Here is a 56,795-nt window from a genome sequence, read left to right on the forward strand (position 1 = left end):
GGAGGACGTCGTCGTCGGGGGCTTCGTCGGGCAGCGGTGGCTCGAAGTCCGGTTCGGGGACAGGTTCGTGGTCCGGCTCGTGGTCCGGCTCGTGGTCTGGGGGGTCGGGCAGGTCGAAAGGGTCCGGGGGCAGGTCGTCGGCCGGCGGTTCGGGCGGCAGGTCGTGGTCGGGTTCCGCGGGCGGTTCGGGCGGTAGGTCGTACTCGGGTTCCGCGGGTGGGGTGGGCGGCAGGTCGGGGGCGGGTGGTGCGGCCAGGTGGCGGTCCAGGGCGTTCAGGACCAGCTCGGCTCCCTCGGCCACGGCGGCGCGGCGCTTGCCCAGCGGGTCGGTCGGCCACTGGGCCGTCTTCGTCTGCGACGCGAGGGGGTTGGGCTCGTCGTCGGCCGGGCGCGCCGCCCAGTGGGCGATGTCGGCGGGCGGGTGGTCGGCGGCCAGCACCGACTCCCGGATCTCGGTCAGGAACGCCGACGGCCCCTTCGGCTTGTCGCCCGTCTCGCCCCACCAGTGCCCCGACACCAGGAGGCTGTGCTCGGACCGCGTCAGCGCCACGTACAGCAGCCGCCGCTCCTCCACCAGCCGCCGCGCGTCGAAGTCGTCCTCGTGCCCGGCCAGCGCCTCCTCCACCTCCTTGCGGTTGGCGTCGGGCGCGATGCGCAGCTTCGGCAGGTCCTCGGCGTCACCGCGCAGCTCGGCGGGCAGCTCCGCCACCGAGCGCAGCCAGCTCGACGACTTCTTCCGACCCGGGAACACGTCCTTCACCACGTGCGGCACGGCGACGATGTGCCACTCCAGGCCCTTGGCCGAGTGCATGGTCAGCACCTGCACCCGGTTCTCGGCCACCTCCACCTCGCCGGGTTCCAGACCGTCCTCGGCCTGCTCGGCGGTGTAGAGGTAGTCGAGCAGCGCGGGCAGGGTGGCCGACGGGCTGGCGGCGGCGAAGTCGTTGACCACGTCGGCGAACGCGTCCAGGTGCGCCCGACCGACACCGCCCGGCCGCGCCATCGCCTCGATGTCCAGCAGCAGGGTGCGCTCGACGTCCGCGACCAGCTCGGGCAGCGGCTGGACCAACCGGCGGCGCAACGACGACAGCTCCGCGCCCAGCCGCCGGATCCGCCGGTACCCCTCGGCGGAGTACGCGGTCGGGTCGCCCGGGTCGTCCAGCGCGTCCGCGAGACCGGCCTGCTCGGAGTGCTCGCCCGGCAACGCGTCCGCGATCACGGCCAGCGGGTCGTTCGCCACCGCCTGCCTGCTCGGCGCGCCCGCCAGCTCACGGGCCCGCGCCCACAGCGCCGCCAGGTCGTACGCGGCGATCCGCCAGCGCGAGCCGGTGAGCAGCCGGGCGGCGGCGGTGCCGGCCAGCGGGTCCACCAGCACGCGCAGGGCGCTGGTCAGGTCGCGCACCTCCGGCTCGTCCAGCAGCCCGCCCAGACCGACGACCTCGACCGGCAGGCCGCGTTCCCGCAGCGCCGCCGCGATGTTCGCCATGTCCGAACGGCGGCGCACCAGCACCGCGGCGGTCGGCGGCTCGTCGCTGCTGTCCAGGTGCTGCTCCCACTGCGCGGCGACCGTGTCGGCCACCCAGTCCAGCTCCTGCCGCACGTCGTCGAACAACGCCACCCGCACGTCACCCGGCCCGGCGCCCTCGCGGGCCCGCAGCTCGTCCACGTCCAGGCCCATCGCGCGCAGCGGCGCGGACACGGCGTTGGCCAGGGCCAGCACCTCCGGCGGGTTGCGGAAGCTGGTGAGCAGGCCGTACTTCCGCGCGGGCGGGAAGTCGTGCACGAACCGGGGCAGGTTCGCCGCCGACGCGCCGCGCCAGCCGTAGATCGCCTGCGCCGGGTCGCCCACCGACGTCACGGGCATCGGCTCGCCCCGCCCGAACAACGACCGCAGCAGCACGCGTTGCGCGTGACCGGTGTCCTGGTACTCGTCCAGCAGCACGGCGCCGTAGCGCTCGCGCTCGCCCCGCACGACCTCCGGGTGCTCGGAAGCGAGCCGGGCGGCCAGGGACATCTGGTCGGCGAAGTCCATCGCCGCCTCACGCCGCTTGCGCGCCTGGTAGGCCTCCAGCAGCGGGATCAGGTTGACCCGCAGCCGCTGGGCGCTCACCACGGCCTTCAGCGACTCCGGCAGGCCGTCGCGCTGCCGTGCCGTCTTGGGCGCGTTCTCGATCACCGCGCACAGCCGCTCGGCGTGCCGCCACAGCGTGACCGGGTCGACCAGGTGCTCGCCCAGCTCGCCGGCCAGCGCGAGCAGGTAGCCGGTGACGGTCGCGGGCACCTTGTCGGTGTCCAGGTCGTCGTTCCACGTCGACACGACGCGGTGCGCGAGCTGCCACGCGGCGGTCTCGGTGAGCAGCCGCACGCCCGGCTCCACGGGCAGCCGCAGGCCGTGCTCGCCCACCAGCCGGCCCGCGTACGCGTGGTAGGTCAGGATCACCGGCTCGGTGGTCAGCACCGCGGCCCGCCGTTGGCCGCTGGGGTCGAGCCGGTCCAGCAGCGGCGAGCCGCCGAGCCGGCGCAGCCGCAGCCGCACCCGGTCGGAGAGCTGGCGCGCGGCCTTGCGGGTGAACGTCAGGCCGAGGACCCGGTCGGGGGTGACGAAGCCGTTGGCGACCAGGTACACCACGCGGGCGGCCATCGTCTCGGTCTTGCCGGCGCCGGCGCCGGCCACGACCAGCGCGGGCGCGGTGGGCGCGGCGACGACGGCGGCCTGCTCGGGCGTCGGCCTGGGCAGGCCGAGCGCCTCGGCGACCTCGAACGGGCTCGCGAGCGACACCGGCTCACCCGCCACCCGTTCGACCCCGCTCGGCACGACCACGTCCCGCATTCTCCGTGGTCGGGCCCGGCCGGCTTCGGCGACCCGCAGGGCGGGACCGAAATGGCTGGTCAGGACCGCCCTAGTGGCTCACCTGACGACCGGACGCGTGCACCGGGCAGGTGGTGCGGGCCGGGCAGCGATCACAGTCCGCGTTCTCCGTCGCCTGGTAGGACGGCCCGACGCTGGACCCGGCGGCCAGCTGCACGGCCTCCAGCCACACCCGCACGCCCTGCTCGTCCAGCGGCACCTGCTCGCGCTCGACCGCGCCGGTCTTGCGGTCCTCCTTGGCCACGTAGAGCAGGCGCGCGCCGCCCGGGTCGGTGCCGAGGCCCAGGTGCGTGAAGCCGCCCAGCGCCGTCGCCAGCTGGTAGACCGCGAGCTGCGGGTGCTCCTGCGCCTTGTCCTTGCTCACCGGGGACTTGCCGGTCTTCACGTCCACCACGACCGGCCGCCCGTCCCGGTCGGTCTCCAGCCGGTCGACCCGGCCGCGCACGCGCAGCTTCGGGCCGTCGTCGGGGCGGGGGATCTCGACGGAGATCTCCTCCTCGACCGCGACCTGGGTGAGCTGGGAGCGGCTGGACGCGAGCCACGCCAGGAACGTGTCGAGCATCCGCTCCACCCGGATCCGCTCGCGGCGGGAGAACCAGGGCGCGCCCGCGTCGACCGCGGCCCACGCCTCGTCCAGCTTGACCCGCAGCTCCTTCTCGTCCGCGCCGGTCGCGGCGGCCTGCGCCAGCGCGTGCACGAGCGTGCCGGTGATCGACGCCAGCTCGGCCGGGTCCTGGCCGCCGTGCCGCTCGACGACCCAGCGCAGCGGGCACTTCGCCAGCGTCTCCACCGTGGACGGCGACACGCTCACCGTGTGCTCCTCGGTCCACAGAGGACTCTCCGTGGTGACGTCCGCCAAGCCGTACCAGGAATCCGGGTGCGCGCCCGGCACGCCTTCCGCCGCCAACCGGGCCAACTGGACGGCCGCGCGCTCCCGGCGGTCGGCCGGCTCGTCGTCGGAGCACACGACCCGCCGCAGCTCGCCGACCAGCTCGGCCAGCACCAGCCCGCGCTCGGGGGTGAACGTCGGCCGCTCCGGCTCCTCGGTGGACAGCTCCTCGATCTCGTCCAGGAACCGCGACGGCTGCTCGTCCTCCCCGCGCACCGCGCTGACCAGCAACGTCCGCCGGGCCCGGCTCGCCGCGACGAGCAGCAGCCGCCGTTCCTCGGCCAGGATCGGCGCGACCGCGGACGCCGTCTCCGCCGACACGCCCGCGACCACGTCGACCATGCGTTCCACGCCCAGCAGGGACCCGCGCAGCCGCAGGTCGGGCCAGCTGCCCTCCTGCACGCCCGGCACCGCCACGACCGTCCACTCGCGACCGGCGGCGGCGTGCGCGGTCAGCACCGACACCGCTTCGCCGGTGGGCGCGGCGGCGGCCAGCGTGTCGCCGACGATCTCCTGCGCGGCCAGGTAGTCCGCGAAGCCCTCGGCGCCCGAGCCGGGCAGCCGGTCCACGTACTTCGCCGCGGCCTCGAACAGCGCCACGATCGCGTCCAGGTCCCGGTCGGCCTGCATGCCGACGGTGCCGTGCCGCGCGGACTGCGCCACCCAGCGCAGCTCCAGGCCGGTGCTCTGCCACAGCTCCCACAGCACCTGCTCGACGGTCAGGCCGTCCGCGATCCCCTTGCGCGCCTTGCGCAGCAGCCCGCCGATGCGGCGCGCCGGCTGCGCCTCGGCGTCCTCCAGCGCGGCCAGGCGGTCGTCCGACTCGATCACCTCGACCAGCAGCTCGCCGCTCGGCCGGTCGCGGCCCGCGGCCAGTTCCAGCCGGCGCAGGCCGCGCCGCAACCGCCGCAGCGCCAACGGGTCCGCGCCGCCCAGCGGTGACGACAGGAGCATCGCGGCGGTGTCCTCGTCGAGGGTGCCGGGCACGGCCGCGCAGCGCAGCAGCGCCAGGAACGGCATCACCGCCGGTTGGCGCGCCAGCGGCAGTTCGTCGCGCGGCACGGCCACCGGGACGCCGGCCGCGAGCAGGGCGCGTTGCAGGACCGGCAGCGATCTGGTCGCCGACCGGGCCACCACGGCCATGTGCGACCACGGGACCTCGTCGATCAGGTGGGCCCGGCGCAGCTGGTCGGCCACCCAGCCCGCCTCCTGCGCGGCGGAGGCGAACAGGCGGACCTGGACGTTGCCCGTGCCGTCGGCCGGCGAGACCTCGCGGGTCGGCGACGCGCCGGGCAGGCGGCCGGCGAGCCTGCCCACCGCGGCCCTGATCTCCGGCGCCATCCGGTAGCCCGTGGTGAGCACCACCGCCGGGCCGCCCGCCTGCGACAGCAGGGTCGGATCGGCGCCGCGGAAGGAGAACACGGCCTGGTCGGGGTCGCCCGCGAGGACGAACTCCTGCGCGGCCGCGCCCAGCACGCGGATGAACTCGTGCTGCAACGGGTCGAGGTGCTGCGCGTCGTCGACCAGCAGGTGCCTCACCCGCCGCTGCTCGCCCGCGAGCACGTCCGGTTCGGTCTGGAAGGCGAGCAGCGCGCTGCCGACCAGCTCCGCCGCGTCGAACGAGGGCGCGTGGCCCTGCCCGCTGCTGGCCAGCAGGTTGACCTGCTCGTACTGGGTGGCGAACAGGCCGGCCGCGACCCACTCCTCGCGGGAGTGCCGGCGGCCGAGCTCGGTGAGGTCCTCCGGCGCGAAGCCGCGTTCGGTGGCGCGCAGCATCAGGTCGCGCAGCTCGTGCGCGAACGCGGGCAGCGCGAGGGCGGGCCGGAGGCGTTCCGGCCACTTCGGGGCGCCCATGCTCACGTCGCCGGCGAGCAGTTCGCGCACCACCGCGTCCTGCTCGGGGCCGGACAGCAGGCGGGGCGCGGGTTCGCCTTGGTGGACGGCTTGCGCGCGCAGCACCGCGAAGGCGTACGAGTGCACGGTCCGCACCAGCGGTTCCTGCGTGGTCGGCAGGACGCCGTCGGCGCGGGCGCCGGTCAGCAGGCGGGTGATGTGGGCGCGCATCGCCTCGGCCGCGCGCCGGTTGGGGGTGAGGACGAGCACGTTCTCGGGGTGCACGCCGCCGTGCAGCACCCGGTGCGCCACCACCTCGGCCAGCAACGTCGTCTTGCCCGTGCCGGGGCCGCCGAGCACCCGCAACGGCCCGCCGGAGTGGTCGAGCACGGCGCGTGCGGGCGCGTCCCAGTGGCGCCGGGGCTCCTCCTGCCGCACCCGGCGCACCAGCAACGGCGCCCTGTTCACTGCCACGGGGGTCATGCAATCACAGTGTTGGATTGCGCCGCCTCCGGCGTCGCGGGCGAGGTCGCCTGGAAGTCGACCGTTCGCGCCCTGATTCCCGACGATCGAAAAGCGTGATCGCCGGGAATGAGGACGCGAACGATCGACGCGACCTCGCAGTGTGCGCGAGGGGGTGTGTGCGAGGGGTGGGGGGTGTGCGCGGGGGGGCGGGGTGTGCCAGGGGATGCGTGGGGTGTGAGGGGGTGCGTGGAAAGCTGTGTGGGTGGACGAAGAGTTGCACGAGATGGTCCGCGCGGTCGTGCGCAAGATTCCCCGCGGACGGGTGGCGACCTACGGCGACGTCGCCGACATCGCCCGCGCGCCGTCGCCCCGCCTGGTCGGGCAGGTGCTCAACCAGGACGGGCACGACCTGCCGTGGCACCGGGTGCTGCGCGCCAACGGCACGTGCGCGCCCCACATCGCCGACGAGCAGCTGCAACTGCTGCGCGAGGAGGGCGTGGTGGTCGACGGCGGCAAGGTCGACCTGCGCACGTACCGCTGGGAGGACGCGGTCAAGGAGAAGGCGGACGAGCCTCCGGCCCTGTTCTGACCCGCGCCTCGACCCGGGCCACCTCGGACTCCACCTCGGGGTCCCGGGTAATCGCGGCGGCCAGGCGCAGCTGCGGCAGCGCCTCGGCGTGCCTGCTCTGGCGGCTGAGCGTGCGGCCGAGCAGCAGGCGCGCGTAGCCGTCGGACGGGTCGAGGTCGACCAACGCGGTCAGCACCCGCTCGGCCTTGCCCAGCGCGGCGGACTGGAAGTGCGCCAGCGCGAGTTCGGTCAGCACGGTCCGGTCGGTCGGCACGTGCTCGGCCGCCTCGGCCAGGTAGCGCGCCGCGCCGCTCGGGTCGCCGGACGCGCGGAACATCCGTCCCTTGCGCAGCAGTTCGCGAACGTCGGTCATGACAGCTCCTCGTCCGCCGCGGTGACGTGCGGCACGTGCGTGACGCCCAGTCGCCCGGCTTGGAAGTCTTCGACGGCTTGCAGGATCTCGGCCCGCGTGTTCATCACGAACGGCCCGTAGCGCGCGACCGGCTCGCGCAGCGGCAGCCCGCCCAGCACCAGGACGTCCCACGTCGTGTCGGCCCGCATGGTGAGCGCGGCGCCGTCGTCCTCGAACACGGCCAGCTGCCCCTCGTCGAGCGGGCGGTGGTCGGCGCCGACCGTGCCGCGACCGGACAGGACGTAGACCATCGCGGTGAAGTCCTCCGGCCACGGCAGGGTCAGGTGGGCGTGCGGGCTGAGCGTGGCGTGCAGGTAGGTGATCGGCGTGTGCGTCATGCCGGGGCCCTGGTGCCCCGCCACGTCGCCGGCGATCACGCGGACCAGCGCGCCGCCGTCGTCGCTGGACAGCAGCACGGTGTCGGCCGGGTTGATGTCCTGGTAGCGGGGCGGGGTCCACTTGGCGGCCTTCGGCAGGTTGACCCACAGCTGCACGCCGTGGAACAGCCCGCCCCGGGCCACCAGCTCCTGCGACGGCAGCTCGGAGTGCAGCACGCCGGAACCGGCGGTCATCCACTGCGTGCCGCCGTTGGTGATCACCCCGCCGCCACCGGTGGAGTCCCGGTGCTCGAAGACGCCGTCGATCATGTAGGTGACGGTCTCGAAGCCGCGGTGCGGGTGCCAGGGCGCGCCCTTCGCCTCGCCGGGGCCGTACTCGACGGCGCCCATGTGGTCGAGGAGCAGGAACGGGTCCGCGTCGGCGAGCTCCACGCCCGGGAAGGGGCGGCGGACCTGGAAGCCCTCGCCTTCGAGGAACCGCCGCGCCCGCACGACCCGGCGCACGCCGCGCCACTCGGTCGCGGCCTCGGGCAACCGGGGCAGGCGCGGCAGGGTCAGGGTGTCGGCGGTGACGGCGGGCATGACTGCCTCCTCGGACGGTGACCGCCCGGGTTCGGCGGTCTCACCCGCGTCAACCTGGTTGAACCCTCAACTATTCCGCGCCCGTCGTCGCACGCCGCGGGCACCCGAGCGTTCGACTCGGGGTGCCCGCGACGTGGGACGCACGCGGTCAGGCCACGTCTTGGAAGCAGCGAGCCTCGTAGTAGCGCAGCAGGACGGCTTCCACCACCCGCAGGTGCGCGCCGATCGGCGCCGCCACGACGGCCGCGCCCGAGTCGGCGACGACGCGGTGGAAGAGGCCGGGGGCCAGCAGCCACGAGGCGACGGCCACCCGCCCGGCCGCGGCGGCGACCACGTCACCGATGCGGGGTTCGGCGGTGGCGGCGTAGCCGATGGTCACCGGGCCGACCCGGCGGGACAGCGCGGTGGCCACGGCCCGCACGTCGGCCAGGGCACGGGGATCGGACGAACCCGCGGCCGCCAGCACCACCGAGTCGCCCGGCGTCCACCCGGCCTCGGTCAGCCGCGCCAGCAGCGCGGGCAGCAGGGCCGGGCCGATCGGGTCCGTGATCACCGCGTCGGGGTGGCCGGACGCCTCGACCTGCGCCGGGATGTCCACCCGGACGTGGTAACCGGCGGCCAGGAACGCGGGGACCACGACGGCCGGGCCGGAGACGGACTCCAGCACGGAGGTGACGTCGGGCTGCCGCACGTCGGCGTAGGCGACCCGCACGGGCACGCCACCCAGCCGTGCCCGCACCAGGGACGCGATCTCTTCCACGACAACGGCCCCGGCGGGGTCACGGGTGCCGTGCGTGACGAGGACCAGGGTCATACGGCCACTCCGGCGGGGTCCATGGCCAGGCGGTAGCCGCGCTTCACGACGGTGGCGACCATGCGCGGCTCGCCCAGCGCCGAGCGCAGGCGACCGATGGCGGTCTCCACGGCGTGCTCCTCGCCGCCGCTGGGCAGCGCCGCCAGCAGGTCGCGCCGGGACACCACCCGGCCACGCGCGGCGGCCAGCACCCGCAGCACCGCCATCGGCGCCGGCGGCACGGGGCGCAGTTCGCCGTCCACCACCACGGCCTGGCCGCGCAGTTCGATGTCACGGGCCGCGATCCGCAGCCGCGTCGCCCTGGCGGGCAGTTCCAGCGCCAGCTCACGGGCCAGCGCGCCGATCCGGGCCCGGGCCGGCTGCACGACCGGGACGCCGGCGCCGACGAGCGGCCCGGCGGTGATCGAGCCGACGCCCACCACCAGCACCTCCCGGCGCAGCAACGAGATCAGCTCGGCCTGCTTGCCCATCACCTCCGCCACGCGCAGCACGGAGGCCGCGGCGGGCGCGCTGGTGAACGTGAGCGCGTCCACCTGACCGGCGAGCACGGCCTCCAGCAGCCGTTCCAGCGGCGCCGGGTCGGACGGGCCGGTCCAGCGGTAGACGGGCACCTCGACGACCACGGCGCCCGCCGCGCGCAAGGTCGACGTGAACTCCGGCAACGGCTCGCCGTGCAGCTGCACGGCGATGCGCTGACCGGCCACGCCGGCCCGCAGCAGGTGGTCGAGCAGCTCGGCGTTGCTCTCGCCCTCCGGCGACCACGTCTCCACCAACCCGGCGGCACGCACCGCTCCCCGCGCCTTCGGCCCCCGGGCCAGCACCCGCGCCCCGGACAGCCGCGAGAGCAGGCGCGCGCCGAGCCCCCAGCCCTCCGCGGCCTCCACCCAGCCGCGGAAGCCGATGCCGGTGGTCGCCACCACGACGTCCACCGGTTCCTCCACCACGGCCCTGGTCGCGGCCAGCAGCTCCGCGTCGTCGGGCAGCGGCACGATCCGGATGGCGGGACCGTGCAGCACGGTCGCGCCCTTGCGCTCCAGCAGGGCGCCGAGCTCGTCGGCCCGCCGGGCGGCGGTCACACCGACCGTGTACCCGGCCAGCGGGGCGGCGTTCACGGTGACCCGACCTGGATGACGCCGTCGGCCACGACCACGGGGTGCACCGGCACGCCGGTCGAGGGGTCGTCCAGGCACTTGCCGGTGGAGAGCTCGAACGCCTGCTTGTACACCGGCGACACCACGACGGGCACGCCGCCGCGGTCGCCCACGATGCCGCGCGACATCACGGCCGCGCCGCTGAACGGGTCGATGTTGCCCAGCGCGTGCACGGTCCCGGCCGAGGTGAGGAACACCGCCACCTGGGAACCGTCGGGCAGCAGCGCCGCCACCCCCTGGTCGGGGCGCAGGGCGCTCAACTCGCACACGGGTGTCATCGGGAAACCTCCGCCTGGCCGACAGTGGGAACGCCCAACAGGACCGGCACCTTCTGGCCGCGCTCCTCGCGGAACGTGATCGTCGGGTCGGGCGTGCCGGGCGCGTTGACGAACGAGGTGAAGCGGGACAGCTTCTCCGGGTCCTCCAGCACACCGCGCCACTCGTCGGCGTAGTTGTCCACGTGCTTGGCCATCGCGGCTTCCAGGTCGGCGCAGATGCCGAGGCTGTCGTCGACGATGACGTCGCGCAGGTGGTCAAGCCCGCCTTCCAGCGACTCGATCCACGTCGAGGTGCGCTGCAACCGGTCCGCGGTGCGGATGTAGAACATCAGGAACCGGTCGATCAGCTTGATCAGGGTCTCGGTGTCCACATCGGACGCGATCAGGTCGGCGTGGCGCGGGGTGAAGCCGCCGTTGCCGCCGACGTAGAGGTTCCAGCCGTTCTCGGTCGCGATGATGCCGAAGTCCTTGCCGCGCGCCTCGGCGCACTCGCGCGCGCAGCCGGACACGGCGGACTTGAGCTTGTGCGGCGACCGCAGGCCGCGGTAGCGCAGCTCCAGCGCGATGGCCAGCGACACGGAGTCCTGCACGCCGTAGCGGCACCACGTGGTGCCGACGCACGACTTCACCGTGCGCAGCGCCTTGCCGTAGGCGTGCCCGGACTCGAACCCGGCGTCCACCAGGCGCTTCCAGATCAGCGGGAGCTGGTCGACGGTCGCGCCGAACAGGTCGATCCGCTGCCCGCCGGTGATCTTGGTGTAGAGGCCGAAGTCGCGGGCGACCTCGCCGATGACGATCAGCTTCTCCGGCGTGATCTCGCCGCCGGGGATGCGCGGCACGACCGAGTAGGTGCCGTTGCGCTGCATGTTGGCCAGGAAGCGGTCGTTGGTGTCCTGCAGCGTGGCCTGCTCGCCCTCCAGCACGTGCCCGTTGTCCAGCGACGCGAGGATCGAGGCGACGGCGGGCTTGCAGATGTCGCAGCCGTGGCCGCGACCGTGCCGGGAGACCAGCTCGGAGAAGGTGGTGACGCCGGTGGAGCGGACGATCTCGAACAGCTCGGCGCGGGACTGGTCGAAGTGCTCGCACAGCGCCTTGGACTGCTCGACGCCGCACTCGGAGAGCAGCTTCTTCAGCATCGGCACGCACGAGCCGCAGCCGGTGCCGGCCTTGGTGCAGGACTTGATGCCCGGCACGTCGACGGCCTCGCCGGAGTTGACCACGTCCACGATCTGCTGCTTGGTGACCGCGTGGCACGAGCACACCTGCGCGTCGTGCGGCAGGGTCAGCTCGACGCCGCCCTCCGGCCCGATCAGCGCGACCGGGTCGCCGGGCACGGGCCTGCCGACCAGCGGCCGCAGCGACATGTACTTGGACGCGTCGCCGACGAGGATGCCGCCGAGCAGGGTCTTCGCGTCGTCGGACACCACGACCTTGGCGTAGGTGCCGGCCACGGCGTCGTTGACGACGACCTCCAGCGCGCCCTCCTCCTTGGCGTGCGCGTCGCCGAACGAGGCCACGTCCACGCCGAGGAGCTTGAGCTTGGTGGACATGTCGGCGCCCGGGAACTCCGCGGCGCCGCCGAGCAGGCGGTCGGCGACCACCTCGGCCATGGAGTAGCCCGGCGCGACCAGGCCGTACACCATGCCGTCGAGGTTGGCGCACTCGCCGATGGCGTAGATGTGCTCGTCGGAGGTGCGGCACGCCTTGTCGACGATGATGCCGCCGCGCTCGCCGACGGTGAGGCCGAACGAGCGGGCCAGCTCGTCGCGCGGCCGGATGCCTGCGGAGAACACCACGACGTCCAGGTCCAGCTCGACGCCGTTGGACAGCTTGGCGATGAGCCGCCCGCGGTCCTGCTCGATGGAGGACGCGGACGTGCCGGTGTGCACGGTCAGGTCCAGCTTCTCGACCAGGCGCTTGAGCAGGCCGCCGCCACCCTCGTCCACCTGCAGCGGCATCAGCCGCGGGCCGAGCTCGACCACGTGCGGCGAGATGCCCATGCCGCGCAGCGCGTTCGCCGCCTCCAGGCCGAGCAGGCCGCCGCCGAGCACCATGCCCGCGTGCCGGCCCGCCGCGCGCGCCGACTCGACCGTGGCGCGGATGCCGTCCAGGTCGTCGATGGTGCGGTAGACGTGGCACCCCGGCAGGTCGCGGCCGGGCACCGGCGGCACGAACGGCACCGAGCCGGTGGCCAGGACCAGCGCGTCGTAGGGCTGCACCCGGCCCTTGGCGGTGCGCACGACCTTGTTGTCGCGGTCGAGGTGCACCACCTTGTCGTCCAGGTGCAGCTCGACCGCGTCGTCGTCGTGCGGCGCGAGGCTCAGCGACCGGGCGTCCCAGTTGTCCACGTAGGACGACAGCGCGACCCGGTCGTAGGCCGGACGGGTCTCCTCGGCGAACACCACGATCCGCCACTGACCGGTCACGTCCTTCTCGCGGAGGGCCTCCACGAGCCGGTGACCGACCATGCCGTGACCGACCACCACCAGCGTTCGCGTCATGGGACCAATCCCTTCTTCCGCCCAGGTCAATGCTCACCGGGCACCGTGTCGTGCCAAGGTCGCGAATGTTGCGCAGGCGTTAAAGCAGCCTCACGCCGCACTTCAGAGGGTTGTGTGCGTCACACGCCGGCGTAGGCGAGGCTCGGCACGCGCGCGAACACCCGTCGCCGCATGTAGAACCACCAGGTGGTGGCCATGCAGAGGCCGTAGAACACCAGGAACGCGGTGAGCGCGGGCGCCAGCGTCTTGCTGCCCTCGAGCGAGAACTTGAACACCAGGTTGACCAGCACGCCGCCGAACGCGCCGATCGCGCCCGCGATGCCGACCACGGCCGCGGCCTGCCGCTTGGCCGAGCGCATGTCCTCCGTCTGCGCGGCGAAGATCGCCGGGATCATCCGGTAGGTCGAGCCGTTGCCCACGCCGGCCAGCACGAACAGGGCGATGAACGAGCCGAAGAACAGCGCGAAGCTGCGGATCTCGATGCTGACCAGCAGGCTGACGGTGCCGGCGGCCAGGCCCAGGAACACCGCCATGGTCATCCGCGCGCCGCCGAACCGGTCGGCGAGCCACCCGCCGAACGGCCTGCTCACCGAGCCGATGAGGGCGCCGAGGAAGGCGAGGCCGACGAAGCTCTTGTAGTCGACGAAGCTCAGCTTGATCAGCGACGGGAACGCGAACGAGAAGCCGATGAACGAGCCGAACGTGCCGATGTACAGGAACGACATCACCCACGTGTGCTTGTTCGACATCGCCTTCTTGTACGACGAGCCGTCCGGCTTGGCCTGGGTGAGGCTGTCCATCAGGAACCACGCGCACACCGAGGCGACGATGATGAACGGCATCCAGAACAGCGCCGCGTAGGCCAGGTTGATGCCGGTGCCGAGGGAGATGATGATCGGCACGACGAGCTGCACCATGGCCACGCCGAGGTTGCCGCCCGCCGCGTTGAGGCCGAGCGCCAGGCCCTTCTTGCCCTCCGGGTAGAAGAACGAGATGTTCGCCATCGAGGACGAGAAGTTGCCGCCGCCGAAGCCCATCGCGGCCGACGTGAGCAGGAAGAACCAGTACGGCGTGCCGGGGTTGCTCACCGCGATCGCCAGCATCGTGGTGGGGATCAGCAGCAGGCCGGCGCTGATCGTGGTCCACGCCCGCCCGCCGAACTTCGGCACCGCGAACGTGTAGGGGATGCGCAGCACCGCGCCGACCAGGTTCGGCACGATGAGCAGCCAGAACGTCTGGCCGACGCTGAAGCTGAAGCCGACGGAGCCCAGGCTCACGACCACGATGCTCATCAGGCTCCACACCGTGAAGCCCAGGTTCTCCGCCAGGATCGAGAAGACCAGGTTCTTGCGGGCGACCTTCTTGCCGGTCGTCTCCCAGAACGACGGGTCCTCCGGCTCCCAGTGCTCGATCCACCGACCACCGCGTTTGGCCTGAGGCGCAACGCCCTTGGTCTCCATCACCGTGCTCATTGGACCCTCCTGGACACCGATTTCCCGTTGCAGGAACCGTAAGAACGGTCCGTTACCCCGACGTTCGGACAGGTGTCGTCGGCGGCAACTCCCGCGCACATCAAGCGGATTGGGGCTGTGAGGCCGCGAGCCAGTCGACGATCCCGCACACCGCGTCCTTGCAGCCCCCACAGCCCGTGCTGGCCCGCGTGACCTCGGCGATCGAGGACAACGTCGTCGCGCCGCCGCGCCAGGCGCTGACCAGTTGGCCCTTGCTGACCGTGTTGCACCGGCACACCACCGCGGACGCGGGCAGGTCGGCGGGGCTGGCCTCGTTCTCGGCGGGCAGCGCGCGGCCCAGCAGCAGCGCGAGCCGGTCGGTCGGCGCGGGCAGGCCGCGGTCGAACAGCTGGGTGATGGCCGCCGCCGCGTCCGGCGCGCCGAGCACGATCGCGCCGGTGACCTTGTCGTCGCGCAGCACGAGCTTGGCGTACCGGCCGCGCGCCGGGTCCTGGAAGCACAGCACCTCGTCGTCGACCGAGTCGACGCCCACGTGCACGTCGCCCAACGCGGCCAGGTCGACGTCGCGGGCCTTGAGCCTGGTCACGACGGTGGTGCCGGAGTAGCGGGCGGCGGGCGCGACGCCGGTGAGCCGGTCGGCGAGCACGGCCGCCTGCTCCCACGCGGGCTGCACCAGGCCGGACACCGTGCCGACGTGCTGGGCGCAGTCACCGATGGCGTGCACGCGGGGGTCGCTGGTGCGCAGCGCGTCGTCCACGAGGATGCCCCGGTCGACCTCGATGTCCGCTTCCTCGGCCAGCGAGGTCTCCGCGCGCACGCCCGCCGAGACGACGACCAGGTCCGCGGGCACGTGCGTGCCGTCGTCGAGCTCCAGCCCGTCGCCGGGCACGTACCTGGTGGCCAGCACGCCGAGCCGGAACTCGATGCCCAGGCCGTTCAACGTGGTCGCCAGCACCCGGCCCGCGCCCGCGTCGAGCTGCCGTTCCATCAGGTGCTTGACGGGGTGCACCACGGTGACGAGGCAGCCCCGGCCGGCCAGGCCGCGCGCGGCCTCCAGCCCGAGCAGCCCGCCGCCAAGCACCGCGACCGGCGTGCCGGGCGAGGCCTTGGCCACGATCTCGGCGCAGTCGTCCAGCGAGCGGAACGCCACCGCGCCTGGCGCGAGGTCGCCGTTGCCGTCGAGCAGGCCGGGCGTCGGCGGCACCCACGACCGCGAGCCCGTGGCCAGCACCAACGCGTCGTAGGGCACCTCGGTGTCGTCGACGTGCACGACCCGGCGGGTCCGGTCGATCTTGCTGACCGTGCCGCCGAGCCGCAGGTCGACGTGGTGCTTGGCGGCCCAGTCGGCGTCGTGCAGCCGCACCGCGTCGGGCGTCAGCGACCCGGCGACCACGCTGGACAGCAGCACCCGGTTGTACGCGTGGTGCGCCTCGTCGCCCAGCACGGTCACCGAGACGCGTTCCGCCTTCGGGTCGCGGCGGCGGATCTCGTCGGCCAGCCGGGCGCCGGCCATGCCGTAGCCCACGATGACAACGTTCCTCATAGCGACTCCAATCGGACCGCGCACACCTTGAACTCGGGCATCCGGCTGGTCGGGTCCAGCACCGGGTTGGTCAGCAGGTTGGCCCGGCCCTCGCCCGCGTAGTGGAAGGGCAGGAACACGACGTCGATCCGCATCGACGCCACGCAGCGCACCCGCGCCACGGTCCGGCCGCGCCGCGAGACGACGGACGCCATCCCGCCGTCGCGCAGGCCCGCCCTGGTCGCGGTGTCCGGGTGGACCTCCACGTACGCCTCGGGCTCGGCCTCGTTCAGCTCGGGCACCAGCCGGGTCTGCGCGCCGGACTGGTAGTGCTGGAGCACCCGGCCGGTGGTCGCCTGCAACGGGTAGTCGACGTCGGGCACCTCCGCGGGTCCGCGGTGCTCGACGGGCACGAACCTGGCCAGGCCGTCGGCGTGCGCGAAGCGGTCGAGGAAGTTGCGCGGCGTGCTCTCCCGGACCACGGGCCAGTGCAGGGCCTCGCCCTGGCGCAGGCGCTCGTAGGTCACGCCGGAGTAGTCGGCGGCGCCGCCCTCCGACGCCCGCCGGAGCTCCTCGAACACCACCTCGGGCTCGGTCGGGAACCGCTCGGCGGGCTGGCCGAGGCGGGTCGCCAAGCCGCGCAGCACGTCCAGGTCGCTGCGCACGCCCTCCGGCGGCGCCACGGCCACCTGGCGCAGCAGGACGCGACCCTCGAGGTTGGTCATCGTGCCGCTCTCCTCGGCCCACTGCGTGACCGGCAGCACGACGTCGGCGACCGCGGCCGTCTCCGACAGCACCAGGTCGGCCACGACCAGCAGGTCCAGCGCCTTGAGCCGGTCGGCGACGTGCTGCGAGCGCGGCGCGGAGACGATCACGTTGCTGCCGAACACCAGCAGCGCCTTGGGGCCGTTCGGCTGCCCGAGCGCGTCGAGGAGCTCGTAGGCCGAGCGGCCCGGTCCGGGCAGGTCGTCCACGCCCCAGACGTCCATGACGTGCGCGCGGGCCGCCGGGTCGTCGATCTTGCGGTAGCCGGGCAGCTGGTCGGCCTTCTGCCCGTGCTCGCGCCCGCCCTGGCCGTTGCCCTGGCCGGTGAGGCAGCCGTAGCCGGAGTACTTCCGGCCGGGCAGGCCCAGCGCCAGCGCCAGGTTGATCCACGCCGACACGGTGTCCGCGCCGCTGGCGTGCTGCTCGGTGCCGCGGCCGGTGAGGACGAAGGCGTTGTGCGCCTCGGCCAGGATCCGCACCGCCGCCCGCTGGTCGGCGACCGGCACGCCGGTGACCCGCTCGACCCGTTCCGGCCACCACGTCGCCGCGATGCGCCACGCGTCGTCGAAGCCGGTGGTGCGCTCGGCCACGTACTCCTTGTCCAGGTAGCCGTCGGCCACGGCGGTGTGCAGCAGGCCGAGCGCCAGCGCGAGGTCCGTGCCGGGCGCGGGCTGCAGGTGCAGGGTGGCCAGCTCGGCGGTGGGCGTGCGCCGGGGGTCGATGACGATCAGCTCGGCGTTCTTGAGGTGCTGAACGAACGGCGGCATGGTCTCCGCCGGGTTGCCGCCGACCAGCAGGATCGCGTCCGCGCGGTCGAGGTCGGTGACCGGGAACGGCATGCCCCGGTCGAGCCCGAACGCCTTCAGGCCCGCCGCCGCCGCGCTCGACATGCAGAACCGGCCGTTGTAGTCGATCTGCGAGGTGCCCAGCGCGACCCGGGCGAACTTGCCGAGCAGGTAGGACTTCTCGTTGGTCAGCCCGCCGCCGCCGAACACGCCGACCGAGTCCGGCCCGTGGGTCGCGCGGAGGTCCGCGAGCTTGGCCGCGACCAGGTCCAGCGCCTCGTCCCAGGTGGCCTCCCGCAGCTCGCCGTCCCGGCGGACCAGCGGCGTGGTGAGCCGGTGGGGCGAGGTCAGCAGCTCGGCCGACGTCCAGCCCTTCTGGCACAGCCCGCCTCGGTTGGTCGGGAACTCCCGCGGCGACACCTTGCCGTTCTCGATGGACATCGCGCACTGCAGCGCGCAGTACGGGCAGTGCGTGTCGATGCTCGCGGAGGCGGTCACGAGCCCGACGGTAAGAAGCCGCTGTTAACGGCAGAACGTGGAATGTTTCGTCCACGCGAACTTCACAGCTCAGGGATCGCGCGGTGAGGGTGAGTTCACAGCAGGTCGACGACGAGCGCCGCCGTCCGCTCCAGTCCCACGAGAGATTGTCTGCTCGAACGGGGGTGCAGCGCGTGGACCGCGAGGCGGAACAGGGTCGCCCGCAGGAGGATTTGCGGCCACTCGTCCAGGTGCGCCCAGCGCTGGAGCAGACCGTGATCCGCGCCACCCCAGGACAGCGCGTCGACCACCACCACGGCCGCGCCGTAGGGCGCAGGGCGCCAGTAGGCGGCGAAGTCGATGATCGCCGGGGCGGCGTCGCCCGCGAACAGCACGTTGCCGAACAGGTCGCCGTGGACCACCTGCGGCTTGAGCGCGACGGGCTTGCGGTAGCCGGCGGTCAGGTCGAACAGCCGCCCGCCGAGGTCGGGGTCGAGGTCGGCCTTCTCCTCGTCCCACGCGCAGCGGTCGGCGGTGGCGAACAGGTCGACCCGCGCGTCCAGGAACCGGGGCCTGGGCAGCTCGGCGGTCGCCCGGTGGAGCTTCACGGCCACGTCCACGACCTCGTCGTGCCGCGGCTCGGCCCGGCCCGAGAGGTACTTGGTCGCCGCCCAGCCGCCGACCACGTAGCGGCCGTCGGTGGAGCGCAACGGCCTGGCCACGCGCACGTTGTCGACGTCGAGCGCGTCGAGGGTCTTGGCCACCCAGGTGGCCTCGGCCGGCTTGCCCGCGGGCCGGATCGCCGCGTCGCCGCACCGCCACACCGGGCCGCCGTCGATCAACTCCGGCTCGGCGTCGCGCGCGCCGAACGCCGCGCGCACGTGCGACGGTGGCGGCTCCGGAGTGGTCACGGCCGGCACGCTACCTGCACCGGGCCTTCCGTTGGTGGACCTCGGGCGTTCGAACACGTGGTGTCCACGCATTCGGCCTAACCGCATAATTGCGGTCTCGATTGGGGGGATTTGCGCTGTGACCGAAGCCACGCACGCCGCTTTCGCGCTCGCCCTGCTCCGGGCGCTGCCCGAGGGCGACCGCTGCTGGTCGCCGTTTTCCGTGGCCGCGGCCCTGTGCCGGGCCGCGGACGTGGCCGGCGAGGACACCGCGCCCGCCGTGGCCGACGTGCTGCGCGCCGACGTCGACCGGACGGCGAAGCTGCTCGCCGTCGCGGCCGACGAGCCCGCCGTGACTTCGGCCGACACCATCTGGGTCGACCCGACCGCGCCGGCGGTGGAGCACCCGGACGTGCGGCGGCTCGTGCTGGACGAGCACGCGCACGTCGTGATCAACGAGGCGGTGCGCGAGCTGACCCGCGGCCTGGTCCGGCAGGCCGTTCCGCCCGGGGCGATCACGCCCGGCGCCCTCGCCGTCCTGGTCAACGCGCTGCACGCGAAGGGCGCGTGGGTGGAGGAGTTCCCCGAGGACGACACGCGGCCCCGTAAGTTCCGGACGCCGTCGGGCAAGCGGATGGTGCCGACGATGCACCGGACCGGCGCATTGGGTTACGCCGCGCGGCACGGCTGGCGGTCCGTGCTGATCCCGTGCGAGGAGGCGTTGGACGTCGTCGCCCTGCTGCCCGACCAGCCTTTGGCGACGGCCGAACTCGACGGGGAGGCGCTCGCCGACCTGATCACCGGGGTCCGGTTCACCGAGGTCGACCTGTACCTGCCCAAGGTGGCCCTGGAGGCGGCCACGGAACTCGTGGAGCCGCTGCGCGCGCTCGGGGCGGGGCCGCTGTTCGACTCGTGGCTGCTGGTGGAGCAGGTGCTGCACCAGGCGAAGCTCACGCTCGACGAGCGCGGGGTCGAGGGCGCCGCGGCCACGACGATGATCGCCGCCATGGGGTGGCACGACCCCGAGGAGGCCTTGGTGGTGCGGTTCGACCGGCCGTTCCTGCTGGCCGTGCGCCACCGGCGCACGGGCCTGCTGCTGTTCCTGGCCGAGGTGACCGAGCCGTGAGCGCACGACGCCGGGGCAACCTCAGGAGGCTGCCCCGGCGTCGGTCGTCAGTTCAGTAGGTCGGCAGGGAGGGGTCGACCTCGCGGGCCCAGGCGAGCACGCCGCCGCCCACGTGCACCGCGTCCTTGAACCCGGCCTGGTGCAGCACGGCCAGCGCCTCGGCCGAGCGGGCGCCCGACTTGCAGTGCAGCACGACCTGCTTGTCCTGCGGCAGCTCCGCGAACGCCTCGCCCGACAGGATCCGGTCCTTCGGGATCAGCACCGAGCCCGGGATCTTCACGATCTCGTACTCGTGCGGCTCGCGGACGTCCACCAGCAGGAAGTCCTGGCCGCTCTCCTGCTTCTGCTTCAGCTCCAGCGGCGTGATCGTGTTGCCCGCGGCGGCCTGCTGCGCGTCGTCGGACACGACACCGCAGAACGCCTCGTAGTCGATCAGCTCGGTGATCTTCGGGCTCTCCGGGTCCTTGCGGATCTTGATGGTCCGGTAGGACATCTCCAGGGCGTCGTAGACCATGAGCCGGCCGAGCAGCGGGTCGCCGATGCCCGTCAGCAGCTTGATCGCCTCGGTCACCATGACCGAGCCGATCGACGCGCACAGCACGCCCAGCACACCGCCCTCGGCGCACGACGGCACCATGCCGGGCGGCGGGGGCTCGGGGTAGAGGTCGCGGTAGTTCAGGCCCTGGCCGTTCGGCGCGTCCTCCCAGAAGACGCTGACCTGGCCCTCGAACCGGAAGATCGAGCCCCACACGTACGGCTTGCCCAGCAGCACGGCCGCGTCGTTGACCAGGTACCGGGTGGCGAAGTTGTCCGTGCCGTCCAGGATCAGGTCGTAGTCGCGGAAGATGTCGAGCGCGTTCTCCGAGTTCAGGTGGGTCTGGTGCAGGACCACCTTCACGAACGGGTTGATCTCGGCCACCGAGTCCCGGGCCGACTCGGCCTTGGGCTTGCCGACGTCCGACTGACCGTGGATGACCTGACGCTGGAGGTTCGACTCGTCGACGACGTCGAAGTCGACCACGCCGAGCGTGCCGACACCGGCCGCCGCGAGGTAGAGCAGGGCCGGGCTGCCCAGGCCGCCCGCCCCGACGACCAGGACCTTCGCGTTCTTCAGCCGCTTCTGCCCGTCGACCCCGACGTCCGGGATGATCAGGTGGCGGCTGTAGCGCGCTACTTCTTCCTTGGTCAGCTCCGCTGCGGGCTCCACGAGCGGCGGAAGCGCCATCTGAGTCCTCCTCGACGAAACATGTCCTCTACCGACGGACAACACCAGCCTGCCCCTCCGTCTTCCCGGATGGGAAGTCGTCCCAAGGCGCGGGACGGCTACTGCGGTGCGTTCGGGAACGGGTTGGGCGTGCACACCAGGCCGTTGGCCTCCACCGCGTACCGGTTCGAGGAGTCCACCGAGTTGAGCTGGGCGACGTAGTCGTTGGCCACCCCGAACGACTGCTGCATCATCACCGGCGCTGCCTTGCCGTTCTCCTTGCAGCCCTCGTGCGGGTTCTTCAGCACGTGGCCGACCTCGTGGTTGATCGCGTAGGTCCGGTAGGCGCTGATGTCGTTGCCGTAGACCTTGCCGCCGCGCACCCACCGGGCCGTGTTGATGATGACCCGCTTGGTGCCGGTGTGCCAGCACGACGACTCGAACTGGATCTGGAACCCGCACAGGGCGTGCGTGGTGCTGGTGGTGGTCAAGCTCACGGTGAAGTCGACCGGTCCGGTGTCGACGCGCTGCATGGTCGTCTGGCCGGTGCCGATCCAGCTGCGCGGGTCGGCCAGGATGCCGTCGACCGTGCGGGCGAACGCCTCGCGGTCCCCGTTGTAGTCCGCCGGCTCCACGCCGTCCTCGATGGCGATCGCGTACCGGTAGAGCTTGCCGCCGGTGCCCGCCGGCTGGGTGCTGCCCGGCACCACGGCGAACGTGCCCGCGCCCTGCTCGGAGAACTTCGGCCCGTCCGGCAGCTGCGCGGTGGGGAAGTTCTTCAGGTCGATGTCGCCCGGCGGCTTCTCGGTCGCCTCGGGCGGCCCGGAGCTGGACGGCGGCGCGGACGAGCCGGTGGTGGGGTTGGTCTCGCCACCGGCGGACGTGGAGGGCGCGGCGGTGTCCAGCACGACCAGGGCCGTGAGCACGAGCAGCACGGGGATGGCGTAGATCCGCCAGCCGTAGCCCGCGACCAGGCCCTTCACACCCCTGCGGCGCTTGCGACGCCTCCGACCGGCCGGTTCCCAGGCCGCGGCCAGCGGCTCGGCGCCGGTGCGGCGCGTGCCGCGGCGGTAGCGGTCCTCGGGCAGCGGCGGCCGGTCATCAGCGGACGGCGGCGTGTCACGCGCGCCCTGCGACGTCCGGTTCACGCCGACCAGGGTGCCACAACCGCACCCCGGCGGCGGACTCCAGGTGACCTGCGCGTCACCGGTCGGCTGAACCGATCACGCGTCACCACGCCCGCCGCTCGACCGCCTCCCACATGCCCGCCACGGCCCGCGCGACCGACACCGGCCGTTCCATCTGCGCCACGTGCCCGGTGCGCGGCAGCACGAGCAGCCGCCCGCGCGGGATCAGCCTGGCCACCCTCGGCGCCTTGCGCACGCTGACCAGCCGGTCCTCCGTGCCCCACACGACCAGCGTGGGCGCGGTGATCTTCGGCGGCAGCAGCCACATCGACTTCGACCTCGGGACCAGCCACGAGCGGATCAGGTCGACCGTGCTGGCGCTGAGCGCGTTGCCGGCCCACGCCTGCGCGGACCGCTCGGTGTACTCCCGCTCGCTCTGCTCGATCCGGTTCGCCGGCACCGAGTGGGGTTCGGCGAAGCACAGCCGAAGCATCTGGTGGGTGCGCTCACGCGGCGTCATCGCGGCCAGCTGCGCCTGCACCCGCGGGCCGACGACCGGCAGGAACGCCAGCGGCAGCCGCCGGTCCGACACCCGGCGCAGGCTCGGCCGCAGGTCCGGCACGGCCGGTGAGACCAGGGTCAGGGTGCGGACCAGGTCGGGCCGGGTGGCGGCGACCATCAGCGTGATCGCGCCGCCCATGGAGTTGCCGAACAGGTGCACCGGGTCGCCGCCGAGCGACTCGATGTACTCGGTGACGACCCGCGCGTGCGTGGCCATCCGGAAGTCGTAGCCGTCGATCGGTTCGGAGCGGCCGAAACCGGGCAGGTCCAGCGCGTGGCCCTCGACGTGCTCGCGCAGCTGCGCGGCCAGGTCGGTCCAGTTCGTCGCCGAGCCGCCCAGCCCGTGCACGTAGACCGCCCTCGACCCGGCCGGTCCCGCGGTGCGGCGGACGTGCACGCTGTGCCCGCCCACCTCGACGTAGTCACCAGGCCACGGCTGGATCGTTGTGTCCAGCGGAGGTAGCGGCGCGGTGGACAGGGGCACGTGGGTGAGGGCGGTCCTGCGGGCCTCCAGCGTCTCGGTCACCACCCCAGGATGCCTGGCCGGGCGTCCTACGAAACGGGAAGCATGCTTGGAACGCAGCTACCAGCGAGTAAGGTTGCCGACGAGCCGGAAGGGCAACCCCTTTCCCGGTTCCGCGAAGTGATTGGTTGGCTGGAGGCACCATGACGGAGACGGCCCAGACTGCGGTCGGGCACCACGGCGGCGCGGCGGGGCGGGGTGTACGGCTCCCGCGGACCGCGCGACGTGCCCAGTTGCTGGCCGCGGCGCAGGACGTGTTCGTGACCAACGGCTACCACGCCGCCGCGATGGACGAGATCGCGGAACGCGCGGGGGTCAGCAAACCGGTCCTCTACCAGCACTTCCCCGGCAAGCTCGAGCTGTACATGGCGCTGCTGGAGTCCCACGTGGACGAGCTGGTGAACCGCGTGCGCGGCGCGCTGGCGTCCACGACGGACAACAAGCAGCGGGTGAAGGCCGCCGTCGCCGCGTTCTACGACTTCGTGGACGGCGAGGGCCAGGCGTTCCGGATGGTGTTCGAGTCGGACCTGCGCGGCGAGCCGGCGGTGGCCCGCGCCGTGGAGCGGGCGACGACCGACAGCGTCGAGGCCATCACCGACACGATCACCGCCGACGCGGGCCTCGACGAGCACCGCGCGCGGCTGCTCGCGGTCGGCCTGGTGGGGTTGTCGCAGGTCACGGCACGCGCGTGGCTCGCGGACGACCGGAAGCTCGCGAAGGAGGACGCGGTCGCCCTGATCTCGAACCTCGCCTGGCGGGGCATCGGCGGCGGCTTCCCGCTCCAGCACTGAGGACCGGGTTGAGGGCCGTCCCCGACGACGGCCCTCAACCCGCGCTCACAGCAGCGCGATGCTGCGTCGGCAGGTCGGAACTCATTTCGTGGCGATCACGCTTTTCGATCGTCGCGAAATCAGGCTCGACCTGCCGACTTCCAGGCGGCCTCGCCGACCTGCCGGAGGCGGGTCAATGCAACGCCGTGATGTGTGCTGTGACCTCGTCCGCCCTCTCCAGGGGCAGCATGTGGCCGGCGCCCAGGTGGATCACCAGCTCGGCGTGCGGCAGCTCGTCCGCCAGCACGCGCGCGTGCCGCAACGGCGTCAGCCGGTCCTCCGCGCCCGCCAGCACGACGGTCCGGATGCCCGCCAGCCCGGCCAGCGCCTTGCGCCGGTCGTGCTCGTCCAGCGAGTCGCGGAACCCGACCATGCTCACCGGGTGGCAGCGGCCGACCATCGCGGCCGTCATCGCCACCTCCCGCCACGACGGGCGCTTGCCGAACAGCAGCCACCGCAGGCCCGGCCGGACCACCTCGGTGCGCTTGAGCAGCTCGGCCCGCCGCAACCGGACGATCTGCCGGTTGACGGCCTTCTCCCCCGCCACGAACGCCCGGCCGAACGGTCCAGGCAGCCCCAGCGTCGACCCGGCGAGTTCACCCGAAGAGGTGGCGATCAGGACGACGCCGTCCACGCGGTCGAGCAGCGAGGGGTGCTGCTCGGCCAACGCCATGATCGTCATGCCGCCCATCGAGTGACCGGCCAGCACGAGCCGCCCGGTCGGCACGCGGGCCGCCACCAGCTCGGCCAGGTCGTCCGCGCACCGCGCGATCGTGGCCGTCCCGACCGGCGCGGGCGCCGAGGCGCCGTGACCCCGGTGGTCGTACCGCAGCACGCGCCCCGGCAGCGCCGGCGCCACCGAGTCCCACGACGTGTGGTCCAGCGTCCAGCCGTGCAGCAGCACGGTGGTCACCTCGGCGTCCGGCGGCCCGCTGTCCACGACGTGCAGCGCCGTGCCGTCGGAGGTCACGAACCGCGGGCCCGCCTCCCGCGTGCGGCCCTCGCCCCCGACGGCCGGCGCGTCCACCCGAGCCCTCATCCGAGCAGGAACGAGCGGCGCCACGCGCGCATGCCCGGCTTGCCGACCAGCCCGACCTCGTCCAGGAACTTCATGATCCGCTCGCCCGACCAGCGGATGCTCTCCTGCCAGTGCGGGTTGCCCAGCGCGGCCTTGTGCGCCTGGTCCTTGTCCAGCCCCACGGCCGCGTACACGTCCGGGTTGATCAGCGACCGGGTGATGAACATCGACGTGGTCGCGAGCAGCCACCGCTGGTAGGGCAGCTCCTTCTTGGTCAGCTTCGCCATCCCGCGCACGACCTCTTCGCGCGCGAACCGCACGTGCCGGGCCTCTTCGAGCACGTGGATCCGGTTGACCATGCGCACCAGCGGCTGCACGGTCTCGTCGGCCATCGTCTCGCGCTGCAACCGGTCCAGCATCTCCTCGGCGACCAGGATCGACCCGTACAGGGCGGGCCCGTAGCCGATCACGGGCAGCAGCTTGCCCAGCTGGTAGGTGTACTGGCGGGGGCCGTAGGGCGGGCAGCCGATCGCCTCGACCATCCGGGCGAACATCGTCGAGTGCCGGCACTCGTCGGCGACCTCGGTCAGCGCGTACTGCGCGTGCTTGGTCGTCGGGTCCGAGCGGTAGACCTCCTTGAGCAGCATCTGCATCAGCAGGATCTCGAACCACAGGCCGACGCTGGCCACGCTCGCGACCTCGTGCCGCGACAGGTCGACGCGCTGCTCGGGGCTCATCCGGTCCCACAGCTCGGTGCCGTACAGCGAGCACCGGTGCTCGGGCGTGTACCGCAGGCCGTCGACCAGGGGCGCGGACCAGTCGATGTCGACCTCGGGGTCGTAGAACTTGTCGGCCGAGGAGTTGAGCAGACGCTCGGCGGTCTTCTCGCGGTCCGCGACCTTCAAGGCCTTCGTCATCGGTGGTCCCTCCCGGGGAGAGTTATCTGTAACTCGAGTTATCTGTAACTTGAGGTAACGGTTACTTCTGGTAGCGTGCGTCACATGGCTCGAACTGTCAAGGGCGGAACCGACGCCCGCCGGGAACGGTGGAAGGGGCACCGCGAGGCGCGGCGCGCCGAATTCGTGGAGGCCACCATCCGCGCCGTCGCCAAGCACGGCCCGGACGTGGGCATGGACGAGATCGCCGCCGAGGCGGGCGTCAGCAAGCCGGTGCTCTACCGGCACTTCGCCGACAAGTCCGACCTCTACCTCGCCGTCGGCCGGCGCGGCACCGAGATGCTCATGGACAAGATGGGGCCCGCGATCGACCTCGACGGTCCGATCCGCCCCCGCATCCAGGGCATCGTCGACGCGTACCTGTCCGTGATCGAGGAGCACCCCAACCTGTACCGGTTCGTGGTGCGCAAGTCGTTCACCGACCGGCCGGTCGAGCAGGACGTGGTCAACGAGGACAAGCAGCTGATCGCGGCGGCCCTGGCCCGGCTGCTCGGCGACTACCTGCGGGCGTTCGACATGGACTCCGGCGGCGCCGAGCCGTGGGCGCACGCGCTGGTCGGCATGGTGCAGAACGCGGGCGACTGGTGGCTCGACCGGCAGTCGATGACGCGGGCGAGCCTGAGCGACTACCTGACCACCATCATCTGGCACGCCATCGACGGCCTGCTCCGCTCCGCGGGCGTGGACCTCGACCCGGAGGCGCCGCTGACCACCGGGTTCACCGACGGTGACCGGCACGAAGGACCCCGGCTGCGGGTCGTCGACGTCGAGGAGGCGTGATGTCCGAAGAGCACGAGCACGACGAAGAGGGGTACACCGGCGCGGCCGTGCTGGTGTTCGACGAGCGGGAGGTGCCGGTCAGCGTCGAGCTGCGCGGCTACTTCCAGCCCATCGACGGCCGCTACCACTGGTACGGCCGGGTCGGCGCGAACGAGCAGGTCACCGAGCTGGTGGAGGGTGGTGCGCGGACCGCGCTGCTGCGCACGCCCGACGGCTCGGCGACCGGTTCGCTGACCGACCCCGACCCCTGGCGGCGCTACCGCGTGGCGGGCACCTCAACGCCGCCGTTCACGGTGGGCTGACCAGGGCGGGAAACGCGGAAGGGGCACCCGATCGGGTGCCCCTTCTCGTGCCCGGACACCCGGGCGGCGAAGTTCGCTCGGCTGCGTGCCGCGCGGACGCCTCAGTCGCCGGAGACGAACCCGACCCGGCGCGAGTCGCTCGGACCGATCTCCACGTACGCGATGCGAGCCGCGGGCACCACGTAGCGGGCGCCCTTCTGGTCGACCAGCACGAGCTGCCCGGTGCCCGCCTTCAGCGCGTCCGCGACCTGCGCCTCGACCTCTTCGGGGGTGAGCCCGCTGGACACCACGAGCTCCCGCGGGCTGTCCGCGATCCCGACCCTGACCTCCACGCTGACCTCCGTGCGGCGTTGATGGCTTTCGAACACCAACCCTAGCCGAGCCCGAGCGCCGCCATGCGTCGCGTGTGGCTCTGCTGGAGGCGTCGGAACAGCGCCGCGATGCCCGCCAGGTCGCCCGAGCCGCGCACGATCAGCTCCGCGAGCCCATCGCGCTCCGCCACCACGTACTGGGCCTGCGTCAACGCCTCGCCGAGCAGCCGGCGACCCCACAACGTGAGGCGGTCTCGCAGCTTCGGGTCGTCGTCGCAGGCGGACCGGACTTCGCGCTCGGCGAACGCCGAGTGGCCCGTGTCGGCCAGCACCGCGAGCACCAGCTCCTTGGTCGGCTCGTCCAGCCACTCGGCGACCTCGCGGTAGAAGTCGGCCGCCAGGGCGTCCCCGACGTAGGCCTTCACCAGCGACTCCAGCCACGTGCGCGGCGCCGTGGAGGCGTGGAAGCCGTCGAAGCCCGCGGCGAACGGCCGCATGGCCTCCTCCAGCGAGTGGCCGCGCTCGGCCAGGTACCGGTCCAGCAGCGCGTAGTGACCGATCTCGGCCGCCGCCATCTGCGACAGCGCGGCGCGCCCGGACAGCGTGGGCGCGGTCCTGGCGTCCTCGGCGAGCCGGTCGAACGCCGACAGCTCGCCGTACGCGAGCGCGCCGAGGAGGTCGACGACACCCTCCGCCACCTGGCCACCGTCACCCACCGCAACCTGGCCCACCGCTGCATCCACTCCCGGGTCGCTCATGCCACGGAGCCTAGTCGGGTGTCGTTGACAACACCCTGGGCACGCGAAACCGCACTCGACGCCGCGAACCACCCCGATCGGCCTAGTCGGCGGGTAGACTCGACAGATGACGCCCGGCGCGGCGCGGCCCAGTGGGGGCTCGCAGCGGTGCCGAAGGCTGAACTGCGGCGGCACCGTGCCGCCAGGAGAGGGTGCGCGCACACACCTCGCTGGCCCTCCCGCGACCCGCCCGGCCCCTTGCGGTGGCCCGAGTGGCGGTGACGCGGTCGAGCGGCCCGTACAGGCCGTGGCGCGCTGGTACGAGAGAGGCGATCATCCTGACCGCGACGAACGAAGAGACCCATATCGACCCGGTGGCCTTGGAGCACAGCGAGGCGGGTGTCCCGGAAGACGACACCTCGCACCCGCTCGTGGCCGACGCCCCGGTCAAACCCGATGCGCCCACGTTCGGCGAGCTCGGCGTGCGCGAGGAGATCGTGCGCTCCCTGGCCGAGGCGGGCATCCACCGCACGTTCGCCATCCAGGAGCTGACGCTGCCGCTGGCGCTGGCCGGCGACGACGTCATCGGCCAGGCCCGCACCGGCACCGGCAAGACGCTGGGCTTCGGCATCCCGCTGCTCCAGCGCATCGTCACGCCCGGTGACGGCACGCCGCAGGCGCTGGTGGTCGTGCCGACGCGTGAGCTGTGCCTTCAGGTCACCCACGACCTGACCGACGCGGCGAAGCACCTCAACGTGCGCGTGCTGGCCATCTACGGCGGCCGGCCGTACGAGCCGCAGATCGCGGCGCTGCGCAAGGGCGTCGACGTGGTCGTCGGCACGCCCGGCCGGCTCCTCGACCTGGCCGAGCAGCGCCACCTGGTGCTCGGCAAGGTGCGCGGGCTGGTGCTGGACGAGGCCGACGAGATGCTCGACCTGGGCTTCCTGCCCGACATCGAGCGGATCCTGCGCATGGTGCCCGACGAGCGGCAGACCATGCTGTTCTCGGCGACCATGCCCGGCCCGATCATCACGCTGGCCCGCACGTTCCTCAACCAGCCCACGCACGTGCGGGCGGAGGAGAACGACGCGGGCGCCATCCACGAGCGCACCGAGCAGTTCGTCTACCGGGCGCACGCGCTGGACAAGTCGGAGCTGCTGGCGCGGGCGTTGCAGGCCCGTGAGCGCGGCCTGTCGATGGTGTTCACCCGGACCAAGCGCACCGCCCAGAAGGTGGCCGACGACCTGGTCGAGCGCGGTTTCGCCGCGGCGGCCGTGCACGGTGACCTGGGGCAGGGCGCGCGCGAGCAGGCGCTGCGGGCGTTCCGCTCGGGCAAGATCGACGTGCTGGTGGCCACCGACGTGGCGGCGCGCGGCATCGACGTCGAGGGCGTCACGCACGTGATCAACTACCAGTGCCCCGAGGACGAGAAGACCTACGTGCACCGCATCGGCCGCACGGGTCGGGCGGGGCGCACGGGCGTCGCGGTCACGTTGGTCGACTGGGACGAGATGCCCCGGTGGAAGATGATCAGCGACGCGCTCGACCTGGGCAAGCCGGAGCCGGTGGAGACGTACTCGACGTCGGACCACCTGTTCGCGGACCTGGACATCCCGGCGGGCTCGACCGGTCGGCTGCCGTTGGGGCTGCGCACGCGCGCGGGCCTGGAGGCCGAGCCGGAGGAGAACCTGAAGGGCGAGAAGAAGACGCGCAAGCGCCGGCGTAGCGGCCGGGCGGGCGACGCGGCCCCGGCCACCGAGTCCGGCAACGGCGGCGGCAGCACCACCGGCTCCGGGTCGGGCGAGGAGGGCGGCACCAGGCCGCGCAAGCGCCGCCGCAGTCGTGGTGGCGTGTCGGCGGCCGGCGAGAACGGCGCGACCACCGAGGCGTCGGCCGAGGTCACCGCGGGCGCGCCGGAGTCGTCTTCGACTTCGTCCACCGCCGACCCCGACCGCCCCCGCAGGCGCAGGCGTCGCCGCACGGGCGGCGAGTCGGCGGAGTCGGCACCGGCCGAGTAGGGAACAATCGTGGTGGGCAGCGCAACCCAAGCGCTGCCCGACTCGACCGCAACACGATCGGGTGATCATCGCCCGAAAATGTACGGAAACACTGTTACCGGACCTCGGTTGAAAACGAGGAGCCCCGAACCAACCCGGATCCCTGGGCCACCCACCCGCCGCCCGCCACGGCGACCGGGCCACCAGGACGGGACGGACGGGGAGACTCGGACCAGCGGCCACCGGGCCGCCGGAACGGACGGCAGGCCACCCCGCCGGGCACGGCACGACGCCCGGCCCGAACACCGGACAGCGGTGGACGGACCCAGGGGTGGGCCAAGCCGGGTCCACGGAGCCGGGCCGGACCAGCCCGGGTGAACGGACCCGGGCCAGGCCGTGGATAGCACCAGCCCACGCCGCAACGGTCGAGCCGCTGGACACGGCCCGCGCCGGAACGGCAGGGTTGGCTGGACAACGGCCCGCGGCGCAACGGGCGAAGCCGCCTGCAACGGCCTGCGGCGCAAGGGCCGGAACCGCCGGAGGCGGCCCGCAGCGCAAGGGCCGGAAGCGGCTCGCGCCGGCGCGGTCAGGGCCGCGCCGGAGCCGCGTCAGCACCGCGCCGGAACGGGTGGGCCGCGGGTAGCGGAACGCCGCGGGGAACGGTAGGTGCCGCCGCCTCACACCGACCTCTTCCCGGTGGTGGCAGCATGTCGCCAGACCGAACGCGATAGATCACCGACCATCGGGAGCCGGGCAGTGGGCCAGCCGGAGCAGGCGGATTCGAACGGGCAGGTCGTGCTGGACGAGGAAGACGTCCTGGCGAAGCCCGTCGAACCCCAGGTCGAGCCGCACGACGGCGGCGGACAGCACGACGACGAGCCGCACGGCACCGAGCCGCACGAGCCGGTGCCGTCCAGGTCCTGGCGCACCAGGGGCGACTTCATCGGCCTGACCCTGGTCGTGGTCGCGGTGCTGGTGGCGAGCCTCGTGCTGTGGCTGACCAGCGACGCCCGCAACACCGTCAGCCAGACCGGCCCGTCCGAGATCACCCCGCTGCAGCCCGCCACCGCGATGCCGCCGACGCTGTCCGAGATCTGGCGCGCCCCCAGCAGCGCGACGCCGGTCCCGGTGAACCTCGACTCGGTCGTCGTCACGGGCGACGGCGGCGAGGTCGTCGGCCGCGACGCGCTCACCGGCGACGTCCGCTGGCGCTACGCCCGCGACCTGCCCCTGTGCACCGTCTCCACGGCCTGGGGCCGGATCTTCGCGGTGCACCGCAAGGACACCAACTGCTCCGAGGTCACCACCCTCGAGAACGCCTCCGGCAAGCGCGGACCGCAGCGCAACGGCGACGCCGAGCTCGGCACCCGCCTGCTGAACGAGGGCTCGCACGTGCTCACCACCGGCGGCACGTACGTCGAGGTCTACCGCCGCGACGACCTGGTCCGCTCGATGGAGTACGGCGCCCTGCGCGCGATCGTGAACCCGAACAAGCAGCCGCGCACCGGCTGCACGTACCACTCGTTCGCGGTCACCGGCGGCAAGATCGCACTGATCGAGCGCTGCCCCGCCCTCGACCCGTCCGACCGCCTCACCATCCTCAAGCCCAACCCCGAGAAGTCCGACGAGCCGCAGGTCATCAGCTCCACCGTGACCGGCGAGAACGGCGCCCGGGTGATCGCCGTGACGGCGAACCGGGTCGCGCTGGCCGTGCCGGGCCGGATCGTGGTGTTCGACTCCGAGACCGGCGCCTCGATCGGCAGCTACCCGGTCGACGTCACCGCCGAGGAGCTCGCGGGCGACCCGCCCGGACGGGTGGCGTCGACGTTCACCAGCACCGCGAACGTCTACTGGTTCACCGGGTCGAAGACGGTCGCGCTGTCGCTGACCGAGCTGAACCCGCTGTGGACCGCGAACGACACCCTCGGCGCGGGCACCACGCTCGCCGGGCGGCTGCTGCTGCCGGTCGACGCCGGGCTGAAGGTGCTCGACCAGATCACCGGCGAGGAGATCGCCTCGGTCCCGGTCGACCGCGGCGACCACACCGGCCCGATCGAGATGGCCACCGAGGGCCCGGTCGTGCTGGAGCAGCGCGGCGGCACGCTCGTCGCACTGCGGTAACGCGCCCACGCGGCCGGTGCGGCAGACTGCGAGACGTGCACTCGCAGTTCAGCCCGCACCGGGCGCAACGCGTGGACCTGCCCGGCAGGCACGGACCGATCGCGGCCCTGCACGCCCCCGCCGCCGGACTCGACCTCGGCGCGACGGCGCTCCTCGTCCCCGGCTACACGGGATCCAAGGAGGACTTCGCGCCGCTGGTCGACCCGATAGCCGACGCCGGCATCGAGGTCGTGGCGATCGACCTGCCTGGCCAGTACGAGTCGGCCGGCCCGCTCCTCGAATCCGACTACCGGCCCGAGGCGCTGGGCGCGTCGGTGGCCGAACTGGTCGCGAAACTGGCCGCCGAGGGCAGGCGGGTGCTGCTGCTGGGTCACTCGTTCGGTGGACTCGTGGCTCGCGGCGCGGTGCTGGCGGGCGCGCCCGTCTCGGGGTTGACGCTGATGGCGTCCGGCCCGTCCGAGCTGCCGCCGGGCGAGCGCCGCACCGCGCTGGACTACGGCGAGATCGTGCTCCGCGAGCAGGGCGTCGAGGCGTCGCACGAGGTCAACGAGACCCGCCAGGCGCTCAACCCGCGCTGGCGGATGGTCCCCCAGGAGCTGAAGGACTTCTACCGCGAGCGGTTCGTCCGCTCGTCACCCGTCGGGCTGCTCGGCATGGGCGAGGCGCTGCGCGCCGAACCGGACCTGGTCGCCAAGCTGGCCCGGGTCGCCCGGTCCGGCGGGATCCCGTGCCTGGTGGTGTGCGGCGACCTGGACGACGCCTGGTCGGCCGCGAGCCAGCGGGACATGGCCGAACGCCTCGACGCGGACTTCGCCGTGCTGCCCGGCGTCATGCACAACCCGAACACCGAGGCGCCGGACGCCCTGCTGGCCACGCTCCTGCCGACCTGGCGCGCCTGGCTCTCCTGACCGCGCGCCGCGATCAGGTCACGCCCACCAGAAGAACCACAGGGTCGACGCCGCCAGCAGCACGACCAGCAGGCCGCACAACGCCACCGCCCAGCCCCGGCGCCGGTCGGCCACGACCTGCGCCACCACCGCGGCGACGGCCGCCACGCCGTGCCCGGCCACCACGTCCAGCCCCGGTCCGGGCAGGTCGCGGGAGCCCGCGTAGACCTGCACGCCGATCAAGCCCAACGTCAGCAGCACCAAGCCGACGGCGAGCGCGCCGCTGACGCCGCGCCACAGCCTGGCCAGGCGTGGTTCGGGTCCGCTGTCCACCATCGTCACGCGGCCAACTCTACGGCGCGAGCAGCGCCCACGGGTCGAGCGAGGGCGCCGCGCGTTGACCTGCGGGGCACGACCGGCGGAAGTCGCACCACGTGCACTGGTTGCCGGTGCGCGGCGGGAACAGGATCTCCGGGTCGCCGCCCGCCTCCAGCGTGTCGGTGGCCAGCCGCAGCTCGTCCGCCGCCTCCTCGGCCCGCGACACGTGCCGCCCCAGGCTCTCCTCGGTGTGCTCCCACACCGACACCGTGCCCGTGGGCAGGTGGTGCAGCTCGACCCGGTGGCACGGCTTGCGCAGCGTCCGCCGGGCCGCCAGCGCGTACAGGGCCAGCGCCTGCGAGCCCCGCGCGTCGTCCACGGTCAGCGCGTGCCGCCCGGTCTTGTAGTCGACGATCACCAGCTCGCCGTCGCGCAGGTCGATCCGGTCGACGCGGCCCTCGGCGACGATCTTCGACGTGGGCGTGGACACCCAGCGCTCGATGCCGACCGGCTCGATCGACGTGTCCAGCTCGGTGACGTAGTCGCGCACCCACCCGACCGCCCGGTCCCGGTACACGCCCGCCTGCTCGGCGTCCCGGAACCCGTCGTTCTTCCACTGGCGGTGCAGCAGCGCGACCGCCTGCTCGGGCGTGCGGCGCTGGGCGGGCAGGTCGAACAACGCCTTCAACGCGTTGTGCACGACCGCGCCCAGGGTGTTGTGCGCCCACGCCCCACCGCGCGGCGGCGACGGCCGGTCGAGGTAGGCCATGCGGAAGCGACGCGGGCAGTCGGCCCACGTGGCGAGCTTCGCCGGCGTCACCCGCACGAGCTTCTTCGGCATCGCCCCGAAGTCGAACCCCAGCTGTTCCTGCACGCCCTCACGCTACCGAGGGGGTCCGACAGTGTTGGATGCGCCGCCTCCGGCGTCGCGGGCGACCTCGCGGTTCGGTGGTCGACCGAGGGATCCGAGAGGGATCCTGACGGGTCAACCGACCAGCACCTTGCACCCGGTTGCCCGATCGGCCAAGGCGTCCAGCACGTCCGGTGACGTGGTTTCCGCGCCGAGCCGCACCGTCTTGTTGGTGCCGTGGTAGTCGCTGGACCCCGTGGTCAGCAGGCCCAGCTCCCCCGCCAGGCCGCGCAGCCGCACCCGCGTCGCCGGGTCGTGGTCGGGGTGGTCGACCTCGACGCCGGCCAGCCCCAGGCCGGCCAGGTCGGCCACCACCTGGTCGGTCACGATCGGGCCGCGCGAGGTCGCGAAGGGGTGTGCCAGGACGGTCACCCCGCCCGCCTCCGTGATCATCTCGATCGCCCGCGCCACGGGCGTGTCGGTGCGCGGCACGTAGTACCGGCCGCCCGTGAGGTAGCGGGCGAACGCCTCGTCGACCGTGGACACCACGCCGGCCCGGATCAACGCCATGGCGAGGTGCGGACGTCCGGCGGGCGCGTCGGTCGGCATGGCCGCCATCAGCTCGTCGGGGTCGATGGGGAACCCGTCGGCGACCATCCGCTCGGCCATCCGGCGCAGCCGGTGCCGCCGTTCGAGGCGCAGCCGCAGCTGCTCCTCGACCAGCGCGGGCGAGGTGTGGTCGTACAGGTAGGCGAGCAGGTGGACGGTGATGACCCGGCCCCGGCCGTCGTCGGAGGCACAGGACAGCTCGGCGCCGCGCACCAGCTTCAAGCCGGGTGGCAGCGCGTTGGCCGCCTCCGCCCAGCCCGCTGCGGTGTCGTGGTCGGTGAGCGCGACCGCGGTCAAGCCGGTGGCGGCCGCGGCCGCCACCAACTCCGCGGGCGTGTCGGTGCCGTCGGACTCGGTCGAGTGGGTGTGCAGGTCGATGCGCACCCTGCCAGTCTCCACGACGGCCTGCTCCGGGCTACGGCACCATCTTCTTGCCGCGCGCCGCCCGCTGCGCCTTGATCATCGAGAAGCGCTCCGCCTGGGCCTTCTTGTCGCCGAAGGTCAGCTCCGAGATGGCGTCGTAGACCTCCTCGGGGTTGGGCAGGTACTCGATCCGGTTGAGGGCCTGGATCTGACCCGCCGACTCCACGACCAGGGTGCCGAAGCCGAACATGCGCCCGAGCACCGAACGCTCGTAGGTGAGGTCGGTGACCTTGCTGATCGGCATCATGGCGACCTTGGTCTCGAAGACCCCCGAGGAGATCATGAACCTCTTGTCGGTGACGACGATCCGCTCCACCCACCACTCCATGACGAAGTAGGCCAGCCTGAGCAGCACGAACAGCGAGGCGTACCAGAGGATGTTCTGGATGATGCCCGCGTTGTCGGGCAGCAGGTACGAGATCATCATCGCGCCGGCGAGCAGCGCGCCCGCCTCGAGGAGATCCCAGAGCAGACTGCTCCAGTGCCTGCGTACCCGGATGACCCGACGCTCCGTGGGGAGCAGGTACTCGTCGGGGTCCCGTGGTGCGAACATGCCTTCGACCTCTCGCCGTGGGAGGGAGGAGCCGGTCGACTCAGAACAATTGTTTCACGAAGGTGATGAGCGCCTCAGCGGCTTCCCGCAGGGTGCCCAGGATGTTCTGCACCAGCTGAGCCGCCTGCTGAGGCTCCGCGATGAGGAAGAACAGGACCAAGCCGACCCCGGCGAAAGTGAGAATCTTCTTCAGATTCACGGTGATCAACCCCGTTCGCTACCGCACCCGTTTGGCGCCAGTGAAAACCGTTGTACCGCACTCCGCGACACGTCGGGAGATTTGTACCGCACTTGGGTCAGCGTCCTGCACCGCCAACCCGGTGTGACTACGCTTGGTAATCGTGACGGCCGAACGTGAGCCCCGGATCCGCTGTGTCGGCGGCATCGTGCACGACCCGAACGGGCGACTGCTACTCGTGAGGAGGGGCAATGCTCCAGGTGAGGGACTGTGGTCGATACCGGGTGGCCGAGTCGAGCCCGGCGAATCCGACGAGACCGCAATTGTGCGGGAACTGCGCGAGGAAACGGGACTCTCCGTGACCGTCGGGGCGTTGATCGGCAGCGTCACCCGCCCGGCGCCACGCGGTGTCTACGAGATCCACGACTACGCCTGCCAGGTGCGATCCGGCGTCCTCCGACCAGGCGACGACGCGGTGGACGCGCGCTGGGTGGACGCTGCGATCTTGGCCACACTTCCACTGACCGGGATGCTCCGCGAGACCCTCGACGCCTGGGGCCAACTCCCCCGTTCGTGATCGGCTCCCCCGATCAGGGGAGCCACACCAACCGTTGGCCGTGCGGAGCCGTCCTGGCCAACGCCTGCGCCGACCGCACCTCGCCGTCCTCGAACCGGACCAGCCCGACCACGCCGAACGCCGGCTCGTCCGCGCCGGGCCGCAGGTCGTCCCGCCCCGGCAGCACGTGGACGAGGCCCGCCGCGTACCCCTCGTGGCTCAACCACCACACCGGGCGGCCGAGCCCGCGCAGCGCGCCGACGAACTCCTCCCCCGCGACGTACGGCAGGACGTTGCTGGTCAGGACCACCAGCGGCAGGTCATCGGGCACGCGGTCGGCGGCCTTGCCGAGGTCCGCCACCGCGTCGCCGACCACGAACTCGGGCGGCGACTTGCGCTGCACGGTGGCGGCCACGCCGAACAGCCGCAGCCGCTCCGGCTGGTCGGCCCACACGCACGCCTCGAGCCACGCGTACGTGTCCTCGTCGGTCAGGTCGGCGGGCGCCCGGTCCAGCCCCACCTTGGCCGCGATCTTCACCGTTTTGGGGATCTTCGGCAGCTCCGCGCCGGGCGCGAGCTCCAGCGCGCAGTGCAGCCCGAGCGCCGCCTTGGCGGGTCCCGCGACGAGCTGGCCCGCCTGCTGGGTCTGGTAGCGGTAGCCGTACTGGTCCAGGCCGAGCAGCAGGCCGGCCGAGCAGCCGACCTCCAGCAGCCCGACCGGCCCCTTGACCCGCGCCAACGCCGGGTACACGAGCGTGGCCCGCCGCACCTCGTTGGTCTGCACGGTCCTGGTGGCGACCAGCTCGCGCACCTTGTCGGCCCGCTCCAGCACGAACTCCCGGAACAACCGCCAGGTGCTCTCGTCCGCCCCGTACGTGCCGCCCAGCGACGGGTAGTAGTTGGACAGCTCGTGGAACGGCTCGGCCTGCACCAGCCGGTGCGCCGCCGCCAGGAGCAGGGTCGCGTGCGCGAACCGCTCCGGGGCGGCGGTCAGCAGGCCGGCGACCTCCGGATCGTCGGCGGCGTGCGAGGCCAGGTGCTCGTAGAGCGGCGAGACGCCGTGCGCCTCGCTCTTCGCGAACCGGGCCAGTCGTTGCCGCACCAGATCCAGCGAGGTCACGTCACTCCTTGGGTTCGGGCCTGCCCGGCTGCTCGCCGCCGCGCGCCTCGCCGTAGGAGCGCTTGGGCACCATGACCTTCCGGCGGAACACGCAGACGACCGTTCCATCCTGTTTGTACCCGCGCGTCTCGACGTAGACCACGCCGCGGTCGTCCTTGGACTTCGACGGCGTCTTGTCCAGCACCTCGGTCTCACCGTAGATGGTGTCGCCGTGGAACGTGGGCTTGACGTGCTTGAGCGACTCCACCTCCAGGTTGGCGATGGCCTTGCCCGACACGTCGGGCACCGACATGCCCAGCAGCAGCGAGTAGACGTAGTTGCCGACGACGACGTTCTTGCCGAAGTCGGTGGTCTCCGCCGCGTAGTGCGCGTCCAGGTGCAGCGGGTGGTGGTTCATCGTGAGCAGGCAGAACAGGTGGTCGTCGTACTCGGTGACCGTCTTGCCGGGCCAGTGCTTGTAGACCGCGCCGACCTCGAACTCCTCGTAGTAACGCCCGAACTGCACCGCACGCCTCCGTTGGCCGGCTACCAGTGTGAGGTCGGTGTGATCGAGGACCACGCCGACCGGGACGACAGTGTGAGCACCGGGGGAGTACCCTCGGCAACTGGTCTGTGAGCGACTACACCGCCGCGGCCAGCCGACCCGAGGAGGTGAGGACTACCGATGAGTAACGACCCCCATCCTGCGAGTACCTCGCGCGTCCTCATCGGGGAGCCGGCTTTCCACAGCTAGGCCCAGCGGTACCGGTCGGGACGTGCCGTCGTCGTTCGTCGAGTCGACGCTCCCCACCTGGAGGACCCGTGCCCAGCTTGCCCTCGCTCGGCGGCCTGAGAGGCCGCGCGCAGGACCGACCCGCGGTGCCCATCCCCGTGCCGCTGGCGCGGTACGTCGTGGACTGCGGCGTGTACGTCGACGGCACGCGCCTGCCCGGCCGCTGGTCGCACGTCGACGCGGTCGAGGAGGTGCGCAAGCGCGGCGACGGGTTCGTCTGGATCGGGCTGCACGAGCCGGACGAGGAGCAGATCCAGGGCGTCGCGGACACGTTCGGGCTGCACGAGCTGGCCGTCGAGGACGCCGTGCACGCGCACCAGCGGCCCAAGCTCGAGCGCTACGACAACATGCTGTTCATGGTGCTCAAGACGGTCCGGTACATCCAGAACTCGTCGCCGGACACCGCCAACGAGATCGTCGAGAGCGGCGAGATCATGGTGTTCCTGGGCCGCGACTTCGTGGTGACGGTCCGGCACGGCAACCACTCGGGGCTGGCGGCCGTGCGGCGCGAGCTGGAGGAGGAGCCGGACCGGCTGCGCTCGGGGCCGGCCGCGGTGCTGTACTCGATCGCCGACCACGTGGTCGACAACTACCTCGACGTGACCGACCACATCGAGGACGACATCGACCAGATGGAGGCGCTGGTCTTCCAGCCGCGCAGCCGGGTCAGCGCCGACCAGATCTACCTGATGAAGCGCGAGGTGCTGGAGCTGCGCCGGGCGGTGATGCCGCTGGCCGTGCCGCTGCGGCGGTTGGCGGAGGGCTACACCCCGCTGATCCCCGAGCAGGTGCGCTCCTACTTCCGCGACGTGGACGACCACCTCACCGAGGTGTCCGAACGCGTGATCAACTTCGACGAGCTGCTGACCACGCTGGTCAACGCCGTGCTGGCGAAGATCACGCTCCAGCAGAACTCGGACATGCGCAAGCTCGCCGCGTGGGTGGCGATCATCTCCGTGCCGACCATGGTGGTCGGCGTGTACGGCATGAACTTCGACTACATGCCGGAGACGCACTGGAAGTACGGCTACCCCATGGTGATCGCCGTGATCCTCGTGGTCTGCCTCACCCTGTACCGAATATTCCGTCGCAACCGCTGGCTGTAGACCCCCTCCCTCCCCTTCCCGCGACGGGATGTCCCCCCATGTCCAGGATGTTCACGAACCTGCGGTTCTGGGTGCTCACCTTCCTGATCGGCTGGCTCGCCACGGTGACCCTGCTGATCGCGAACGGGAGCTGACCGCTCAGTTCCAGGGCGCGGTGTCCCAGGTGAACGGGATGCCGTGCCCCACACCCGTGCCCAGGCGCAGCGAGACGCCCGCCGGCCACAGCTTGAGCAGCAGCCGGAACTCGTACGCGCCCGCGGTGTGCGTGCGGCGCGGCTCGTAGACCAGCAGCGCCAGCGGCGCCATCGGGGTGGCCCGGGAGGCGGCGTCGGCCAGGATCGCGCGGCCCATGGCGCGGTCGGCCGGTGACACGTACTGCCAGACGACCGAGTGCCAGACGACGGTCAGCACGTCGCGCTCCGGGCGGGCCAGCTGCTCGGCCAGCCACTCGGGGCCGGTCGCCCGCCGCACCGGGACGGGGTCGAGCCGCGCGAGCTCCACGGCGGCCTGGAGGCGGTCGAAGCGGGCCTGCTGGTCGGCCCAGACGAACGACGACAGGTGCAGCCGCCCGTCCTCTGTGGACACGTCCACCGGGTTGAGGTCGCAGCCCGCGCGCCGGACCAGGCGCAGGTTGTGGCGCAGGTCGACGGGCGGCCTGCCGGTCCACCGCGGGTCGAGGGCGAACGGGCTGCCGGGGTCGCCGAACACCTCGCCGTCGACCCGGTAGGCGACGTGGTGCGGGCGCAGGTTCAGGCCGCCGGACGCGCCGACCTCCAGCAGGCGGATCGGGAACGTGGCACGCCTGCCGACCTCGGCCGCGGCCAGGTGGGTGGCGGTCTGCAGGCCGCCGAACAGGGGCGCGCTGCGGCCCGGCTCGTTGGTCTGCACGACCGTGGACGTGACCAGGGCGTGCAGCTCGTCGGTGTGCTCGTGCAGCACGGTCCGCGCGTCGTCCCAGAGCGTGTCGAGGTCGGGCCTGCCGCCGACCGTCGGGTAGTGCTTGGCCAGCGTGGGCGCGCGGCCCTCCAGGACGAGCCGGTGCAGGGCGCCGGCGAACCGCAGGCCGGGCACGGTGCCGTGCCGGTCGCACTCGGCGCCCGCCATCACCCGCGCGGTGATGCCGCCGCGGGCCAGGTCGTCCGCCGCGGCCACCAGCAGGGTGCGGGTGAGCGGGCTGTGGACTTCGCAGGCGCGGGACGCGTCGAGGAACAGCTCGGCGAGCACCCTGTGACGTTAGCCCGATTTCCCTTGTGCGGCAGGGGGAGGAAGGCGTGGTTCACCCTTTCACCGACGAGGTGTCTCCGACCGCGCCGGCGCTTAGGCTCGGTGGATGCCGAGGGTGCTCGCGGTGGCGGACGAGGTGGTCGAGGCGCTGTGGACCGACCGGGTGCGCCGCCACGACGTCGACCTCGTCGTGGCGGCCGGCGACCTGCCGTTCGACTACCTGGAGTTCCTGGCCGGCGCGTTGGACCGGCCGTGCGTGTTCGTGCCGGGCAACCACGACGCGGACCTGACCGGGTACACCGACGTCCGGGGACTGTGGACGAAGGCGGGCCTGCCGGCGCGCTGGCCCGGTCCGGCGGGCGGCGTGAACGCGGACGAGCGGGTGGTGGACGTCGCCGGGCTGCGGATCGCCGGGCTCGGCGGGTCCGTCCGGTACAGCGGCGGGCCGAACCAGTGGACCGAGCGGCAGCAGGCGCGTCGGCTGCGCCGCGTGCTGCGGGCGGCCCGGTGGCGGCGGTTGCGCGACGGGCGCGGGGTGGACGTGCTGCTCACCCACTCGCCGCCGCTGGGCTGCGGCGACGAGCCCGACCCGCCCCACCGGGGGTTCGCCTGCCTGCACGAGGCCGTGCGGCGGTTGCGGCCACCGGTCATGCTGCACGGGCACATCCACCCGCACGGCCAGGTGAAGCCGGACCGCGTGCTCGGCTCGACCCGCGTGGTGAACGTCGTGGGTTACCAGGTCTTGGACGTCCCAGTGCCCTGAGGAGGAGTGCCGTGCCCCGTGACACCGGTTTCCCGCAGGCCGACGCGGAGAACGACTTCCAGCGCGCCCGCCGCCGCCAGGTGCTGTCGCGGTTGGCCGCCTGGCTGCGCCGCGAGCCGGACGACGTGAACATCATGCTGCCGTTCCACGAGGTGGTCGAGTCGCTGGGGATGCTCGGCGAGCGGCGGCTCGGGCTGCGCGCGGTCCGGCTGGACTCGATCGTCGGCAGCGTGGACCGGACCCGTGACTTCGACCGCCGGTTCCGGCCGACGTCGGCGCGGGTGCGGGAGCGGTGGCAGCGGCTGGCGCTGGCGCAGCGGCGGGGCGAGGCGGTGCCGCCGATCGAGGTGTACCGGGTGGGTGACCTGCACTTCGTCCAGGACGGGCACCACCGGGTGTCGGTGGCGCACGCGCTGGGGCTGGAGGTGATCGACGCGTACGTGACCGAGGTCGTGACGCGGATCGCGGCGCACGGCATCCGGCACCGCGGCGACCTGATCGTGAAGGACTACCGGCGGCTGTTCCTGGAGCGGGTGCCGTTGGGCGGGCAGGCGCGGGCGGCCGTGCTGCTGTCGGACCCGTGGGACTACGCCGAGCTGGGCGAGCACGTGGAGGCGTGGGGTTTCCGGCTGATGCAGGACGAGGGCGTGCTCCTGGACCGGGCCGCGGTCGCCGGGCGCTGGTACGCCGAGGAGTACCAGCCGGTGGTCGGGATGCTGCGGCAGGCGGACCTGGTGGGCGACCGCACGGAGACCGAGGCGTACCTGTGGGTGGCGGCGGAGCGGTACCGGCTGATCCGCACGCACCGGTGGGACCCCGACGTCATCTCGACCCTGCGGTCGCGCCGCTAGCGCTGCCGTTCCAGCCGGGGCAGCGGCCGGGCCTGGTCCATCACCCGGTCGGTGTAGGTGTCGAGCAGGCGGGTCGCGACCTGCTGGCCGTACCCGAGGATCACGGCCCACAGCAGCAGCGCGGCCTGGGACGCCACGCCGATGAGGCCGGTCGTCACGCCCGCGCCCAGGCCCAGGATGCCGACCACCGCGAGCGCCGCGCCGAGCAGCACCTTGATCAGCGCCTGGTAGCCGACCATCACGTACGGCGAGAGGCTGGGCCGGCGGCGCAGGAGCAGCACGACGGCCGACAGGACCGCCCCGAACGCGCCGAACACCTGCGACAGCCACACGTCCGCGCCGGTCGCCGACTTGCCCGACGGGCACACCGTCGGCAGCTTCTCCGCGCTCACGCACATCGGGATCAGGCCGGGCTTGAGCAGGCCGATGACACCGAGCGCGGTGTTGACCACGAACAGCACCACGGACGTGGCGATCAGCTTGTTGCGCAGCGCCCGCGACCCGGCGTGGGCGAAGTCGGAGGCGTCGAACGCGGCCCTCAGCGCGTCGACCACGATCTCCCGCTCGACGGAGAGGGGGAACTCGCCGGGCCGCAGCTCCTCCAGCGCGACGCGGCGCGGGTCGTCCTCGTCGAGGTTCTCCGCGACCCGGGCCTTGAGCCCCGGCAGCCGCCCGAGGAACCCGTTGCCCGCGGCCACGACCGCGATCTCGGCCTCGTGCAGCGACCGCCAGGCGCGCTCGATGTGCCAGCCCGACCACCACGACGCGACCGTCCGCCACCGCGACTCGGCGCGCGTGATCATGTCCTCGACCGTGGCGGCCTCCTGCTCGGCCACCGCGCGCCACTGGTCGCTCTCCGGGTCGAGCGGGTCCGGCGGGCCGAGCGCGGCGAGGTCGGCGCGCACGCGGTCGAGCCGCGACTGCACCACCAGCCGCCAGTCCGTGACCCGGGGTGTGCGCGTGCCCACGTCCAGCATCGTCGCAGGAAGACCCACCGATCAGGCGATCACCCGAAGGTGTGATCACCGCGCTGGGAGCGGTTGAGGGGCGGGCAAACAGGTGAACCTGGCCGCAGAGCGGGGAAGCGCCGGTCCGCCAAGGCGCTTCCCCTGCTCCACCACCGGGTCGCGGCTCAGGCCGTGCGGCCGGGCTCCACCAGCTCGCGCAGCCGCGGCGGCATGCGCTTCTCCAGGCCGAACGGTTCCAGGTGGGCTTGGAGCACGCCGTCGAACGCCCGCTTCACCGACGCGGTGTCCCAGGTGTCGCTCTCCAGGATCGGCTGCTTGAAGTACGGGTGGCCGACGAGGTGCAGCTGCCGGCCGTTGCACCGGACGATCTGGCCCGTGATGCCGTGGGCCGCGTCGCTGAGCAGGAACAGCACGAGCGGCGCGACCTTGCCGGGGGTGCGGTCGGCGGGGATGGCCCGCAGCGAGCGCTCCGACTTCCACACCATCCGGGTGTGGGCGACCGGGCAGACGGCGTTGACCCGGATGTTGTCCCCTTCCAGGTCGAGGGCCCACGACGAGCTGAGCGAGGCCACCGCGCCTTTGGTGGCCGAGTAGGTGGCGAGTTTGCGCTGGCCGAGAAACGCCCCTGACGAAATGTTCACGATCGAGCCGTGGCCCTGCTCGCGCATCACGCGCATCGCGGCCATTCCGGTGTATATGACTCCCAGCAGGTTGACCTCGACGATCCGCCGGATGGATTCCGGCTCGTCCTCCCACGGCAGCGTCTCGTAGTTGAGCCCGGCGTTGTTGACCAGGCCGTCGACCCGGCCGAACTCGGCCTGGCACATTCCCACGATCTTCTCCGCCTCGCTGGGATCGGCCACCGTCGCCGTGCTCGCCACCGCCCGCCCGCCGTAGGCGCGGATGTGCTCGGCCACCTGTTCGGCCTGGTCAGCATCGATGTCGTTGACCACGACCGCGGCGCCGGCCTGCGCGGCGTGCATCGCGTAGGCCTCGCCCAAACCCCGTCCCGCCCCGGTGATCACGACCGCTTTGCCGTCAAGAATCCCCATCTCGCGCTCTTCTCTGTGCTCGGCGGACTCCCCTGCCCCGGGCCCTTTACGGCCGGAGTCGTTTCCGCCTTCGACCAGCGTGGGGATCGCCGGCACCCGGAGCGCCACAAATGCGACGAGGTGTGCGTTTGCTGCGCTGAATGGCCTATGGAGTTCGTCCCTGCCGATGGTCCGGACTGGTCGGCAACGGCCCGTGACCTCCGGAAACCTCCCGTTGAGCTTCGCCTGAAAGTGTGAAAGGCCGCCCCCGTCGAACCACCGGGGGCGGCCTGCCGGCGCGGTGCTCAGCCGCGGTAGGTGAGGTTGCGGCCGTTGGCCGGGTCGAACAGCTGCACCTGATCGGCGTCGAACCAGATGTCGGCCGGTTCACCCGCCACCGCGGTGGACGTCGCGGCGATCCGGGCGACCAGGGACACGCCGCCGCCGGGCACGTCGGCCGAGCCCGCGTCGGCCGCGAGCTCGGCCAGCTCCGCCGAGGTCGCCTGTTCACCCTGGAGGCTGAAATAGGCGAACTTGTCGGAGCCCATCGACTCCAGCACGTCCACGTGGTTGGTGAACGTGACGCCCTTCGAGCGAACGGCGTCGTCCACCAGCCGGGCGTCCTCGAAGTGCTCGGGCCGCAACCCCATGATCACCTCGCGGGGCGCGTCGGCGCCTTCCAGCAGCCCGCGCACCCGGTCGGTCAGCGGCACGTCGCCGAGCGCCGACCGCAGCACGCCGTGCTCCAGCGCCGCCGGCACGAAGTTCATCGCGGGCGAGCCGATGAACCCGGCGACGAACAGGTTGGCGGGGTTGTCGTAGAGCGACTGCGGCGCGCCGATCTGCTGCACCGCCCCGCCGCGCATCACCACGACCCGGTCGCCGAGGGTCATCGCCTCGGTCTGGTCGTGCGTGACGTACACCGTGGTGGTGCCGAGCCGCTTCTGCAGCCGCGACACCGACGTGCGCATCTGCACGCGCAGCTTGGCGTCGAGGTTCGACAGCGGCTCGTCCATCAGGAACGCCTTGGGGTTGCGCACGATCGCCCGCCCCATCGCGACCCGCTGCCGCTGCCCGCCGGACAGGTTCGACGGCTTGCGGTCCAGGTGGTGGGTCAGGTCCAGGATCTCGGCGGCGTCGCGGACCTTCTTCTCCACGGTCGCGTCGTCCACCTTGGCCAGCCGCAGCGGGAAGGCCATGTTCTCCTTCACGGTCATGTGCGGGTAGAGCGCGTAGGACTGGAACACCATCGCGATGTCGCGGTCCTTGGGCGCGCGCTCGTTGACCCGTTCGCCGCCGATGCGCAGCTCGCCGGACGTGATGTCCTCCAGGCCGGCGATCATGTTGAGGGTCGTGGACTTCCCGCAGCCCGACGGGCCGACCAGGATGATGAACTCGCCGTCGGCGATCTCGATGTCCACGTCCCGCACGGCCACCGCGCCGTCGGGGTACTGCTTGGTCACGCTGTCCAGAACGATCTCGGCCATTGCTTCACCCCTTGACGGCGCCGGAGGTCAACCCGGCGACGATCCGACGCTGGAAGAACAACACGAATCCGATGATCGGGATCGTGATCACCACGGCGGCCGCGGCGATCGATCCCGTCGGGTCCTCGAACTGCGAGCTGCCGGTGAAGAACGACAGCGCGACCGGCACCGTGCGCGAGCTCTCGGTCGAGGTCAGCGAGATCGCGAACAGGAAGTCGTTCCAGCAGAAGATGAACACCAGGATCGCGGTGGTGAACACACCGGGCGCGGCCAGCGGCGCGATGACCCGGCGGAACGCCTGGCCGGGCGTCGCGCCGTCCATCTTCGCCGCCTTCTCCAGCTCCCACGGGATCTCGCGGAAGAACGCCGAGAGCGTGTAGATCGCCAACGGCAGCGCGAACGTGATGTAGGGCAGGATCAGGCCGGGCCAGGTGTCGAACAACCCGAGCGACCGTTCGATCTCGAACAGCGGCGAGACCAGCGAGATCTGCGGGAACATCGCGATCAGCAGCGACACCCCGACCAGCAGCCGCTTGCCGGGGAAGTCGAGCCGGGCGATCGCGTAGGCGGCCATCGTGCCGAACACGACCGCGACGGCCGTGGCGATCAGCGCGATGCCGATCGAGTTCACCAGCGCGCGGACGAACTCCGTGGTGGCGAAGATCGCCTTGTAGTTGTCGAACGTCCACGCGCGCGGGATGAAGTTGCCGTCCGCCAAGGTCTCCTTGGTCTTGAACGACAGCGACACGATCCACAGCACCGGGACCAGCGCGTACGCCACCACCAGCACGTTCAGGACGGTCCAGCGCGCCTTGCGGCCCGTGGTCACGGCCCCGCCGATGCCCGCCATCAGCGCCTCCCCCCGCCGTCGCCGCCGGGCGCTGCGGTCCCGAACAGCTTCACGAACACGAACGCGATGATCGCCACCGCGATGAAGATCAGCACCGACATGGTGGAGCCGATGCCCAGGTTCAGGCCCTTGATCAGGTTGTTGTAGGTCAGCATCGACACCGACGACGTGCCCTGCGAGCCCGCCGTGAGCACGAACAGGTTGTCGAAGATGCGGAACGCGTCGAGCGTGCGGAACAGCAGCGCCACCAGGATCGCGGGCTTCATCACCGGGACCATGACCTTGGTGAACCGCTGCCACGCGCTCGCGCCGTCCATCGCGGCGGCCTTGAGCAGGTCGTCGGGCACCAGGGCCAGGCCCGCCATCAGCAGCAGTGCCATGAACGGCGTGGTCTTCCAGATCTCGGCCAGCGTCACGACCATGATCGCCGGGATCTTCTCGGTGAGCACCGGCTCGCCGCCCGCGAGCGTCTCGGCCAGGTAGCCGGTGCCGGGCGTCCAGGCGTAGCGCCAGGAGAACGCGGCGACGACCGTGACGATGCCGTACGGGATGAGCGTGGACGTGCGCACGATGCCCCGGCCGACCAGCGTGCGGTGCATGATCAGCGCCAGCGCCATGCCGAGCACCAGCTCGACCGCCACGGACACCACCGTGATGAGCACCGTCACCCACATGGCGTTCCACCAGTAGGGGTTGGTCAGCACGGTGACGTAGTTGTCCAGGCCGACGAACTCGGTGCGGTCCGGGAACTTCAGGTCGTAGCGCTGCAGCGACAGCCAGAACGAGTAGAGGATCGGCCAGCCGGCGACGGCGGCCATGATGAGGATCGCCGGCGCGCACAGCAGCAGGCCGAGCCGGCGTTCGGCCTTCTTGCCCTCGCTGAGCGCGGCCTTGGCCTGGGGCGACGGCTTGGGTCCGGTGGCGGCCGGTTCGGCGTCCAGCGCGTGGCTCACGGCAGCACCCCCTTCGAGTCGAGCGCGTCCTGGAGCTCGGTGCGCAGCCGGTCGGCCGTGCGCCGCGGGTCGATGTCGGCCGGAGGCGAGAGGATCGTGGAGATGACGGTCGAGACGTTCTGGTAGGCGGGGGTCCGCGGGCGGGTGCCCGCGTTCTTCAGCGTCTCCAGGATCGCTTCCTTCATCGGGTACGGCTCGGCCATCTCCGGGTCGTCGTAGACGGACTCGATGGTGGGCGGCACGCCGTCGTTGATGGCGGCGAACTTCTGGTGCTCCGCGCTGCGCAGGCACGTGATGGCGTCGAACGACTCGTCGGGGTGCCGGGAGAAGGCGCTGACCGCGTAGTTGATGCCGCCGACGGTGACCTCGGCCGGTCCGCCGTCGATGGAGGGGTAGGGCGCCCACTTCAGGTTCGGCGCGAGGTCGGGGACGGACTGCGCGGCGGCGTAGATGTAGGGCCAGTTGAGCTGGAACGCGGCCTTGCCGTTCTCCATGGCGAGGCGGGCGTCGTCCTCGGCGGCGTTGGAGAACGACGGGTCCACCACGTCGGAGGTGGCGAACTGCTTGAGCACCTCGAGCGCCTTGACCGCGCCGTCGTCCAGGACGGCCTTGGTGCCGCTCTCGTCCAGGATCTGCCCGCCGGCGGTGTTGACCAGGGTGTTGTAGAGGACGACGAGGCCCTCGTACTGCTTGCCCTGCGCGGCGACGAGGCCGGGCGTCTCGTCGTTGCCGTCCGCTTCGAGCCGCGACCCCATCTCGATCATCTCCGACCAGGTCGTCGGCGGTGTCGGCACGAGGTCGCCGCGGTACCAGAGGAGCTGGACGTTGGTGTTGTCCGGAGCGCCGTAGAGCCTGCCCTCGTAGCGGGCGGTCTCCAGCGGCGTCTCCAGCGTGCCGTCCTCGACCTGCTCCTTGGTCCGGCCGGTGAACTCCCTGATCCAGCCGGCCTCGGCCAGTTCGGCGGTCCACGTGACGTCGAGGGCCAGCACGTCCATGTCGTCGTCGCCGGCGGCGAGCCTGCGGACCAGCTGCTCGCGCTGGCCGTCCGCCTCGCGCGGGAGCTTGTGGTAGACGATCTCGTAGCCGGCGGCCCGCCCGTTGCAGTCGTCGACGATCTTCTGGAAGTTCTCCTGCGGGTACTTGTAGACGTTGATGGTGATCCCGCCGTCACCCGAACCACAGCCCGCCAGCACGGACGTCGCGATGAGCGCGGCGCCCCCTGCGGCGGCCAACCGATGACCCTTGCCCCTCATCGGTCCTGCCTCCTTCCCGACAACGGAGGAGCCAGACCGCGACGCCCGGCACCTCGTCGTGCCCACCGGTCGGCCGAACCGACCGGTGGAACGAACGTAGGCCCGGTGACCAGGTGCCGCGACCACCGGAGCCCGGAACGGCCTTACCCGGTCCGGTGGTGCGGTAAACCTCGGTCTTCGACCTCAGTCCTGGCCGGCCTTGCCGGCGTCGGAGGGGCGCATGGCGAGCTTGGCGAGCAGGTCACGGCCGCGTTCGGCCGAACGGGGCTGGCAGAGCACGTCGTAGCGGCCCGCGACGAGCTGGCTGGCGCTCTGGAAGTCGCGCTTGCCGCGGGCCGACCCGTAGCCGACTGCGGCGAAGATCAGGCCGAACGCGATGCCGACCACCAGGCCCGCGACGATGGGGCCGAGGCTGCTGCCGGGGGTGGTGTTGAACAGGCTGAGCAGGACGCCGACGAACAGGCCGAACCAGGCGCCCGAGGCCGCGCCGGTGCCCAGCACGCGGCCCCACGTGAGGCGGCCGGTGACCCGTTCGACGAGCATGAGGTCGACACCCACGATCGTGACCTCCTGGACGGGGAAGTCGTCGTCGGCGAGGAAGTCGACGGCGCGCTGCGCCTCCTCGTAGGTGCCGTACGAACCGATGGGCCAGCCGGTGGGCGGGGTGGGCAGGCGGGGAGGCACCCCGGGTCGGTTCTGGCCGGAGAAGGAACTCGTCACGGTGACCACCTCTTCGCGGTGCTGATCTCCCCATCCTGCCAACACCGGGCGACCGGCGCGAAACAGGTCGCCGGGAAGGGGTGCGAAACGTGACCTCCGCCCGGCGGCCCGCGCACCGTGCGGGGTCCTGACCGGACCGCCCGATCGTGGTGCCGACCAGGTCACCCGACCGTGGTACTGACCGATGGCGACCCGGCGATTGTGGGTCCGGCGGGTCGGTGCGTGCGTGCCGTCGGGTGGGGTGCCGTCGGTGGGTGCCGTGGGAGCTTGAAAGATCAAAAGCTTGAAAAGCATGTCCTCGCCGGACGGGCAGATCAGCAGGATGACCCCGACTGCCGCTGGATGTTGCGGGTCCGTTGTTGGTCCGGGTTTCGTGTCATCCCACCGACCTCCACAAGGGCTACCACACGTATCAAGGGGGGCGCCCGCAGTCGAAGCCGCGGGTATCGCTGAACCACGCCCCCCTTGACACGCGCGGTAGGGCTGCGCCAGGTCGGCGGGATGACACGAAGCCCTACTTTGGGAGAAGGGCATGCCAGTGGACGGTCCGGGGGTCGCCAGCGGGCGCGGGGTCGGGTGGAGCCGGGGCGTGTGCGGCCGCTGATGCCCTTACCTCCCCAAAGGGAGGGCTTCGTGTCATCCCGCCGACCTGGCTTTGCCCTACCGCACGTGTCAAGGGGGCACATCCCCACCCAACAGGAACAATGGGCTGGAACCGCCCCCTTGACGCGTGTGGTAGCCCGGAGGGAGGTCGATGGGACGACACGAAACCCGGACCAACAACGGACCCGCAGCCTGACCACCAAACCCCGTCATCCTGCTGATCTGCCCGTCCGGCGAGGACGCTTTTAAGCTTTTAAGGGCCTGAGCAGGCACAACGCCCACCCTAGGGCCGGCCGCGCGTCAACCGTGGGTCAACCGCGCGTCAGCCGCGCGACTGGTAGTCGCGCAGCAGGCCCCGGCTGATGATGGTCTTCTGGATCTCGCTGGTGCCCTCGCCGATGAGCAGGAACGGCGCCTCGCGCATCAGGCGCTCGATCTCGTACTCCTTGGAGTACCCGTAACCACCGTGGATGCGGAACGCCTCCTGGGTCACCTCGGCGCAGTACTCCGACGCGATGAGCTTGGCCATGCCGGCCTCGACGTCGTTGCGCGCGCCCGAGTCCTTCAGCCGCGCGGCGTTCACCATCATCAGGTGGGCGGCCTCGACCTTGGTCGCCATCTCGGCCAGCTTGAACGCGATGGCCTGGTGCTCCGCGATCGGCTTGCCGAAGGTCTTGCGCTGCTGCGCGTACTCGATCGCGAGCTCGAACGACCGCAGCGCGATGCCGCACGCCCGCGCCGCCACGTTCACCCGGCCGACCTCGACGCCGTCCATCATGTGCCGGAAACCCCGGCCGGTCCGGCCGCCGAGCACCTGCTCCGCCGGGATCCGGAAGCCGTCGAACACCATCTCGGTCGTGTCGACGCCCTTGTAGCCCATCTTGTCGATCTTGCCGGGGATGGTGAGGCCGGGCACGACCTCGCCGTAACCCTCGGGCTTCTCCACCAGGAACGTGGTCAGGTTCTGGTGGGCCTTCTCCGCGCCCTCGTCGGTCTTCACCAGCACGGCGGTGAGGTTGGACGTGCCGCCGTTGGTCAGCCACATCTTCTGGCCGTTGACGACGAAGTCGTCGCCGTCGCGCACGGCCCGCGTGCGGATCGCCGCCACGTCCGAGCCCAGCTCCGGCTCGGACATCGAGAACGAGCCGCGCACCTCGCCGGTCGCCATCCGCGGCAGGTACTTCGCCTGCTGCTCGGGCGTGCCGTGCTGCTTGAGCATGTGCGCCACGATGAAGTGGGTGTTGATCACACCGGACACGGACATCCAGCCGCGCGCGATCTGCTCGACGACCAGGGCGTAGGTCAGCAGCGACTCGCCGAGCCCGCCGAACTCCTCCGGGATGGTGAGCCCGAACAGGCCCATCTCCTTCATGCCCTCGACGATGTCGGCGGGGTACGTGTCGCCGTGCTCCAGCGCCTGGGCGTGCGGGATGATCTCCTTGTCCACGAAGGTGCGAACCGTCGACAGGATCTCCTCCTGGACGTCGGTCAGTCCTGCGGTCCGGGCCAGGCGCGCCATCGCGTTTCCCTTCGTAGCTCTCGGGTTACCGGCGAGTATGGCCGGGTTAACGCCCGTTCGCGCGACAAAGGTGCTCATCGCCACGCGCTGAACCGAAACAGCGGGATAACCTGTGCGCCCGCACGAATCGCAGGGGGATCGCATGTCGCAGCCGTACCAGCCGCAGCCGGGCTACTACCCGCCGCCGCCCACGCAGACCAACGGGATGGCGATCGCGGCGCTGATCACGGCGTTCCTGTTCTCACCGGCGGGCATCGTGCTGGGCATCGTGGCGCGCAAGCAGATCCGGCGGACCGGTGAGCAGGGCTGGGGCATGGCGACCGCCGGGCTCGTCATCGGCGTGGTGCTCACCGTGCTGTGGGTGCTGGCGGTCGTGCTGTGGGTCGTGCTGGTGGTGTGGCTGTACCGGGAGGTCGGCAACCTGCCGCCGCCGCGCTGACGCCGCGGTCAGGAGGCTCGCAGCTCCAGCTCGCCGCCGCAGTGCCGGCACACCTCGGCGAACACGTGGACGTCGTGCGAGCACGCGGGGCAGGGCCGGAAGCTGCGCTCGAGCAGGTCGTCACGGCGGCGCCGGAACAGCGGTCTGCGCGGGGTGCGATGTCTGGACACGCCCACCACCATGCACAGGCGGCACCCCGTGATCGCCAATTGAGGGCGCTTCTTGTGGTCATGCTCACCACCGTGACCAGCGGTGGGTGCACGTTTCGTCACTCTTCGAACGTGCCGAGCCAGGCGTCGAGGCGCGGGCACACCGCCCGCAGGCGTGCGAGCCCCAAGGCTTGGATCGCGAGCGGACCGTCGAGCGTTTTGACGTAGGTCGGGCAGTAGCCGAGCAGCCGCTTCGACGGCGCGGTGGCAGGTCCGTCGTTGACCAGCTCGGGCCCACCTGCGGCACTGACGTCGGCTCGGAGCCGTTCGGCGAGTTCCGGGCCGAGGAACTGGCCCAACTCGTCGGCGGCGGCGAACACCCAGGCTTCCAACTCGTGGACGACCAGGTTCGGCCGGAACCGCCGGTCGCCGATCGCGTCGGCGAGGCAGCGCTCGACGTGCCCGGCCCGTTCGTAGACGTCGCCGGACGGCCGGTCGACCATGCCCGGGCAGTCGGCCGGGAACGCGTAGTAGTCGAACAGCGTCGTGAGCACGTCGAGACTCGTGTCGTCCAGCAGGAGCCTGACGTCCCGCTGGATCTGCGCCCACCCGGTGATGCCACCCTTGTGCGACGGCCCGGCCGCCGGCCGCTTGGTCTTCACCAGCGACAGGCTGGTGACCCAGCCAAGCCCTTCGAGGTGCGGTCGGATGACGGTGTCGACCACGACCTCCTCGGTCTGCCCCTCGGCCAACAGGTGGACCCGACGGAAGCCACCGGTCACGTCTGCCCGCCCGGCCTGCCCCCGATCAGGTTCTTCTCCCACAGCTCGCCCAGCGAGTACTCCTCGAGCCACGCGCCGAGCCGCTCGCGATCCGGCCGGACGAACTCCGAGGCTCCGTCGACCCGCTCGACCACGATCAGGTCGTCCAGCTCGAACTGGTTCATCAGAGTGACGGACTGGGTGGCGATGAGCACCTGGCTGCGCGTGGACGCCTGCCGCAGCAGCCCGGCCAGCTGGACCACGGCGTAGGGGTGCAGTCCCAGTTCCGGCTCGTCCAACACCACCAGCGACGGCAACCGCGGGTGAAGGAGCAGCGTCGCCAGACAGATGAACCGCAGCGTGCCGTCCGACATCTGGTTGGCCGAGAACACGGCGTCAGAGTCCGTTTGACGCCACCTCAACCGCAGCCGATCGCTCTTCTCCGGACGCAGTACGAAGTCCCGGAAGAACGGCGCGACTTGGCGGATCACCCCGACGATGCGTCGATAGGCGGCCTGGTCGGCCCGGTCGTCGCTGTCCGACAGCGCCAGCAGGACGGCTGCGAGGTTACCTGCGTCGTTGTGCAGCGCCAGGTTGTCCGCGGTGGGCACCAACTGCTTGACCGGGGCATTCCGGCTCGTGTCGTGGAAGTGGTAGACCCGGCAGCCGCGCAGCAGATCGACCATGAGTCCGACGGGTCGCAGGCGCCTGTTATGCCTGGGCAACCTCGCCTCGCGGCCTCCGCGCGGGAACTCAAGGGCCGTGCCCTTCGCCGTCCGGGGGGCCAGGGACTCCCGCCCGAAGATCAGCAGGTCGTCGGCGGCCGGGACCAACTCGACTTCGTACCGGCCGGCGACTCCGTGGAGTGCGAGGCGGAGTCGAGCCACACCAGAAGTGAGGAGGGAGGACGCACCGCCGTTCAGGCCGACGAAGTAGCCGAGGTCTTCCTCGACCAAGCGGCCCAACAGCTCGAACACGCGGATGAAGTTGCTCTTGCCCGCGCCGTTCGCGCCGATCAGGACGTTGAGCCGGCCAAGGGACACCGTCGCGGAGCGGATCGAGGCGTACCCCTCCACCTCGATCGACTTCAGCTCCCGGTCGGCCACGCGATCACTCTACGGCCACGCGCCGACCGGGAGCCGGGAGAAGGTCAGTCCTCCGGCGGCGACCACACGTTCGTGCGCGCCATGCCCGCGGCACGGCCCTTGGACGAGATGACCAGCGCCATCTTGCGCGAGGCCTCGTCGATCATCTCGTCGCCGAGCATCACCGCACCGCGCTTGCCGCCCTGCTCGGAGGTGAAGTAGTCGTAGGCGTCGAGGATGTTCTCGGCGTGGTCGTAGTCCTCCTGCTTCGGGCTGTACACCTCGTTCGCCGCGTCGATCTGGCCCGGGTGCAGGACCCACTTGCCGTCGAACCCGAGCGCCGCCGAGCGGCCGGCCACGCGCTTGAAGCTCTCGACGTCCCGGATCTGCAGGTACGGCCCGTCGATGGCCTGCTTGTCGTGCGCACGGGCGGCCATCAGGATCTGCATCAGGATGTAGTGGTAGGCGTCGCCGACGTCGTAGCCGGGCGGTTGCTCGCCGACGACCAGCGACTTCATGTTGATCGACGCCATGAAGTCGGCCGGGCCGAAGATGATCGTCTCCACCCGCGGCGACGCGGTGGCGATCGCGTTGACGTTGATCAGGCCCAGCGCGTTCTCGATCTGAGCCTCGATGCCGATCCGCCCGACCTCGTAGCCCATGGTCTTCTCGATCTGGGTGAGCAGCAGGTCGAGCGCGTGCACCTGCTCCGCGGTCTGCACCTTCGGCAGCATGATGCAGTCCAGGTTCGCGCCCGCGCCCTCGACGACCTCGGTGACGTCGCGGTAGGTCCACTCGGTGGTCCAGTCGTTCACCCGGACGACCCGCGCGCGGGAACCCCAGCCGCCCTCGTTCAACGAGGCCACGATGGTCTTGCGCGCGTCCGGCTTGGCCAGCGGCGCGCACGCGTCCTCCAGGTCGAGGAACACCTGGTCCGCGGGCAGCGTGCGAGCCTTGTCGATCATCTTCTGGCTCGAGCCGGGCACGGCCAGACACGAGCGACGGGGACGCTGCTGGTCGACCACTGTGGGTACCTCCTCGTACCGGCCGGTAACTCCTGTTGTGCGAAGGGTGGCACGCACGCGTAGCGCCCGCTATTTCGTGAGTCACGACTCACAGGCCCGTGGCAGGCTGAACCGGTGGAGATCGAGCAGGTGCTGGACAACGCGCTGCGCAAGGCCGCGGCGGTGTGGATCCGACCGGACGGCCGCGAGCCGCGACTGGTGTGGGCGCTGTGGCGCGACGGCGGCCTCCTCGTCGCCGTCGGCGGCACGGAGCAGCAGGTGCCGGGCCTGGCCGACGGCGTCCGGTGCACGGTCACCGTCCGCTCGCCCACCACCCACTCCCACCTGGTCGACGCCACGGCGACCGCCCGCCTCGCCGACCCCGACGACGAGGCGCTGGCGGCGCTGCGAGCGGCCCGGCTCAACGGCCGGCCGGCGTGGGAGTCGGTCTACCGCCTGGAGTTCGCGTGATCACCGTCCCCGAGGACTTCGGCGCCATCCTGGGCGAGGAGGTGTTGGAGTGGCGGGCCTCGCTCCCCTCGCTGGCCACGAAGTTCTGCGCCCGCTGGCGCCTCGCCCCGGACGGCGCGCTGCTCTACGGCAACATCGCCGTCGTCCTCCCGGTGCGCCGCGCCGACGGCCACCCGGCCGTGCTCAAGCTCACCTGGCTGGACGACGAGACGCGGCACGAGCCGACCGCCCTCGAGGCGTGGGACGGCCAGGGCGTGGTGGCGCTGCTCGACCACGACGACCGGCACGGCGCGCTGCTGCTGGAACGCCTCGACCACACCGCGTCGCTGCTCGACGCGCCGATCGAGGAGGCGCTGGCCGTCACCGGCGGCCTGCTCCGCCGGCTGCGCGTCCCGGCCGGCCCTCAGTTCCACCGCCACGACTTCGCCGACCCGCGCACGCGCAACGCCGACCTGGGCGGCCCGCTGCCGTCCGCCGTCGTCGAGCAGGCGCGCGAACTGGGCCGCCACCTCGTCGAGCACGCCGGGAACACGCTGGTCAACCAGGACCTGCACTACGAGAACGTGCTGCGCGGCGACCGCGAGCCGTGGCTGATGATCGACCCGAAACCGCTGGCCGGCGACCGCGAGATCGGCGTGATCCCGTTGCTGTGGAACAGGTTCGGCGAGCTCGACGGCGAACGCGGCCTGCGCGACCGGTTCGCCGCGCTGTGCGACATCGGCGAGCTGGACGCCGAACGCGCCCGCGCCTGGACGTTCTGCCGCGCCGTCGACACCTGGCTGTGGTGCCTGGAGGAGGAGCTGGACGAGATGGCCGTCACGGTCGAGGCGATCACGCACGCGTTGCGGCCCTGACCGGGAACCTGGTCCCCGGCGTCCACAGTGGAACGCAGCGGCGGGGCACCCGGCGGACTAGCCTGATCACGTGCCTGCCGTGAACCGGGTCTTCGCCGCTCAGCTCGCCGGGTTGCCCGTCTTCGGCCCGGACGGCGAGTCGATCGGCAAGGTCCGCGACCTGGTCATCGGCCTGCGGGTGGACCGCCAGCCACCCCGCGTGCTCGGTTTGGTGCTGGAGCTGGCGACCCGGCG

The 56,795-nt window shown here is 72.0% G+C and carries 55 protein-coding genes (2 of these 55 cut by a window edge); 16 read left to right on the forward strand and 39 right to left on the reverse strand.

The window, feature by feature from the left end; all coding sequences use genetic code 11:
* Positions 1-2,830: the 5' portion of an ATP-dependent helicase gene (locus tag ABTZ99_RS10115; RefSeq protein WP_499610139.1), read on the reverse strand. Its footprint begins 728 nt before the window's first position; 2,830 of the gene's 3,558 nt are visible here — the first part of the coding sequence; the start codon lies at positions 2,828-2,830; its stop codon lies off the left edge, out of view.
* A 70-nt stretch (positions 2,831-2,900) separates the two neighbouring features.
* Positions 2,901-6,074 (reverse strand): ATP-dependent helicase, encoded by a 3,174-nt coding sequence (locus ABTZ99_RS10120; protein WP_498774471.1) that lies wholly within the window; start codon positions 6,072-6,074, stop codon positions 2,901-2,903.
* A gap of 244 nt (positions 6,075-6,318) precedes the next feature.
* Here ABTZ99_RS10120 and ABTZ99_RS10125 point away from each other — a divergent pair, with 244 nt between their 5' ends.
* Complete coding sequence (locus ABTZ99_RS10125) at positions 6,319-6,645, forward strand: MGMT family protein (protein ID WP_499610142.1); 327 nt, start codon at positions 6,319-6,321, stop codon at positions 6,643-6,645.
* On the opposite strand, the gene ABTZ99_RS10130 is transcribed toward ABTZ99_RS10125, so the two are convergent.
* From ABTZ99_RS10130 to ABTZ99_RS10175, 10 genes are all read right to left on the reverse strand, one after another.
* A complete protein-coding gene (locus ABTZ99_RS10130; protein WP_498774468.1) occupies positions 6,608-6,997 on the reverse strand; it encodes a tetratricopeptide repeat protein in 390 nt (129 codons plus the stop codon). The two genes, ABTZ99_RS10125 and ABTZ99_RS10130, sit on opposite strands and share 38 nt — an antisense overlap.
* Complete coding sequence (locus tag ABTZ99_RS10135) at positions 6,994-7,956, reverse strand: pirin family protein (RefSeq protein WP_498774466.1); 963 nt, start codon at positions 7,954-7,956, stop codon at positions 6,994-6,996. The genes ABTZ99_RS10130 and ABTZ99_RS10135 overlap by 4 nt, the downstream gene beginning before the upstream one ends.
* Before the next feature lie 148 nt (positions 7,957-8,104).
* On the reverse strand, positions 8,105-8,770 hold the full coding sequence (locus ABTZ99_RS10140) for a sirohydrochlorin chelatase (RefSeq protein ID WP_499610145.1): 666 nt from the start codon (positions 8,768-8,770) through the stop codon (positions 8,105-8,107).
* Positions 8,767-9,882, reverse strand: a complete 1,116-nt coding sequence (locus tag ABTZ99_RS10145; protein ID WP_498774462.1) for a uroporphyrinogen-III synthase — start codon at positions 9,880-9,882, stop codon at positions 8,767-8,769. The genes ABTZ99_RS10140 and ABTZ99_RS10145 overlap by 4 nt, the downstream gene beginning before the upstream one ends.
* Positions 9,879-10,199, reverse strand: coding sequence for a nitrite reductase small subunit NirD (gene nirD / locus ABTZ99_RS10150; RefSeq protein WP_498774460.1), 321 nt, complete (start codon positions 10,197-10,199; stop codon positions 9,879-9,881). Before nirD ends, ABTZ99_RS10145 begins: the two co-directional genes overlap by 4 nt.
* Positions 10,196-12,700: a nitrite reductase large subunit NirB gene (gene nirB, locus ABTZ99_RS10155; protein ID WP_499610148.1), complete on the reverse strand. Its 2,505-nt coding sequence runs from the start codon at positions 12,698-12,700 to the stop codon at positions 10,196-10,198. The genes nirD and nirB overlap by 4 nt, the downstream gene beginning before the upstream one ends.
* Before the next feature lie 119 nt (positions 12,701-12,819).
* The gene (locus tag ABTZ99_RS10160; RefSeq protein WP_498774456.1) at positions 12,820-14,172 is read right to left on the reverse strand and encodes an MFS transporter; all 1,353 of its coding nucleotides are present in this window, start codon (positions 14,170-14,172) and stop codon (positions 12,820-12,822) included.
* A gap of 100 nt (positions 14,173-14,272) precedes the next feature.
* Positions 14,273-15,715, reverse strand: a complete 1,443-nt coding sequence (locus tag ABTZ99_RS10165) for an FAD-dependent oxidoreductase (protein ID WP_499610150.1) — start codon at positions 15,713-15,715, stop codon at positions 14,273-14,275.
* Positions 15,712-17,685: a molybdopterin oxidoreductase family protein gene (locus ABTZ99_RS10170; protein ID WP_499610260.1), complete on the reverse strand. Its 1,974-nt coding sequence runs from the start codon at positions 17,683-17,685 to the stop codon at positions 15,712-15,714. Before ABTZ99_RS10170 ends, ABTZ99_RS10165 begins: the two co-directional genes overlap by 4 nt.
* A 152-nt stretch (positions 17,686-17,837) precedes the next feature.
* Positions 17,838-18,632 carry a TIGR02569 family protein gene (locus ABTZ99_RS10175; protein ID WP_498774452.1) on the reverse strand — a complete coding sequence of 265 codons (795 nt, stop codon included), beginning with the start codon at positions 18,630-18,632 and terminating at the stop codon, positions 17,838-17,840.
* A gap of 118 nt (positions 18,633-18,750) precedes the next feature.
* Between ABTZ99_RS10175 and ABTZ99_RS10180 the strand changes: the two genes are divergently transcribed.
* Positions 18,751-19,737: a serpin family protein gene (locus ABTZ99_RS10180; protein ID WP_499610153.1), complete on the forward strand. Its 987-nt coding sequence runs from the start codon at positions 18,751-18,753 to the stop codon at positions 19,735-19,737.
* A gap of 52 nt (positions 19,738-19,789) precedes the next feature.
* Here ABTZ99_RS10180 and moeZ read toward each other — a convergent pair whose 3' ends face one another.
* From moeZ to ABTZ99_RS10195, 3 genes are all read right to left on the reverse strand, one after another.
* Positions 19,790-20,962 (reverse strand): adenylyltransferase/sulfurtransferase MoeZ, encoded by a 1,173-nt coding sequence (gene moeZ / locus ABTZ99_RS10185; RefSeq protein WP_230567243.1) that lies wholly within the window; start codon positions 20,960-20,962, stop codon positions 19,790-19,792.
* A gap of 98 nt (positions 20,963-21,060) precedes the next feature.
* Positions 21,061-22,089, reverse strand: a complete 1,029-nt coding sequence (locus ABTZ99_RS10190) for a DUF3152 domain-containing protein (RefSeq protein WP_499610155.1) — start codon at positions 22,087-22,089, stop codon at positions 21,061-21,063.
* A gap of 82 nt (positions 22,090-22,171) precedes the next feature.
* Complete coding sequence (locus ABTZ99_RS10195) at positions 22,172-23,155, reverse strand: alpha/beta fold hydrolase (protein ID WP_499610157.1); 984 nt, start codon at positions 23,153-23,155, stop codon at positions 22,172-22,174.
* Between the two features lie 140 nt (positions 23,156-23,295).
* Here ABTZ99_RS10195 and ABTZ99_RS10200 point away from each other — a divergent pair, with 140 nt between their 5' ends.
* Positions 23,296-23,943 (forward strand): TetR/AcrR family transcriptional regulator, encoded by a 648-nt coding sequence (locus tag ABTZ99_RS10200; RefSeq protein WP_053716225.1) that lies wholly within the window; start codon positions 23,296-23,298, stop codon positions 23,941-23,943.
* 172 nt (positions 23,944-24,115) lie between these two features.
* Here ABTZ99_RS10200 and ABTZ99_RS10205 read toward each other — a convergent pair whose 3' ends face one another.
* Both ABTZ99_RS10205 and ABTZ99_RS10210 read right to left on the reverse strand, forming a co-directional pair.
* Entirely contained in the window at positions 24,116-25,021 is a 906-nt protein-coding gene (locus tag ABTZ99_RS10205) for an alpha/beta fold hydrolase (protein ID WP_499610160.1), read from the reverse strand.
* A complete protein-coding gene (locus ABTZ99_RS10210; RefSeq protein ID WP_498774441.1) occupies positions 25,018-25,917 on the reverse strand; it encodes an AurF N-oxygenase family protein in 900 nt (299 codons plus the stop codon). Before ABTZ99_RS10210 ends, ABTZ99_RS10205 begins: the two co-directional genes overlap by 4 nt.
* 84 nt (positions 25,918-26,001) lie before the next feature.
* Here ABTZ99_RS10210 and ABTZ99_RS10215 point away from each other — a divergent pair, with 84 nt between their 5' ends.
* Positions 26,002-26,736 (forward strand): TetR/AcrR family transcriptional regulator, encoded by a 735-nt coding sequence (locus tag ABTZ99_RS10215; RefSeq protein ID WP_498774439.1) that lies wholly within the window; start codon positions 26,002-26,004, stop codon positions 26,734-26,736.
* Positions 26,736-27,038, forward strand: a complete 303-nt coding sequence (locus ABTZ99_RS10220) for a DUF4873 domain-containing protein (RefSeq protein ID WP_498774437.1) — start codon at positions 26,736-26,738, stop codon at positions 27,036-27,038. Before ABTZ99_RS10215 ends, ABTZ99_RS10220 begins: the two co-directional genes overlap by 1 nt.
* A gap of 101 nt (positions 27,039-27,139) precedes the next feature.
* Here the strand turns inward: ABTZ99_RS10220 and ABTZ99_RS10225 are convergent, their stop codons facing one another.
* Both ABTZ99_RS10225 and ABTZ99_RS10230 read right to left on the reverse strand, forming a co-directional pair.
* Entirely contained in the window at positions 27,140-27,370 is a 231-nt protein-coding gene (locus tag ABTZ99_RS10225; protein WP_230567250.1) for a DUF3107 domain-containing protein, read from the reverse strand.
* Positions 27,371-27,411: 41 nt separating this feature from the next.
* A complete protein-coding gene (locus ABTZ99_RS10230) occupies positions 27,412-28,107 on the reverse strand; it encodes a ferritin-like fold-containing protein (RefSeq protein WP_498774435.1) in 696 nt (231 codons plus the stop codon).
* Between the two features lie 353 nt (positions 28,108-28,460).
* Between ABTZ99_RS10230 and ABTZ99_RS10235 the strand changes: the two genes are divergently transcribed.
* The 3 genes from ABTZ99_RS10235 (at position 28,461) to ABTZ99_RS10245 (ending at position 33,112) form a co-directional block, all read left to right on the forward strand.
* A complete protein-coding gene (locus ABTZ99_RS10235) occupies positions 28,461-30,104 on the forward strand; it encodes a DEAD/DEAH box helicase (protein WP_499610163.1) in 1,644 nt (547 codons plus the stop codon).
* 735 nt (positions 30,105-30,839) lie between these two features.
* Positions 30,840-32,204, forward strand: coding sequence for an Rv3212 family protein (locus ABTZ99_RS10240; protein ID WP_499610165.1), 1,365 nt, complete (start codon positions 30,840-30,842; stop codon positions 32,202-32,204).
* Between the two features lie 35 nt (positions 32,205-32,239).
* Positions 32,240-33,112: an alpha/beta fold hydrolase gene (locus ABTZ99_RS10245; protein WP_498774429.1), complete on the forward strand. Its 873-nt coding sequence runs from the start codon at positions 32,240-32,242 to the stop codon at positions 33,110-33,112.
* 18 nt (positions 33,113-33,130) lie between these two features.
* Here the strand turns inward: ABTZ99_RS10245 and ABTZ99_RS10250 are convergent, their stop codons facing one another.
* The 5 genes from ABTZ99_RS10250 to ABTZ99_RS10270 form a co-directional block, all read right to left on the reverse strand.
* Entirely contained in the window at positions 33,131-33,433 is a 303-nt protein-coding gene (locus ABTZ99_RS10250; protein ID WP_498774427.1) for a hypothetical protein, read from the reverse strand.
* 10 nt (positions 33,434-33,443) lie between these two features.
* Entirely contained in the window at positions 33,444-34,283 is an 840-nt protein-coding gene (locus tag ABTZ99_RS10255; protein ID WP_499610168.1) for a RecB family exonuclease, read from the reverse strand.
* Between the two features lie 111 nt (positions 34,284-34,394).
* A complete protein-coding gene (locus tag ABTZ99_RS10260) occupies positions 34,395-35,252 on the reverse strand; it encodes a PHP domain-containing protein (protein WP_498774648.1) in 858 nt (285 codons plus the stop codon).
* Positions 35,253-35,283: 31 nt separating this feature from the next.
* A complete protein-coding gene (locus tag ABTZ99_RS10265; RefSeq protein ID WP_073896001.1) occupies positions 35,284-35,844 on the reverse strand; it encodes a PH domain-containing protein in 561 nt (186 codons plus the stop codon).
* A gap of 40 nt (positions 35,845-35,884) precedes the next feature.
* Positions 35,885-36,043 carry a hypothetical protein gene (locus ABTZ99_RS10270; RefSeq protein WP_170185132.1) on the reverse strand — a complete coding sequence of 53 codons (159 nt, stop codon included), beginning with the start codon at positions 36,041-36,043 and terminating at the stop codon, positions 35,885-35,887.
* 142 nt (positions 36,044-36,185) lie between these two features.
* Here ABTZ99_RS10270 and ABTZ99_RS10275 point away from each other — a divergent pair, with 142 nt between their 5' ends.
* Positions 36,186-36,599 (forward strand): NUDIX hydrolase, encoded by a 414-nt coding sequence (locus ABTZ99_RS10275; RefSeq protein ID WP_498774424.1) that lies wholly within the window; start codon positions 36,186-36,188, stop codon positions 36,597-36,599.
* Positions 36,600-36,612: 13 nt separating this feature from the next.
* Here ABTZ99_RS10275 and ABTZ99_RS10280 read toward each other — a convergent pair whose 3' ends face one another.
* Together ABTZ99_RS10280 and ABTZ99_RS10285 are read right to left on the reverse strand one after the other, a co-directional pair.
* The gene (locus ABTZ99_RS10280; protein WP_499610171.1) at positions 36,613-37,698 is read right to left on the reverse strand and encodes a DUF2332 domain-containing protein; all 1,086 of its coding nucleotides are present in this window, start codon (positions 37,696-37,698) and stop codon (positions 36,613-36,615) included.
* Between the two features lies 1 nt (position 37,699).
* A complete protein-coding gene (locus ABTZ99_RS10285) occupies positions 37,700-38,203 on the reverse strand; it encodes a MaoC family dehydratase (RefSeq protein WP_498774420.1) in 504 nt (167 codons plus the stop codon).
* Positions 38,204-38,499: 296 nt separating this feature from the next.
* On the opposite strand from ABTZ99_RS10285, the gene corA reads away from it, so the two are divergent.
* Positions 38,500-39,576, forward strand: coding sequence for a magnesium/cobalt transporter CorA (gene corA, locus ABTZ99_RS10290; protein WP_498774418.1), 1,077 nt, complete (start codon positions 38,500-38,502; stop codon positions 39,574-39,576).
* A gap of 138 nt (positions 39,577-39,714) precedes the next feature.
* On the opposite strand, the gene ABTZ99_RS10295 is transcribed toward corA, so the two are convergent.
* The gene (locus ABTZ99_RS10295) at positions 39,715-40,800 is read right to left on the reverse strand and encodes a DUF2332 domain-containing protein (RefSeq protein WP_498774416.1); all 1,086 of its coding nucleotides are present in this window, start codon (positions 40,798-40,800) and stop codon (positions 39,715-39,717) included.
* 106 nt (positions 40,801-40,906) lie between these two features.
* Between ABTZ99_RS10295 and ABTZ99_RS10300 the strand changes: the two genes are divergently transcribed.
* The gene (locus tag ABTZ99_RS10300; RefSeq protein WP_498774414.1) at positions 40,907-41,563 is read left to right on the forward strand and encodes a metallophosphoesterase family protein; all 657 of its coding nucleotides are present in this window, start codon (positions 40,907-40,909) and stop codon (positions 41,561-41,563) included.
* Between the two features lie 11 nt (positions 41,564-41,574).
* Positions 41,575-42,414 carry a chromosome partitioning protein ParB gene (locus ABTZ99_RS10305; protein ID WP_498774412.1) on the forward strand — a complete coding sequence of 280 codons (840 nt, stop codon included), beginning with the start codon at positions 41,575-41,577 and terminating at the stop codon, positions 42,412-42,414.
* On the opposite strand, the gene ABTZ99_RS10310 is transcribed toward ABTZ99_RS10305, so the two are convergent.
* The 8 genes from ABTZ99_RS10310 to ABTZ99_RS10345 all read right to left on the reverse strand — a co-directional run bounded on the left by ABTZ99_RS10310 (position 42,411) and on the right by ABTZ99_RS10345 (position 51,798).
* Positions 42,411-43,382, reverse strand: a complete 972-nt coding sequence (locus ABTZ99_RS10310; protein WP_498774410.1) for a hypothetical protein — start codon at positions 43,380-43,382, stop codon at positions 42,411-42,413. The two genes, ABTZ99_RS10305 and ABTZ99_RS10310, sit on opposite strands and share 4 nt — an antisense overlap.
* Before the next feature lie 164 nt (positions 43,383-43,546).
* Positions 43,547-44,434, reverse strand: coding sequence for an SDR family NAD(P)-dependent oxidoreductase (locus ABTZ99_RS10315; RefSeq protein ID WP_498774408.1), 888 nt, complete (start codon positions 44,432-44,434; stop codon positions 43,547-43,549).
* Positions 44,435-44,718: 284 nt separating this feature from the next.
* The gene (locus tag ABTZ99_RS10320) at positions 44,719-45,900 is read right to left on the reverse strand and encodes an ABC transporter ATP-binding protein (protein WP_499610178.1); all 1,182 of its coding nucleotides are present in this window, start codon (positions 45,898-45,900) and stop codon (positions 44,719-44,721) included.
* A 4-nt stretch (positions 45,901-45,904) separates the two neighbouring features.
* A complete protein-coding gene (locus ABTZ99_RS10325) occupies positions 45,905-46,750 on the reverse strand; it encodes a carbohydrate ABC transporter permease (protein ID WP_498774404.1) in 846 nt (281 codons plus the stop codon).
* Complete coding sequence (locus tag ABTZ99_RS10330; RefSeq protein WP_499610181.1) at positions 46,750-47,703, reverse strand: carbohydrate ABC transporter permease; 954 nt, start codon at positions 47,701-47,703, stop codon at positions 46,750-46,752. Before ABTZ99_RS10330 ends, ABTZ99_RS10325 begins: the two co-directional genes overlap by 1 nt.
* On the reverse strand, positions 47,700-48,956 hold the full coding sequence (locus tag ABTZ99_RS10335; RefSeq protein WP_499610184.1) for an ABC transporter substrate-binding protein: 1,257 nt from the start codon (positions 48,954-48,956) through the stop codon (positions 47,700-47,702). Before ABTZ99_RS10335 ends, ABTZ99_RS10330 begins: the two co-directional genes overlap by 4 nt.
* Before the next feature lie 183 nt (positions 48,957-49,139).
* Positions 49,140-49,685, reverse strand: coding sequence for a YflT domain-containing protein (locus ABTZ99_RS10340; protein WP_498774398.1), 546 nt, complete (start codon positions 49,683-49,685; stop codon positions 49,140-49,142).
* A gap of 916 nt (positions 49,686-50,601) precedes the next feature.
* On the reverse strand, positions 50,602-51,798 hold the full coding sequence (locus ABTZ99_RS10345; protein ID WP_498774396.1) for an acyl-CoA dehydrogenase family protein: 1,197 nt from the start codon (positions 51,796-51,798) through the stop codon (positions 50,602-50,604).
* Between the two features lie 142 nt (positions 51,799-51,940).
* Here ABTZ99_RS10345 and ABTZ99_RS10350 point away from each other — a divergent pair, with 142 nt between their 5' ends.
* The gene (locus tag ABTZ99_RS10350) at positions 51,941-52,237 is read left to right on the forward strand and encodes a DUF4190 domain-containing protein (RefSeq protein WP_498774394.1); all 297 of its coding nucleotides are present in this window, start codon (positions 51,941-51,943) and stop codon (positions 52,235-52,237) included.
* Between the two features lie 8 nt (positions 52,238-52,245).
* On the opposite strand, the gene ABTZ99_RS10355 is transcribed toward ABTZ99_RS10350, so the two are convergent.
* From ABTZ99_RS10355 to ABTZ99_RS10370, 4 genes are all read right to left on the reverse strand, one after another.
* Complete coding sequence (locus ABTZ99_RS10355; protein WP_498774392.1) at positions 52,246-52,407, reverse strand: hypothetical protein; 162 nt, start codon at positions 52,405-52,407, stop codon at positions 52,246-52,248.
* Between the two features lie 98 nt (positions 52,408-52,505).
* A complete protein-coding gene (locus tag ABTZ99_RS10360) occupies positions 52,506-53,168 on the reverse strand; it encodes a DUF4276 family protein (RefSeq protein WP_499610188.1) in 663 nt (220 codons plus the stop codon).
* Positions 53,165-54,253 (reverse strand): AAA family ATPase, encoded by a 1,089-nt coding sequence (locus ABTZ99_RS10365; RefSeq protein ID WP_499610191.1) that lies wholly within the window; start codon positions 54,251-54,253, stop codon positions 53,165-53,167. The genes ABTZ99_RS10360 and ABTZ99_RS10365 overlap by 4 nt, the downstream gene beginning before the upstream one ends.
* A 44-nt stretch (positions 54,254-54,297) precedes the next feature.
* On the reverse strand, positions 54,298-55,257 hold the full coding sequence (locus tag ABTZ99_RS10370) for an HpcH/HpaI aldolase/citrate lyase family protein (protein ID WP_499610194.1): 960 nt from the start codon (positions 55,255-55,257) through the stop codon (positions 54,298-54,300).
* A gap of 114 nt (positions 55,258-55,371) precedes the next feature.
* Between ABTZ99_RS10370 and ABTZ99_RS10375 the strand changes: the two genes are divergently transcribed.
* The 3 genes from ABTZ99_RS10375 to ABTZ99_RS10385 all read left to right on the forward strand — a co-directional run.
* A complete protein-coding gene (locus ABTZ99_RS10375) occupies positions 55,372-55,707 on the forward strand; it encodes a hypothetical protein (RefSeq protein ID WP_498774384.1) in 336 nt (111 codons plus the stop codon).
* Positions 55,704-56,561, forward strand: a complete 858-nt coding sequence (locus ABTZ99_RS10380; RefSeq protein WP_499610196.1) for an aminoglycoside phosphotransferase family protein — start codon at positions 55,704-55,706, stop codon at positions 56,559-56,561. The genes ABTZ99_RS10375 and ABTZ99_RS10380 overlap by 4 nt, the downstream gene beginning before the upstream one ends.
* Before the next feature lie 70 nt (positions 56,562-56,631).
* Positions 56,632-56,795, forward strand: the 5' end (the start) of a protein-coding gene (locus ABTZ99_RS10385) for a magnesium transporter MgtE N-terminal domain-containing protein (protein WP_498774380.1). 1,090 nt of this gene lie beyond the right edge of the window; the window shows 164 of its 1,254 coding nt (coding positions 1-164); the start codon lies at positions 56,632-56,634; its stop codon lies beyond the right edge, outside the window.

Origin of the sequence: Actinosynnema sp. NPDC002837, from assembly GCF_040295345.1 — a bacterium.
Lineage (GTDB): Bacteria > Actinomycetota > Actinomycetes > Mycobacteriales > Pseudonocardiaceae > Actinosynnema.

What these genes read in the sequence shown, in the direction of transcription:
- ABTZ99_RS10120 (WP_498774471.1), bottom strand. Translation starts at nt 6,074, where the DNA reads ATGACCCCCGTGGCAGTGAACAGGGCGCCGTTGCTGGTGCGCCGGGTG.
- ABTZ99_RS10130 (WP_498774468.1), bottom strand. Translation starts at nt 6,997, where the DNA reads ATGACCGACGTTCGCGAACTGCTGCGCAAGGGACGGATGTTCCGCGCG.
- ABTZ99_RS10135 (WP_498774466.1), bottom strand. Translation starts at nt 7,956, where the DNA reads ATGCCCGCCGTCACCGCCGACACCCTGACCCTGCCGCGCCTGCCCCGG.
- ABTZ99_RS10140 (WP_499610145.1), bottom strand. Translation starts at nt 8,770, where the DNA reads ATGACCCTGGTCCTCGTCACGCACGGCACCCGTGACCCCGCCGGGGCC.
- nirD (WP_498774460.1), bottom strand. Translation starts at nt 10,199, where the DNA reads ATGACACCCGTGTGCGAGTTGAGCGCCCTGCGCCCCGACCAGGGGGTG.
- nirB (WP_499610148.1), bottom strand. Translation starts at nt 12,700, where the DNA reads ATGACGCGAACGCTGGTGGTGGTCGGTCACGGCATGGTCGGTCACCGG.
- ABTZ99_RS10160 (WP_498774456.1), bottom strand. Translation starts at nt 14,172, where the DNA reads ATGAGCACGGTGATGGAGACCAAGGGCGTTGCGCCTCAGGCCAAACGC.
- ABTZ99_RS10165 (WP_499610150.1), bottom strand. Translation starts at nt 15,715, where the DNA reads ATGAGGAACGTTGTCATCGTGGGCTACGGCATGGCCGGCGCCCGGCTG.
- ABTZ99_RS10170 (WP_499610260.1), bottom strand. Translation starts at nt 17,685, where the DNA reads ATGTCCATCGAGAACGGCAAGGTGTCGCCGCGGGAGTTCCCGACCAAC.
- moeZ (WP_230567243.1), bottom strand. Translation starts at nt 20,962, where the DNA reads ATGGCGCTTCCGCCGCTCGTGGAGCCCGCAGCGGAGCTGACCAAGGAA.
- ABTZ99_RS10200 (WP_053716225.1), top strand. Translation starts at nt 23,296, where the DNA reads ATGACGGAGACGGCCCAGACTGCGGTCGGGCACCACGGCGGCGCGGCG.
- ABTZ99_RS10205 (WP_499610160.1), bottom strand. Translation starts at nt 25,021, where the DNA reads ATGAGGGCTCGGGTGGACGCGCCGGCCGTCGGGGGCGAGGGCCGCACG.
- ABTZ99_RS10210 (WP_498774441.1), bottom strand. Translation starts at nt 25,917, where the DNA reads ATGACGAAGGCCTTGAAGGTCGCGGACCGCGAGAAGACCGCCGAGCGT.
- ABTZ99_RS10215 (WP_498774439.1), top strand. Translation starts at nt 26,002, where the DNA reads ATGGCTCGAACTGTCAAGGGCGGAACCGACGCCCGCCGGGAACGGTGG.
- ABTZ99_RS10220 (WP_498774437.1), top strand. Translation starts at nt 26,736, where the DNA reads ATGTCCGAAGAGCACGAGCACGACGAAGAGGGGTACACCGGCGCGGCC.
- ABTZ99_RS10230 (WP_498774435.1), bottom strand. Translation starts at nt 28,107, where the DNA reads ATGAGCGACCCGGGAGTGGATGCAGCGGTGGGCCAGGTTGCGGTGGGT.
- ABTZ99_RS10265 (WP_073896001.1), bottom strand. Translation starts at nt 35,844, where the DNA reads ATGTTCGCACCACGGGACCCCGACGAGTACCTGCTCCCCACGGAGCGT.
- ABTZ99_RS10300 (WP_498774414.1), top strand. Translation starts at nt 40,907, where the DNA reads ATGCCGAGGGTGCTCGCGGTGGCGGACGAGGTGGTCGAGGCGCTGTGG.
- ABTZ99_RS10315 (WP_498774408.1), bottom strand. Translation starts at nt 44,434, where the DNA reads ATGGGGATTCTTGACGGCAAAGCGGTCGTGATCACCGGGGCGGGACGG.
- ABTZ99_RS10320 (WP_499610178.1), bottom strand. Translation starts at nt 45,900, where the DNA reads ATGGCCGAGATCGTTCTGGACAGCGTGACCAAGCAGTACCCCGACGGC.
- ABTZ99_RS10325 (WP_498774404.1), bottom strand. Translation starts at nt 46,750, where the DNA reads ATGGCGGGCATCGGCGGGGCCGTGACCACGGGCCGCAAGGCGCGCTGG.
- ABTZ99_RS10335 (WP_499610184.1), bottom strand. Translation starts at nt 48,956, where the DNA reads ATGAGGGGCAAGGGTCATCGGTTGGCCGCCGCAGGGGGCGCCGCGCTC.
- ABTZ99_RS10345 (WP_498774396.1), bottom strand. Translation starts at nt 51,798, where the DNA reads ATGGCGCGCCTGGCCCGGACCGCAGGACTGACCGACGTCCAGGAGGAG.
- ABTZ99_RS10350 (WP_498774394.1), top strand. Translation starts at nt 51,941, where the DNA reads ATGTCGCAGCCGTACCAGCCGCAGCCGGGCTACTACCCGCCGCCGCCC.